Genomic DNA, 56,735 nt, shown 5'->3' on the forward strand with positions numbered 1-56,735 from the left:
ACCGGCGATGCGCGGATCTGCGTCGGCGTGCCGGCCGCGAACCGCGAGCGCGCGGAAACGGCCGGCCTGATCGGCTTTTTCGTCAACACGCTCGCGATCGATGTCGACGTGCCCGCGCACGGCGATTTCGCGTCGCTGGTCGCACGCACGCAGCGCGCGCTCGTCGATGCGCAGATGCACCAGGACGTGCCGTTCGAGCAGGTCGTCGACGCGCTCGGCGTGCCGCGCAGCGCCAGCCACCATCCGCTGTTCCAGGTGATGGCCGCGTACGGCGAGCGCCGCGCGCCGCCGGCGCTGGGCGCGGCGTCGGCATCCTTGCTGCCGTCCGGCACGCCTTCCGCGAAATTCGACCTGACGCTTGCCGTCGAGGCGACGCCCGACGGCACGTTCGACGCCGCATTCATCTACGCGCTCGACCTGTTCGACGGCGACGCGATCGCGCGGCTGGCCGCGCGCTTCGTCACGCTGCTCGGCGATGCGCTCGCGCGCCCCGACATGCCGATCGGCGATCTCGACTGGCTGCCGGCCGACGAGCAAGCGCAACTCTTCGCGTGGAATGCGCCGGCAGGCGCGGCCGATGCCGAACCGTTCGTGCCGGTGCACGCACGCATCGCCGCACACGCGCACGCACGGCCCGACGCACGCGGTGTCGCCGACATCGATCGCGCACTGACGCGCGGCGAGGTCGACGCGCGCGCGGCCCGCATCGCGCGCAACCTCGTCGCCGCCGGGGTGCGGCCGGAAATGCGCGTCGGCGTCGCGCTGCAGCGTTCGGTCGACCTGCTGGTCGCGCTGATGGCGGTACTGAAGTCGGGCGCCGCGTTCGTGCCGCTCGATCCGGCGCATCCGCGCGAACGGCTCGCGCAGATCGTCGGCGACGCGGGCATCGCGCACGTGCTGACCGACGCCGCGAGCGCCGCCTCGCTGCCCGAACTGCCGGCGCTGCGCGTCTGGCGCGCGGACGAAGTCGACGCGCTCGACGAAGCCGCGGACGTCGCGCTGCCGGACGTGCTGCCCGGCCATGCGGCGTACGCGATCTACACGTCCGGCTCGACCGGCAAGCCGAAGGGCGTGATCGTCGATCACGCGGCGTTCGCGCGGCATTGCGCGGCGATCGCCGAGCGCTACGGCGCGGGCGAGCACGACGTGTTCCTGCTGTTCCAGTCGGTCAACTTCGACGGCGCGCACGAAGGCTGGTTTTCGCAGTACCTGTCGGGTGCCGCCGTGTCGGTGACGGCCGACGTGCTGTGGCCGCCCGCGCAGACCTGCGCGATGATGATTCGCGACGGCGTGACGATGACCTACGTGCCGCCCGGCTGCGCCGCGCAACTCGCCGAATGGGCGCTCGCGCACGGCGCGCCGCCGACGCTTCGCTCGCTGACCGTCGGCGGCGAGGCGACGTCGCGCGAAGCCTTCGCGATGTTGCGCCGCGCGATGCCGAACGTGCGCGTGGTCAATGGCTACGGGCCGACCGAGACCGTGATCACGCCGACGCTGTGGATGTTCCGTCCCGGCGACGATCTCGCGACGCTCGGCGACGCCGCGTACCTGCCGATCGGCACGCTGGTCGGCGCGCGCACCGCGCACGTGCTCGACGCGCGGCTGCATCCGCTGCCGGTCGGCGTGATCGGCGAGCTGTACCTCGGCGGCGAGGGGATCGGCGTCGCGCGCGGCTATCTCGACCGTCCCGCGCTGACGGCCGAGCGCTTCGTGCCCGACCCGTACGGCTCGCCGGGCGCACGCTTGTATCGCACGGGCGACCTCGTGCGGCGGCGCGCGGACGGCGTATTCGACTTCATCGGCCGCGTCGATCACCAGGTGAAGCTGCGCGGGCTGCGCATCGAACTCGGCGAGATCGAGGCGCAGCTGGCCGCGCACGATGCGGTGCGCGAAGCGTGCGCGGTCGTGCACGGGCAGGGCGCGCAGGCGCAGCTCGTCGCGTACGTCGAACTGACCGCCGACGCGCAGGCGGCCGCGCAACCGGTGGAGGCCGCGACGCTCGACGCGCATCTGCGCCGCACGCTGCCCGACTACATGGTGCCCGCGCAGCTGATCGTGCTCGACGCGTTGCCGCGCAACGCGAACAGCAAGGTCGATCGGGCGCGGCTGCCGGCGCCGGTGCGCGTCGAACGTGCCTACGAGGCGCCGCACGACGGCGATGAAACCGTGCTCGCGGCGATCTGGCGCGACGTGCTGAACGCCGAGCGCGTCGGCCGCGGCGATCACTTCTTCGAACTCGGCGGCCATTCGCTGGCGGCGGTGCGCGTCGCGACCCGCGTCGCCGAGCGGCTCGGCCGCGACGTGCCGGTGCGCGCGCTGTTCGAAGCGCCGGTGCTCGCGCAATACGCGCACCAGGTGACCGACGCGCCGCGCGCCGCGCACGCCGGCGCCGCCGTGCCGGGCGTCGCGATGGCGAAGCCCGATGCGCACGGCGTGTGGCCGCTGTCGCCCGCGCAACTCGGCCTGTGGTTCCTGTGGCGCGCGCAGCCGGACAGCGCCGCATACAACATTCCGGTCGCGCTGCGCGTGCGCGGCCCGCTCGACGTCGATGCGCTGCGCGCGGCGTTTTCAACGGTCGCGGCCGCGCACCCGGCGCTGCGCACGCGGCTCGTCGCGCGCGACGGCATGCTGCCGGGCCAGCGGATCGACGCCGCGGCGAGCGTCGCGCTGCCGGTCGTCGACTTGTCCGCGCAGCCCGACGCGCTCGCGCGCGCGGCGGCGCTGACCGGCGCCGATGCGCTCGCGCCGTTCGATCTCGCGGCCGACGCGCCGCTGTGGCGCGCCCGCGTGCTGCGGCTCGGCGCGGACGATCACGTGCTGTCGGTGACGATCCATCACATCGTGTCGGACGGCGAATCGATCGAGCTGTGGCTCGACGCGGTGCGCGCGCGCTATGTCGCGCTCGTGCGCGGCGAAGCGGCCCGGGCCTCTTCGACGACGACAACGACGCCAGAAAACACGCCGCTCGTGCTGCCCGCGTCGTGCCAGCCGGCCCGTGTCGCGTACTGGCGCGACGCGCTGGCCGACCTGCCGCCGCCCATGCTTCCGCAGCGCGCCGACGCGCCGGCCGTGCCGCAATGGCGTGCGGCGCGCATCGCGTTCGAGTTCGACGCGTCGCTGATCCGTGCCGCGCGCGATGCCGCGTCGGCGTCGCACGCGACGTTGCCGATGCTGCTGCATGCGGCGCTGAATACAGCGCTGTTCCGCGTGACCGGCGCGGCCGACCAGCCGGTCGGCGTGCTGGCATCGACGCGCGAGCTGACGGGCGATGCCGCGCGCGATGCGCTCGGTCTCTTCATCAATGCCGTGGTCGTGCGCACGCGGATCGACGCGGCGGCTAGCCGTTTCGAGGTGCTCGCCCAGGTGCGCGATACGGCGCTTGCCGCCTATGCGCATGCGGACGTGCCGTTCGCCGACGTCGTCGCGGCGCTGCGCGCGCCGCGTGCCGCGCGGGCCAATCCGCTGTTCCAGGTGATGTTCAACTACCTGCGCCCGACCGGCGCGGCCGCACGCGACTGGGCCGGCCTGTCGCTCGCCGGCTTCGACGACGTGCGTCATCGCGTCGTGTTCACGCTGGAGCTGGACGTCGTCGAGCATCCGGACGGCCGCGTGAGCGCCGCGTTCTCCTATGCGGACGAACTGCTCGACGGCCGCTTCGTCGACGCGCTCGTCGATCTTTACCACGACGAAGTCGCGCGTTTCGCCGGTGCGGCGCAAGCGCCACTCGGCGTGCCCGATGCGCTGTTCGCCGCGCCGGCAGCGGTCGCACCGGTCGGCAACGCGACCCATGCGGCGGCGTCATCGCGCGCGCCGAACACGGCTGCCGAGCTCGCCGCGCTGTGGTCGGACACGTTCGCGACGGCCGCGCCCGCGCCCGATGCCGATCTGTTCGAGGCCGGCGCGACGTCGTTCGACGTCGTGCGTTTCGTCGATGCGGCGAGCCGCGCCGGGCACGCGCTGACGGTCGCCGACGTGTTCACGTCGCCGACGCTCGCGGCGCTCGGCACGCATCTCGACGAAGCGGCGCACACGCGACTGGAGGTGCGCGATGCTGGCTGAAGTGCGCCCGGACGGATTCACGCTGCTCGATACGTACCGCCTCGCGTTCGCGGGCGGCCTGTTCGCGGTGCGCGACGGCACGGAGATCCGCGTCGCACAGGGCGACGGCATCGGCGCGCAGTTGCTGCGTGCGCAACTCGGCGACGACGGCGCGCTGCGCCTCGTCGCCTACAACCACCGCGCTCTCGACGACCCGCGCACCGAAGCGGTCGGCTGCGCGGTCCCGGCCGGCCGCGCGCGGGTCGTCGATACCCTCGCGCGGCATGGCTTCGCGCGGCAGCGCCGCCTGGCGCTCGCCGACGGACAGCCGCTGTGGATGCGCACGCTGCGCGAGACCTTCTTCTCCGGCCGTCACGTCTGACGGGCCGGTTTCACCGACAAGGGAGCTGAGAGACATGCAGAGAGAAACCGTATTCGACCTGATCGGCGTCGGCTTCGGGCCGTCGAACCTGGCGCTGGCCGTGCGCCTCGCGGAACGCCACGGCACGCGTCCGTTCGCGCATTGCTTCGTCGAACGCCAGCCGGAATTCGGCTGGCACCGCGGCATGCTGCTCGACGACTGCCGGATGCAGATCTCGTTTCTGAAGGATCTCGTCACGATGCGCGATCCGAAGAGCCGCTACACGTTCATCAACTATCTGTTCGAACGCGGCCGGCTGAACGAATTCGTCAACCTGAAGAACTTCTATCCGACCCGCGTCGAATTCCACGACTACCTGAGCTGGGTCGCCGGCGCGTTCGACGAACACGTCCACTACAGCGAAACCGTCACGGCGATCGAGCCCGTGCGCGGCGACGGCGCGCGCGTCGATGCGCTGCGCGTGCTGTCGCGCGATTCGGCCGGCCACGAACGCCAGCGCGTGACGCGTGCGCTGTCGGTCGGCGTCGGCGGCACGCCGGCGGTGCCGGACGCGTTCGCCGCGCTCGGCCGCGACCGCGTGATCCATTCGTCGTCCTACCTGACCGACATCGACCGGCTGGTCGCGTCGCCGGACGGCGAGCGCCGCCGCGTCGCGGTGATCGGCGCGGGGCAGAGCGCGGCCGAGGTGTTCATCGACCTCGCGCGCCGCTTCCCGCACGTCGACGCGAGCCTCGTGATGCGCGCGGGCGCACTGAAACCGGCCGACGACAGCCCGTTCGTCAACGAGATCTTCAGCCCGGCGTTCACCGACGTCGTCTACGCGCAGCCGCACGATGCGCGCCGCGCGCTGCTCGAGCGCTATCGCGACACCAACTACGCGGTGGTCGACCGGCCGCTGATCGAGCAGATCTACGAAATGCTGTACCTGCAGCGCATCGACGGCACGCCGCGTCACGCGCTGCGCGCGAACAGCGCGATCGAGGCCGCGGTGCGCACCGCCGACGGCCGCATCGAGCTGACGCTGCGCGACCGGATGAGCGGCGCGACGCACGTCGAACGCTTCGACGCGCTGGTGCTGGCGACCGGCTACCGGCGCGACACGCATTCGGCGCTGCTCGAAGGACTCGCGCCGCACCTTGGCGATGCGCTCACGCGCGGCGACGTCACGCGCGACTACCTGCTCGCGACGCCCGAGCACTTCGCGCCGCGCATCTACCTGCAAGGCTGCTGCGAAGACAGCCACGGCCTGTCCGACACGCTGCTGTCGGTCCTCGCGCGCCGCGCGGACGAGATCTGCGCGTCGCTCGAGGAAGGGATCGCGCCCGGCCATGACGACGGGGCGGTCCGGGCGCTGCATGAACAACGACACCAAAACGGGGCGAGCGCGGGCCGCATGGCTTTCGCTCTTTGACAAAGGCGCGGTCGGAGACCGCATCAAGAAAGTGGAGCAGAGAAAGATGGAGTGGGCAACAGGCACGCGTGTGCGTGCGATCGCAGCCGCGGCGAGCGTGGCGTTCGGGATGGCGGCAGGGCATGCATACGCCCAGACGGCGCCGGCCGTGAACGCAGGTGCCGCGGTGTCGGCCGGCGGTGCGCAGAACGGTGCGGCGGCCAGTGCGGCGGCAAGCACGTCGACCGGCGCGCAGAATGGCTCGACGTCCGGCACGCTGCCGGCGATCAACGTCAACGCGGGCTCGCAAGGCGACGGCACGGTCGGGCTCGTCGCGAAGCGCAGCCGGACCGGCACCAAGACCGATACGTCGATCAACGAAATCCCGCAGACGATCAACATCGTCACCGCGCAGCAGATCGAGATGACCGGCGCGACCGACGTGAACGCGGCGCTGCGCTACGTGCCGGGTTTCTCGTCGTACGGCTCGGACAACCGTTCCGACTGGTACGCGGCGCTGCGCGGCTTCACGCCGACCGCGTACGTGAACGGCCTGCAGGTGCCGAACACGCTGAACCTGTCGAGCTGGCGCGTCGATCCGTACATGATCGACAGCATCACCGTGCTGCGCGGGCCGACGTCGGTGCTGTACGGCGCCGGCGACCCGGGCGCGATCATCGACGTGCAGACCAAGACGGCCGACGGCGAGCGCGTGCGCGAAGCCGGCGTGCAGTTCGGCAACTATGCGCGCAAGCAGTTCATGATCGACGTCGGCGACAAGCTCGATGCGGACGGCAAGTATGCGTACCGGTTCGTCGGCGTCGCGCGCGACGGCAACGCGCTGACCGGCCCGAACAACGACCAGCGCGTCGCGCTCGCGCCGTCGTTCCGCTGGCGCCCGGACGCGGATACGTCGCTGACGCTGTCCGCCACCTACCTGCAGGACTGGGGCGACATCTCGTCGAACTTCCTGCCGGCGCAAGGCACGGTGTTGCCGAACCCGAACGGGCAGCTCAGCAAGGACGTCTACGGCGGCGACCCGGATTTCAACTACTACCGCAAGAAGCAGTGGTCGCTCGGCTACCAGTTCGAGCGGAATCTGAATTCGATGTGGACGTTCCGCCAGAACGTGCGCTGGATGCACCTGTCGCTCGACAACGGCTCGGTGTTCGGCGCGGGCTTCGCGGACGGCAGCCTGACCGACATCAACCGCTGGGCCGGCGTGTTCCAGACGAACTACAGCCGCTTCGACATCGACAACAACCTGCAGGGCCGCTTCGGCACGGGGCCGCTGGAGCACACGCTGCTGCTCGGCTTCCAGTACAACCGGCAGACCGCGACCGACAGCGAATGGCTGGCCGCCGCGCCGACGCTGAACATCTACAACCCGGTCTACACGCCCGTCACGCTGTCCGTGTTCTCGCCGCCGAATACCACGTACCGCACCAACACGTACACGACGATGAACACGTTCGGGCTGTACGTGCAGGACCAGGTCAAGTGGAACCGCTGGACGCTGACGCTCGGCGGCCGCGAGGACTGGGTCAACCAGCGGATGGACGACCGCGAGGGCGGCACGCAGTCGAAGGCCGACATCAGTGCGTTCACCGGCCGCGTGGGCCTCACCTACCAGGGCGACTACGGGCTGTCGCCGTACGTCAGCTACGCGACGTCGTTCAACCCGCTGATCGGCGTGAACCTGTACGGCGGCGGCCTGCCGCAGCCGACCCGCGGCAAGCAGATCGAGGCCGGCCTGCGCTGGCAGCCGCCCGGCAAGAACCTGATGCTGAGCGCGGCGATCTACCAGATCAACCAGACCAACGTGCTCACGTCGACGCCGCTCAATCTCGATCCGTCCGGCACGACGTCGGTCCAGACGGGCGAAGTGCGCTCGCGCGGGATCGAGCTGAACGCGACCGGCAAGCTCACGCGCAACCTGTCGCTGATCGCGTCCTACGTCTACCAGGACGTGAAGAACGTGAAGGCGAACGACGCATCGCTGAACAACTGGCCGGTCGACATTCCGCGACCGCGCCAGATGGCGTCGCTGTGGGCCGACTGGACGTGGCACACGGGGCCGCTCACGGGCTTCGGCCTGGGCGGCGGCGTGCGTTACCAGAGCGCGTCGGCCGGTGCGGCCGACAACTCGCTGACGGTCGCGAGCTACACGCTGTTCGACGCGGGCGTGCACTACGACACGCGCAACTGGCGCTTCGCCGTGAACGGGACGAACCTGTTCAACCGCCACTACATCAGCGGTTGCCAGTCGACGAGCGTCTGCATTTTCGGGACCGACCGCACGGTGCTCGCCACCGCGAAATACAACTGGTGACGCCGCGCGCCGCGGCGCGCCGGCCGGCCTTCGGGCCGGCGCGGGCGGGCCGCGGCGCCGTCGTCCGTTTTTTCCACGACGCCTCCATGCCGAAGAAAAATCTCGTCTACATCCAGTCGCTGCGCAACGGCGCGGCCGATCGCGCCGGCCAGCCGGTCGCCTACCGGGGCGGCACGCGCTACATGAAGGCGCCGCTCGAATTCCTCGTCGAGCGCCTGAACGACTCGCCGCTCGGCGAACGCTATGCGCTCAAGGGCGTGATCGTCGACGACGACGCAGGCTCGCCGGCCGACCGCGCGAAGGTCGCCGACTACGGCTTCGCGCGCACGCCGGGCCGCCCGTGGATCCTGCCCGACGGGCTGACGGTGCAGGGCCGGCCGGTCGACGAACTGTTCTGCACGATTGCATCGACGTACCGCCGGCTGCCGCGCGACGCACGCGAGCGCGTGACGGGCAAGCAAGCGTTCGAGCGCCGCCTGCTCGAACGCCTGCTCGAACTCGACGCCGACGTGGTCGTGCTCGACGGGCTGCTCGTGATCCTCGACGAGCTCGTGCGTCCCGGCGCGCGCTTTCACCGCCGCATCGCGAACATCCACCCCGGCATTACGGCCGACGCTTCGCCGTACCAGCGGCGCGGTGCGTGGGCGACGCTCGACGCGCTGCACGGCGCGCGCGGCGAACGGGTCGACTGGGCGAGCGGCGCGACCTCGCGCGTCGAACCGGTGACGATGACGGGCGCCTCGTTCCACTACGTCGACAACGGCATCGATTCCGGCGAGGTGATCTGCGACGTGCTCGACACGCCGATCGCGCCGGACGACACGATTCTCGAACTGCGCTGGAACAACTTCCAGCGCAGCCTGTTTCCGGCGCTCGAGCGGGGGCTGCACATCCTCGCCGACCGCCACGACGCGGGAGCACTGTGATGGAAGACACGCTGACGAAACCGGCCAACGCGGTAGACGCGGTCGAAGGCCACGTGGCCGCGGCACGCGACGGCGCCGCGCACGGGCAGGAGCCGCCCGCCGTCGAGCGCACGCTCGACGCGTGGCGGCCCGGCGATCCGCCGGCGGCACTGCTCGCGGAATTCGTCGCGCTGTTCAACACGGACACGCGGCACGACGCGGCGACGGTGTCGGTGCCGCTCGGCGGCGCCGATCCGGCGGCCATCGCGTCGTACGTCGCGCGCGCGGTTCGCGAAGGCGTGATCGACGGCGCGCGGATCGCGGGCGACCGGCTGCGCGTCACCGCATCGCGCGCGACGTTCTGGCAGAACCCGCGGCCGTGGCTGAAGGCCCCCGCGTCGGGCGGGATGCCGCTGCGCTACACGATCACGAACGGCCATCGGCACCCGGTGCGGCCGCCGTCGCCGGCCGGCGAGATCTATGCGCGCTACATGCCGCAGGTCGGGATGACGTTCAGCCTGCGCACCGTCGACATCGCTGCACATGCGCAGCTGTTCAGCGACTGGATGAACCTCGATCGCGTCGCGCATTTCTGGGATCAGCGCGGCACGCTCGACGAGCACGCCGCGTATCTCGCGGAGCGGCTCGCCGATCCGCACATGCATCCGATGATCGGCTATTTCGACGACACGCCGTTCGGCTATTTCGAGTTCTACTGGGCGAAGGAGGACCGCCTCGCGCCGTTCTACGACGCGCACGACTACGATCGCGGGCTGCACCTGCTGATTGGCGACTCACGCTTCCAGAGCGCGGGCAAGCTGCATGCATGGTGGAGCGGGGTGCTGCACTACATGTTCGTCGACGAACCGCGCACGCAGCGGCTCGTCGGCGAGCCGCGCGTCGATCACGTGCGGCATATCGCGTACATGCACCGGCTCGGGTTCCATACGTTGAAGGAGTTCGATTTCCCGCACAAGCGCGCGGCGCTTACCGTGATGGAGCGCGAAACATTCTTCGACACTTTCCGGTTGCCGTGACGGGGACGGGGACGGGGACGCGAGGCGTCGATACGTCGATTCGCAAGCGTGGACGTTTCGCGCGGCTTGCAGGGGGCGCGCATCGGCCGTTCGGGATATGGATCGGGTGGGCGGCATGAGGAAGAATGGTCGCTCCCTCATCGCAGACAGGTCGTGACGACATGGCAAGCACACCCACGACAGCATCAGGCGCGATCCCGCATCAGCGCCGCCCGATATTGACATATGCCGGCATATGCCTAGAGTGGGTGCATCGTACTCCATTGGAGTGGCTCATGCGCACCGTTTCCATTTTCAAGAACGCCCGTAACCAGGCAATCCGCATCCCGAAGGACATGGAATTCGAGGGGGTGACGGAACTCGAGATCCGCCGCGAGGGCGACACGTTGCTGCTGCGGCCGGTGCGGCCGACGTGGCTGTCGCTCGCGAGTGAACCGCTGGCCGATGCCGACTTCCTCGTCGAGCGCCAGGCTGTCGTCGAATCCGGCCGTTTCGACTTGTCCGGCGCCGATGACGCCGCACCGACGGAGTCGGGCCGGTGACCACGCTCTACATGCTCGATACGAACATCTGTTCGTTGATCATGCGCGAGCGACCGTCCGTGGTGTTGTCCCGGCTGCAGTCGTGCGTCAATGCGCAGCACCGGATCGTCGTGTCGGCGATTACCTATGCGGAAATGCGGTTCGGCGCGGTCGGCAGAAAGGCATCGCCGAAGCATGCGGAACTCGTGACGGCCTTTGTCGCTCGGCTGGACGGCGTGCTGTCGCGGGATACCGCGGCGGTCGATGCAACGGCGGCGATTCGCGCCGACCTCGCCGCGCGCGGCACGCCGATCGGCGCAAACGATGCGTCGATCGCCGGTCACGCGATCGCGGCCGGTGCCGTGCTCGTCACGAACAATCGTCGCGAGTTCGGCCGCGTCGCGGGGTTGTCGCTCGAAGACTGGGCGGCCTCGGCCTGAGGTCGTGAATGCGCGATGGCGTGGCGCCCGCGCGGTCGCACGTCACGCGCGAGGAACAGGCGGATCCGCGAGGAAGGCGCTGCGGAACGCGTCGAGATACCGGTCGGCGTCCGCGCTGAATTCCCCCGGCAGCAGCGCGAACGCGCGGGCCTGCAGATCCTGCCCGAGCGTCGCGTAGATTGCTTCGTCGGACAACAGCGCGCGGATCGCATCGTACGTCTGCGGCGAAGCAATCCGCTGCGCATCGCGCGCCAGCAGCGCAGCCGCCGCCACCTCAGGCTGGAAACCGTGCTGCTCGAGCAGGTCGGGCGCCACCTCCCAGATGCGCTCGCGATTGCCTGCGTCGTGGAAATGCGTGAGCAGGAACAACAGGTCGTACGCGTCGCTGTTCTGGCGCGCGCGCCGGTCCTTCCACGCGAGCAACTTCAACAGCGCAAGGGCGGGCAGGCTCGCCACCGGCACCGCGACGTCGGCCGCGATCGACACGACCAGCGCCGTATCGATCGCCTCCTGAAAGCCCAGCACGTTCAACACGAAATCGCCGCCAGGCGGCCAAGCGATTTCGCCGGGCGGCGTTTCGAGCGGCCCGAACGGCACGAGATCGAGTTCCGTGCGAAAGCCTTGCGTCCCGCTGTCGAACAGCAGTTTCTGCTGATGCTTCGGCGCACGCGCGAATTGCCCGGTCGCGACGAGCGCATCGACGAGCCGTTCGTGAAACGGCCAGCTCACCGCGCACACCGCGACGTCGACGTCCCGCGTCGCACGCACCGGGCGGATGCCGTGGACATGCCACATCAGGATGTCGCGCGCGGTCGCACCGGCGACGACGAATGCCGCGTCGAGCTGCGCGCAGGCCGCACGGACCGCCTGCAGCAGCGCGACCGCCGCCGGCTCGAGCGGCCGGCGCGCGTCGACTTCAAGCGGGCGGGCGGGCGAGGTATCGGTCATGGATGTGTTCGGCGGCGGCGAGATTGCGGCTGTCCCCGGACGAGACGAGATCCGCGTAGATCAGCAGCGGCGGCACGAGCGGCACGTCCTGCTCGCGCCAGTCGAGCGCCGGCGACGGCGGCCAGAAGGCTTCGAGCAGCTCGACGTCGCCACGCTCGTCCGGGCGCAGGCGTGCCTGGAGCAGCAGGCGGTTCGACACGGCGCCATGCGTATAGACGGTGATCGCGGCCGGCTTCAGGTCGTGCGTCAGCAAGTCGGCCGCGGGTTCGCCGCCCAGCCGCGCGTCGAATGCCGCGAAATCGAAGCCGCGCCACCAGTCGGGCGCGAGCGCGGCAAACCGCCGGGCCGGCAGTTTCGCGCGCAGGCGGCTCGGATACAGCGCGACCCATTCCTGCATGAAGCGCGGCCAGTCGGGTATCAGCCGTTCGCCGTTGCGCCGCTGCGCGACAAGGCCGCGCGCGAGCAGGTCGTCCATCGCGAGATTGACCGTGCCGAGCGCGACGCCCGACGCGGCAGCGATCGCCCGGTACGGTTGCGCGACGAGGCCCGGCTGCGTCGCGAGCGCGAACATCACGGCCAGCCCCTTGGGCGTCGTCGCGCGCGATGCCTGCCGGCGCGGCGTGCGGGCGGGTTTCGGCCGGCCGGCGATCATCACGGTCGCTTCCGGCTGGATCAGGCACGCATTGCCGGCCGTATCGAGAAACGGGATGCCTTGATCGGTCAGGCGGGCAGCCAGCTCGACCGATACGTACGGCGCAACCAGCATCAGCGGCCGCTCGCCGGGCAGCGGGGCGCCGCCGCGCCGGCGCAGCGCCGCGCGTGCGTCCTGCACCGATTCGACCCCGATGCTCACCGCCGCCGGCATCTCGAAGGCCTGCCCGGCAATGGCGAAACGGATCATCGCGTCGGCATGCGCTTCATAGGCGGCCGGCACGCGCACGGGCCGCGCATGGAAGTGCCGGGTCGCGCGTTCGAACGCGGCGCAGGCTTCGTCGAGCACGTGCTGTTCCGCTATCGGCAGGGTGGCGTTCTCGGGCATCGGGATGGATCGCTTGTTCACTTTTCTGCCAGCGTACACAAAAAATGTACAACCGTCAAAAAATGAACACGAACGCTCAACTCTTTGATAAGGCGAGATTATTCCGGAATGACGAACGGAACTCAACGTGCACTCCCACCTGAGAAATCAAGACGAACTCGCAGTGTCGCGCATCCCGATCGTGGCCGGCAGTCACCCGAATGGCCAGCTTCCTCCCGCCGTGCGATTCGTCGTGTGCCGGCGAGCAGACTGGCAACTCCAGGTTGTCGCCGCGACGACTTTCTGTCTGTCCGGTTGCCGCTCAACCGACTATCCTTGCCTGCACATTCCCCACGGAACCCAGGAGACGACACCGTGACGCACAGCGTGATCCCCGCAGGCCTCGCCGACGAAATGATCGAGATCCGGCACCGCATTCATGCCCACCCCGAACTGGGCTTCGAGGAATTCGCGACGAGCGATCTCGTCGCCGGGCAGTTGCAGGCGTGGGGCTACACGGTGCAGCGCGGGCTCGGCGGCACGGGCGTCGTCGCGCAGCTGAAGGTGGGCAATGGCACGCAGCGCCTCGGCCTGCGTGCCGACATGGATGCGCTGCCGATCCACGAGTCGACCGGCCTGCCGTACCAGAGCACGATCCCCGGCAAGATGCACGCGTGCGGTCACGACGGCCACACGGCGATGCTGCTCGCGGCCGCGAAGCACCTGGCGCGCGAGCGCCGCTTTTCCGGCACGCTGAACCTGATTTTCCAGCCGGCCGAGGAAGGGCTCGGCGGCGCGAAGAAAATGCTCGACGACGGGCTGTTCGAGCAGTTCCCGTGCGACGCGATCTTCGCGATGCACAACATGCCGGGCTTCCCGACGGGCAAGTTCGGCTTCCTGCCGGGGCCGTTCATGGCGTCGTCCGATACCGTGACCATCGACGTGCAGGGGCGCGGCGGCCACGGCGCGGTGCCGCACAAGGCGATCGACCCGGTCGTCGTGTGCGCGCAGATCGTCATCGCGCTGCAGACGATCGTCTCGCGCAACGTATCGCCGCTCGACATGGCGATCGTCACGGTCGGTGCGATCCACGCGGGCGAGGCGCCGAACGTGATTCCCGACCGTGCGCAGATGCGCCTGTCCGTTCGCGCGCTGAAGCCCGAGGTGCGCGACCTGCTCGAGACACGCATCAAGGAAGTCGTTCATGCGCAGGCGGCCGTGTTCGGCGCGACCGCGACGATCGACTACCAGCGTCGCTATCCGGTGCTCGTCAACGATGCGGAGATGACCGCGTTCGCACGGGGCGTCGCGCGCGGGTGGGTCGGCGAAGCGAACCTGATCGACGGGATGGTGCCGCTCACCGGCAGCGAGGATTTCGCGTTCCTGCTCGAGAAGCGGCCGGGCTGCTACCTGATCATCGGCAACGGCGACGGGGAGGGCGGCTGCATGGTGCACAACCCCGGCTACGACTTCAACGACGCGGCGCTGCCGATCGGCGCGTCGTACTGGGTCAAGCTGGCGGAGACTTTCCTGGTGTGACGCCGCGGCGCATCGACGTGGGCACCGCCGCCCGGTGAGCGCCCGCGCGGCCATGACACCGGCCGCGCGGGACGCATTGGAAACGCGCCAAAGGCGCTACACAAGAGCTACCGCCAACCCTCGCCCAGGCTCCTGTTCCATTGGAAAGCGCTCACGCGCTGAATTTGACGCTCCTTGACATCGACGGCACGGGCCGCGTGCTACGCTGCGCGCGACGCCGGATCGGCTCGATGAATACAGGTGTGGACGACATGCGAAAACAGTTTCTGACCGTGCTGACGGCTTGCGCGGTCGGCGTTCTGGCGGCCGGATGCGACGACCAGAAGGTGGCTGACGCGGTGAATGCGATCAAGCCCGATCCGATGGCGTTCGGCAATCTGCAGCCGGGCGTCTCGACGACCGAGGACGTGCTGCGCCAGGCGGGCAAGCCCGAGATGGTCCGGCAGGGCGACGACGGCTCGCAGCGCTTCGAATATCCGCGCGGCCCGTACGGCACGCGCACGTACATGCTCGATTTCGGGCCCGACGGCCGGCTCGTGTCGATCACGCAGGCGCTGACGGCGGCGAACATCGCGAAGGTCGTGCCGGGGATGTCGAAGGACGACGTACGGCAACTGCTCGGCAAGCCGACCGAGGTCGCGCAATACGCGTTGAGCCATGAGGAAGTGTGGAGCTGGCACTGGGCCGAGGGCGGCGTATCGGGCGACGCGATGTTCAACGCGCATTTCTCCCCCGACGGCACCGTGATCCGGACTTCGCGCTCGGAAGCGCCGGGCCGCGAAAAACCCTGACCGCGCGGCCGCGCGGTGTCCCGGGGTATTTTTCGTCAGAATACCGTGCCGCCGAACAGCGCGGCCGCCATCTCCGGATTCGATGGCCAGTACATGTGCATGTAGGTCGCGACGATCGGGCCCGCGCGATATACGGCTTCGCCGCTTCCGGGCGCGCCGTCGGGCCGCGCAGCCGTCGCCACCGGCGCCAGCGGCGTATCGAGCCGCGAATAATGAAACGTATGACCGCGCATCGGCCCGGTGCGCGTGTCCAGCTGCTGCATCCCGAGCGCCGCGAACCGGCGCTGCATCGTCGCATGGCCTGACAACAGTCCGAGCATCGGCGTCGTCGCGCCGTCCACGTCGGTCAGCGATTCGCACAGATACACCATCCCCCCGCATTCCGCGACGATCGGCAGGCCGGCCGCCGCATGCGCGCGAATCGTCCGCGCGGTCACGGCATTCGCCGCGAGCGTCGCCGCATGCAGTTCCGGATAGCCGCCCGGCAAGAACAGCGCGTCGCAATCGTCGGGCACGGGTTCGTCCGCAAGCGGCGAAAAGAACCGCAGCTGCGCACCCAGCGCGTCGAGCAGCGCGAGATTGGCCGGATAGATGAACGAGAACGCGGCATCGCGCGCGATCGCGATCCGCTTGCCGGCGAGCACGCGCGGCAGCGCGGCGTGAACGTCCGGTTCCGCGAACGCGACGGCCGGCGGCAATTCGGCGAGCGCCGTCCGCGCGAGCACGTCGGCCGCACGCTCGAGCCGCGCGTCGAGATCGTCGATGTCGGCCGGCTGGTGCAGGCCGAGATGCCGTTCCGGCAGCGCGATGCCCGCATCGGCCGGCACGTGCCCGAGCCAGCGCAGGTCGTCCGGCAGCGCCTGCCGCAGCAGTTCCGCATGTCGCGGCGACCCGACACGATTGCCCAGCACGCCGTGAAACGGCACCTCCGGCCGGAACCGCGCGAGCCCGAACGCGATCGCCGCGAACGTCTGCGCCATCGACTTCGCGGCAATCACCGCGACGACCGGCACGCCGAACGCGACCGCGAGATCGGCGCTGCTCGGCGTGCCGTCGAACAACCCCATCACGCCTTCGATCAGGATCAGGTCCGCGTCGCGCGCCGCATCGGCGAGCAGCGCGCGGCAGCCGGCTTCGCCGACCATGCCGAGGTCGAGCGCGTGCACGGGCGCGCCGCTCGCGCGTTCGAGCAGCATCGGATCGAGAAAATCCGGCCCGGTCTTGAACACGCGCACGCGCCGGCCGAGCCGCCGGTGCAGCCGCGCGAGGCCGGCCGTCACCGACGTCTTGCCCTGGCCGGACGCGGGCGCGCTGACGAACAGCGCGGGGCAGGCCAGCATCACTCAGAACTCCACGCCGGGTTGCGCCTTCACGCCTTGCTCCTTGTACGGATGCTTGACGAGACGCATTTCGGTGACGAGGTCGGCCGCATCGATCAGCGCATCGGGCGCATGCCGCCCGGTGACGACGACGTGCACCGATTCCGGGCGCGCGACGAGCGTCGCGAGCACTTCGTCGAGCGGCAGGTATTCGTACTTCAGCACGGTGTTCAGCTCGTCGAGGATCACCATCCGGTACTCGCCGCTTTCGATCATCCGGCGCGCCTCGTCCCAGCCCTTGCGCGCGGTCGCGATGTCGGCGTCGCGGTTCTGCGTGTTCCACGTATAGCCGTCGCCCATCGTCACGAAGTCGCATTGCGCGACCGCGCCGAGGAAGTCGCGCTCGGACGTGTGCAGCGCGCCCTTGATGAACTGCACGACGCCGAGCCGCATGCCATGGCCGAGCACGCGCACGGCCATGCCGAACGCGGCCGTGCTCTTGCCCTTGCCGTTGCCGGTATTGACGATCAGCAGGCCCTTTTCCTGGGTAGCGGCAGCCTGCTTCTTTTCATGGCCGGCGCGGCGGCGTTCGGTCATCCGCTGATGGGATTCGGCATCGGTCTTCATCGGGAATCGTCCTGTCGAAAGCGAAACAAAAGGTTCAGAGCGGGCCGGCGAGCGCGACCGTCACGCCGTCCCGGATGGATTTGGGGCCGAGCAGCCGGCCATCGGGCGCCGCGAGCCGCGCGCACGGCTCGGCCACGCCCGCGACGCCGAAACGCGCGAGCGCCGCAGCCGACGGGCCGCTCAAGGCCGGTTCGGGGCACCGCGCGAGCTGCGCCGCGTCGAACGCGACGAGCGGCCAGCCGCGGCGTGCGCACAGCGTGCGCAGCGGCCGGGCACGCGCCTTGTCGGCGAGCGTCGCGACGACGGCCGGCTCGGCGTCCGGGTAGCGCGCCAGCGCCGCGCGGATCGCGGCATCGAGTTGCGCGGCCGTCACGCCCGCGCGGAAACCGACGCCGAGCGCGACGCGCATCATGCGCTGCCGCCGAGCGCCGCGCGCACCGCCGGATCGCCGGCGAGCGCCGCGACGCGGCCGATCACGACGATCGCGGGCGAGCCGATACCGGCGGCGCCCACGCGTTCGACGACCGTGTCGAGCGTCGCGAGCGCGTGCCGCTGCCCGTCGCGCGTCGCGTTCTCGATCGCCGCGCACGGCATGTCGCCGGGCACGCCGCCGTCACGCAGCGCGGCCACGATCGTGTCGAGCCGGCGTATGCCCATGTAGATCACGATCGTCATCCGCGTCGCGGCCAGCGCGCGCCAGTCGGGCTCGTCGGCGCCCGCGCCGTGGCCCGTGACGAAGATCACGCCCTGCGCGTCGCCGCGATGCGTGACCGGAATGCCGAGTGCGGCCGGCGCCGCGATACCTGCCGTGATGCCGTTCACGACCTCGACCGGGAAACCCGCCGCGCCGAGCGCGAGCAGCTCCTCGCCGCCGCGGCCGAACACGAACGGATCGCCGCCCTTGAGCCGCGCGACGCTGCGGCCCGCGCGCAGGTGCGCGAGCATCGCGGCGACGATCGTTTCCTGCGGCGTCGACGCGTGGCCGCCGCGCTTGCCGACGTGCTCGATGCGCGCGTCGGCGCGCGCATGGCGCAATACATCGGGGTTCACGAGATCGTCGACGAGCAGCACGTCGGCCGCGGCGATCGCGCGCACGGCCTTCAGCGTCAGCAGATCCGCGTCGCCGGGGCCGGCGCCGACGAGCCAGGCGCGGCTCATCGGGCGCGGCACGGCGCACACCGTGTCGTGGCAGTGGAAAGGGGACAGCGAGCGGCGCATCGGCGGCCGGCGGACAGGCAAGGCATGACGGATCGGGCGAAGCCCGCGCGAACGCGGGCGGAAAGCGCACCCCATCCGTCCCCCGCGGATCGGGCGTTCGGCGAGCAGCGGGCTCGCCCCTTGCGTCGGCCGGTATCCGGGCTGGCCGCTTGCCAGGCCGCAGCCTTCCCGCCCGCTGAAGGGCAGTGGCATCGCGGGCGGCCTGGGCGCGTGCGGGGGGAACCGCGGCGCGCGGGCGGCGTACCGTTGCGGGGACAGCACAGGCCGGGCGGACTTCCGCCTCCTGTTTCCCGTTTAACTGCGTGCGCGGAATGCGCATGCGAGCACCGAACGCGGCGCATACGATAGCACAGCGGTCGGCCCGCGCGAACCCGCCGCGCGAGCGCCGCAAGCGCCCCCGGTGCGATGCCGCCACCACGCCGGACGCGCCGCGGCAGGCCGTTCCGCCTTTACCTTGACGCTCCCCGCACCGCCGCCTACACTCGCACGCGTTTCGGTGCTCGCGCGCGCTCCTCCGGCGCGCGCAGTTAAACGGGAAACAGGGAGCCTGCCTGCGCCGCAGTCGGACCAACCTGTGCTGCCCCCGCAACGGTAAGCGAACGCGTCGCGCCCAGCGCGATGCAGCGCCGCTTCGCCGCATGCCTGCCGCATGCGGACGACCGCCACTGGATGCCGCGCATCCGGGAAGGCGAAGCGGCGTGTTCGTCAGCCCGGATACCGGCCGAGACGTTGGGGTTCAGCGCCGCGGGGAGGCGGCGCATCGTCCACGGCCGCAGTTCGCCGGACGCCCGGGCGTTGCCCTTCCTTCGCCGATCCGTCAGCCGCTGCACGCGTGCGGGCCGGGGCGAAGAACGGCCAGCTCCGCGGGCAGGCCGACGACGGCCGTGTTGGCATACATCATGTCGACCGTTCGCAAAGGAGCATCATGCTCGACTCGTTCTTCCGCCTGTTCAACGACAGCCCGTCCGGGCTGCGCGGCAAAATCGCCGCGATCTATTCATTGCTCGTCGCATTCAACGTCGGCGCGTGGATCTGGGCCTTCATCGCGTTTCGCGACCAGCCCGTGCTGCTGGGTACCGCGCTGCTCGCCTACGTGTTCGGGCTGCGCCACGCGGTCGACGCCGATCATATCGCCGCGATCGACAACGTCACGCGCAAGCTGATGCAGGAGGGCCGCAGCCCGCTCGGCGCGGGCCTGTTCTTCTCGCTCGGCCATTCGACGGTGGTGATCGTGATGTCGGTCGCGGTCGCGCTGACCGCGGCGTCGCTCGCGCGCTTCGAGAGCATGAAGACCTGGGGCGGCGTGATCAGCACGAGCGTGTCGGCGTTCTTCCTGCTGGTGCTCGCGGCCGCGAACCTGCTGATCCTGATCTCCGTGTACCGGACGTTTCGCGCGGCACGCCGCGGCGAGCCGATCGTCGACGCCGACCTCGACATGCTGATGAACCAGCGCGGCGTGCTGGCCCGCCTGTTCCGGCCGTTGTTCCGCCTCGTGTCGCGCAGCTGGCACCTGTATCCGGTCGGCTTCCTGTTCGGCTTCGGCTTCGATACCGCGACCGAGATCGCGCTGTTCGGCATTTCGGCCACGCAGGTGCAGGGCGGCCTGTCGTTCTGGTCGGTGATGGTGCTGCCGGTGCTGTTCACCGCGGGCATGACGCTCGTCGACACGACCGACGGCATCCTGATGATGGGCGCGTACCGCTGGGCGTACGTGCGGCCGATCCGCAAGATCTACTACAACATGACGATCACGTTCGTGTCGGTGCTGGTTGCCGCGCTGATCGGCGGCATCGAGGTGCTCGCGCTGCTCGCGGACAAACTCTCGCTGCAGGGCCCGGTATGGGATTTCGCGACGATGGTCGCATCGCATTTCGGCATGCTCGGCTACGTCGTGATCGGCCTGTTCGTCGCGTGCTGGATCGTATCGGCCGCGATCTACCGCCTCAAACGCTACGACGAGATCGACGTGACGCTCTCGGCCTGACTCCCTCTTAGACACAGGACCCACCATGACCCTACGCAAGCTTCCCGTCACGATCGTCACGGGCTTTCTCGGCAGCGGCAAGACCACGCTGATGCGCCACATCCTGCAGCATGCAGAAGGCCGCCGCATCGCGGTGATCGTCAACGAATTCGGCGAGCTCGGCATCGACGGCGAAATCCTCAAGGGCTGCGGGATCGGCTGCGAGGATGCCGAGGGCGCCCGCACCGAAGCGTCGGGCCAGCTGTACGAACTCGCGAACGGCTGCCTGTGCTGCACCGTTCAGGAGGAGTTCTATCCGGTGATGGAAGCGCTCGTCGAGCGCCGCGCCGACATCGATCACGTGCTGATCGAGACGTCGGGCCTCGCGCTGCCGAAGCCGCTCGTGCAGGCCTTCAACTGGCCCACGATCCGCAACAGCTTCACGGTCGACGCGGTCGTGACCGTCGTCGACGGGCCGGCCGCCGCGAGCGGCCAGTTCGCCGATAACCCGCAGGCCGTCGACGCGCAGCGCCGCGCCGATCCGAACCTCGACCACGAATCGCCGCTGCATGAACTGTTCGCCGACCAGCTGTCGTCCGCCGATCTCGTGATCGTGAACAAGGCCGACCTCGTCGCCGACGCGCAGTTCGCCGCGGTCGAAGCCGCGATTCGCGAGGAGATCCCGCCGCAGGTGAAGGTCGTGCGCGCGACGCGCGGCGAGCTCGACCTCGCGATGCTGCTCGGCCTCGAATCGGCATCGGAGGAAACGATCCACCTGCGGCACGACCATCACGGCTCGGCCGACGACGGCGATCACGACCATCACCACGACGAATTCGATTCGGTGGTGGTGTCGGGCGACGCGGGCTCGCGCGAGGCGACGATCGCCGCGCTGCAGCGTGTCGTCGAGACGCACACGATCTACCGAGCGAAAGGCTTCGCGGCGCTGCCCGATGCGCCGATGCGGCTCGTGATCCAGGGCGTCGGCCGCCGCTTCGACAGCTATTTCGACCGTCGCTGGCAGGACGGCGAACCGCGTGCGAGCCGCTTCGTGCTGATCGGCGAGGATCTCGACGCGGCCGCGCTGCAGCGCGCGTTCGACGTCGCGTGCGCGGCCGAGCCGCAACAGGCGTAACGCACGATGCATCTGCTGCGCACCACGCCGGGCGGCTTCGTCGACGATACGCAGGGTGTCGTCCGGATCGACCAGCAGCCGGCCGACATCGTGATCCTGAGTTCGGCCGACACGACGCTGTCGCTGCTGGCCAGCGTCGTGCCGAAGCTGCCGGCCGGCTTTCCGAGCGTGCGGCTCGCGAACGTCACGTTCCTGCGGCAGCCGGCGTCGGTCGATTTCTATGTCGACGACGTGCTGCGTCATGCGAAGACGGTCGTGATCGATCATCTGGGCGGCGAAGCGTACTGGCCGTACGGGATCGAACAGGCCGTGTCGCTCGCGTCGAAACGCAGGCAGCAGCTCGCGATGTTCTCGGGCGACCTGCAGGAAGATCCGAACCTCGTCGCGAAGAGCACGGTCGCGCCGGACCTGTGCCGGTTGTGGTGGCGCTATCTGCGCGAAGGCGGGATGCACAACGCCGAAGCGTTGCTGCGCAGCATCGCGTTCCATACGCTCGGGGTCGGCGACGAACCCGAGCTGCCGCGCCCGCTGCCGGCCGCCGCGCTGTATCACCCGGCGCGCGACCCGGCGAGCGTCGACGACTGGCGTCCGCGCTGGACGCCCGGCGCGCCCGTCGTCGCGATCCTGTTCTATCGCGCGCACTGGCAGGCCGCGAACACCGCCGTGTTCGACGCGCTGGCCGATGCGCTCGTGCGCGAAGGGCTCAATCCGCTGCCGATCGCCGTCACGTCATTGAAGGATGCCGTGAGCCGCGAGGTCATCACGCGGCTGTGCGACACGCACGGTGTCGCGCTCGTGCTGAACACCACGGCCTTCGCGGCCGGCGCGATCGACAGCCCCGAGCCCGACGTGCTCGCCGGCGACGCGCCGGTGCTGCAGGTGATCCTGTCCGGCGGCAACCGCGACGCGTGGGTGGCCGACAACCAGGGGCTGCACGCGCGCGACATCGCGATGCACATCGCGTTGCCCGAAGTCGACGGGCGCATCGTCACCCGCGCGGTGAGCTTCAAGGGGCTGGCATATCGTTGTCCGCACACCGAGGTCGACGTCGTGCGCTACCAGCCGGACGCCGAACGGATCGCGTTCGTCGCGGCGCTCGCGCGCGGCTGGTGCCGGCTGCGCACGCTCGACCCTGCCGACAAGCGCATCGCGCTGATCCTCGCGAATTATCCGCAAAGCGAAGGGCGGATCGGCAACGGCGTCGGGCTCGACACGCCGGCGTCCGCGCTGCGCGTGCTGGCGGCGCTGCGCGACGCGGGCTATAGCGTGGCCGACCTGCCGGCCGACGGCGACGCGCTGATCGCGCGGCTCACCGAAGGCGTGACCAACGACCCGGCCGTGCGCGCATTGCGCCCGGCGTTCCAGAGTTTCGCGCTGGCCGATTACATTGCGCATTTCGCGCGACTGCCGGCCGCCGTGCGCGACGCGCTGAACGCACGCTGGGGCCCGCCCGAAGCCGATCCGACGCTGCGGCAGGGGCGCTTCACGATCGCCGGCTGGCGCGCGGGCAACGTGTTCGTCGGCATCCAGCCGTCGCGTTCGCGCGGCGAGAACGACTATGCGAGCTACCACGACGCGGATCTCGTGCCGCCGCACGCGTACCTCGCGTTCTATTTCTGGCTGCGCGATGCGTTCGGCATCGACGCGGTCATCCACCTCGGCAAGCACGGCAACCTCGAATGGCTGCCGGGCAAGAGCGTCGCGCTGTCCGACGCGTGCTGGCCCGACCTGACGCTCGGGCCGCTGCCGCACCTGTATCCGTTTATCGTCAACGATCCGGGCGAGGGCAGCCAGGCGAAGCGCCGCGCGCAGGCGGTGATCATCGATCACCTGATGCCGCCGCTCACGCGCGCGGAAAACTACGGCCCGCTGCAGGATCTCGAACGGCAGGTCGACGAATACTACGAGGCGCTGATGGTCGATGCGCGGCGCGCGAAGCTGCTGCGCAAGACGATCCTCGCGACGATCGCCGAACACCGGCTGCACGACGAACTGAGCGTGTCGCCGCCGCGCGATGCGGGCGACGAAGATGCGCTGCTGACGCGCGTCGACGCGTGGCTGTGCGAATTGAAGGAAGCGCAGATTCGCGACGGGCTGCATGTGTTCGGCGCGTCGCCGGCCGAGCGTCAGCGCCGCGACACGCTGCTCGCGCTCGCGCGCTTTCCGGTCGGCGACGGCAAGGGCGAACGTGCGGGGCTGATCGGCGCGCTCGCGCGCGATCTCGCGCTCGGCGACGATTTCGATCCGCTCGCGGCCGACTGGGCCGCGCCGTGGACGGGCCCGCGGCCGGCCGTGCTGCAGGCGCTCGACACATCGCCGTGGCGCCATGCGGGCGACACGCGCGAGCGGCTCGAACGGCTCGCGCAGCAGTGGCTCGACGGCGTGTGTGCGGCCGGCACGTCCGGCGCTTCCGGGATCGGCACGACGCCGCCCGGCGACTGGCCGCATACGCTCGCCGTCATCGAACGCGTGCGCGCGACGCTGATGCCCGCGCTCGACGCGTGCGGCGGCGAGGAAATGCGCCAGCTGCTGCGCGGGCTCGATGGCCGCTTCGTGCCGCCGGGGCCGAGCGGCTCGCCGTCGCGCGGCCGCCCCGACGTGCTGCCGACGGGCCGCAACTTCTATTCGGTCGATACGCGCGCGGTGCCGACGCAGGCCGCGTGGTCGCTCGGGCTGAAATCCGCGCAGCAGCTGATCGAACGTCATCTGCAGGATCACGGCGACTATCCGCGCGCGATCGGGCTGTCGGTCTGGGGGACGGCCACGATGCGCACCGGCGGCGACGACATCGCGCAGGCGTTCGCGCTCCTCGGCGTGCGGCCGAAATGGGCGCACGGCAGCCATCGCGTGACCGACTTCGAGATCCTGCCGATCGAGATCTTCGACCGGCCGCGCATCGATGTGACGCTGCGCGTGTCCGGCTTCTTCCGCGACGCGTTCCCGAACTTGATGCACCTGTTCGACGCCGCCGTGCAGGCCGTCGCCGCGCTCGACGAGCCGGAGGCCCTGAACCCGATCCGCGCGCGCGTCGAGCGCGAACGCGCAACGTGGATCGAGCGGGGCGTGGCGCCGGACGAAGCGCGACGCCGTGCCGGCTGGCGCGTGTTCGGCGCGCGGCCGGGCAGCTACGGCGCCGGCCTGCAGGACCTGATCGACCAGCGCCACTGGCAGAGCGACGCCGATCTCGCCGATGCGTACCGCCAGTGGGGCGGCCACGCATACGCGCAGAACAGCGCGGGCGAGCCCGCGCCCGACGTGTTCGGCGAGCGGCTCGCGACGATCGACGTGGTCGTGCAGAACCAGGACAGCCGCGAACACGACATCCTCGATTCGAACGACTACTACCAGTTCCAGGGCGGGATGACGGCGGCCGTCCGGCACCTGTCCGGGCAGCAGCCGAGCATCTATCACGGCGACCATGCGAACCCGGCCGCGCCGAAGATGCGCACGCTGCGCGAGGAGATCGCGCGCGTGATCCGCTCGCGCGTCGTCAATCCGAAATGGCTCGACGGCGTCAAGCGCCATGGCTACAAGGGCGCGGCCGAAATGGCCGCGACCGTCGACTACCTGTACGGCTATGACGCGACCGCGCGCGTGCTGTCGGACCACCAGTACGCGCTCGTCGCCGACGCGTACCTGTTCGACGACGACACGCGCGCGTTCCTCGAACGCCACAACCCGAAGGCGCTGCACGGCATCTGCGAACGCTTCGTCGAAGCGATGCAGCGCGGGCTGTGGCAGCAGCCGGGCGACTATCGCGAGCGGATCGAAGCGGTCTGGCTCGACAGCGAACAACTTCAGGAAGGAGGACGGCGATGACCTATCCGACGACGCAGCACGCACGCGCGGTATTCCCGTTCGCGGCGCTGGTCGCGCAGCAACCGCTGCAGCAGGCGCTGCTGCTCGCGGCGATCGACCCGTCGCTCGGCGGCGTGCTCGTCAGCGGGCCGCGCGGCACCGCGAAATCGACCGCCGCGCGCGCGCTCGCCGAGCTGCTGCCCGAAGGGGCATTCGTCACGCTGCCGCTGTCGGCGAGCGACGAGCAGGTCACGGGCACGCTCGATCTCGCGCATGCGCTCGCCGAAAACGGCGTGCGCTTCCGGCCGGGCCTGCTCGCGCGCGCGCATCGCGGCGTGCTGTACGTCGACGAGGTGAACCTGCTCGCCGACGGGCTCGTCGATACGCTGCTCGACGTCGCCGCGAGCGGCGTAAACGTGGTCGAGCGCGATGGCGTGTCGCATGCGCACGACGCGCGCTTCGTGCTGGTCGGCACGATGAACCCCGAGGAAGGCGAACTGCGCCCGCAATTGCTCGACCGCTTCGGGCTGATGGTCGAACTCGCGAACTGCTTCGACGCCGCGCAGCGCGAACAGATCGTGAAGGCGCGCCTCGCGTTCGATCTCGATCCGGATGCGTTTCGCGCACGTCACGCGACGGCACAGCGCGACCTCCGCGACCGCATCCACGCGGCGCGGGCAAAGTTGTCGACGCTGGATTTCGACGATGCGGTTCACGCGCGCGTCAGCGCGCTGTGCATCGACGCGGCCGTCGACGGCCTGCGCGCCGACCTCGTGATGCTGCGCGCCGCGCGCGCACTCGCGGCGCTGGAACAGGCCGACGCGGTGACGGTGTCACATGTCGAACGCGTGGCCGACGCGGTGCTGCGGCATCGGCGTCATGCGGGTGCGCCGCCGTCGTCGGGCGCGTCGCAGTCGAATGCAGAGGGCGGCGGCGACCGCGACGACCCTGCGCCGCCGGACCTGCGCCGGCAGCCCGATCATCGACCGGGCACGGCACGAAACGATGCAATGGCGTCGCAAGGCGACTGGGGCTACCTGCCGCCCGAGCCCGCCGGACTGCGCGACGTGAAAGGCGTGGTGCCGCTGCCGCTAAAAAAACGCTGAGCCATCGAGCCGACGCCGCCGCGAACACCGTTCGCGGTCCTCGATGGCTGCCAGGCGCCGCCGCGCGCGTGCCGGGTACGGTGCGTGCCGGCACGGCCGTTGCATGGCCGGCGACGCTCGCCGCGAAGCGCGGCGGCCCGCTGCACGCCGACCACCTGCGTTTTCGCAAGCAGGCCGGCACGCCGCGCGCACTCCATTGCTTCGTGCTCGACTGTTCGGCGTCGATGCTGTCGCACGAACGGCTCGCGCTCGCGAAAGGGCTGATCGTCGCGTACTTCGACCAGGCCGCGCGCGACCGCGTCGAAACCGCGCTGATCTGTTTCGGCGGCAACGGCGCCGAGCGGCGCTTCGGCCCGGCCGTGCCGCGCTGGTGGAATGCGCGCTGGCTCGATCCGGTGGACGGCGGCGGCGGCACGCCGCTTGCGGACGGCATCGCCGCCGCCGGACACTTGCTCGCCGGCGCCGCACGGCGCACGCCGGACCAGCAGCGCTGGCTGTGGGTGCTGTCCGACGGGCGCACGCGCGAAACACCGCCGAAACCGGCGGCCGCCGATCACGTCGTGTTCGTCGATTTCGACGATGCAGCCGTGCGGATCGGGCAGGGCAGGCGGCTCGCCGATGCATGGGGCGCGCAATGGATGACGGCCGCGTCGCTGTGCCCACGGCTGGCCGGCTGATCCGGTGATCGAGCGCGCGGGCCGGGCGGGCCGGGCGGGCCGATTGCCGGCGCTGCGCTATGATCGCCGTTTCTACTCACCGGAATGCCTTCCATGCAAGTACTCGTCGATGCCGACGCGTGTCCCGCCGTCATCAAGGACATGCTGTTTCGCGCCGCGCGTCGCGCCGAGATCTGCGTGACGCTGGTCGCGAACCAGTTCCTGCGCACGCCGCCGTCGCCGTTCATCAAGGCGTTGCAGGTGCCGGCCGGCTTCGACGTGGCCGATGCGCGGATCGTCGAGCTCGCGGCAGCCGGCGATCTCGTGATCACCGCCGACATCCCGCTGGCCGCCGCCGTCCTCGACAAGGGCGCGCATGCGCTCGACCCGCGCGGCAACTGGTTCAGCCGCGAGAACATCGAGGAGCGCCTGTCGACGCGCGCGATGATGGATCAGCTGCGCAGCGCGGGCATCGACACGGGCGGGCCGGCCCCGTTCAGCGCACGCGACGGCAAGACGTTCGCGTCGCAGCTCGACCGGTTCCTGGCACGCCACGGCAAGCCGTGACACATCAGGCCCCGCGCGTCGATCGTGCGATACGTCACCGGTTTCGCGTCGAACCGTCCGCTACGGCAGAATACGGATGCTGCCCCGGCATCGATGTCGTGGCGCGAACGACCCACCGGAGGGCATGGATGTCACCGACTCAACTTCTCGTTCCAACGTTCACCCAGATGCTGCGCGCGCAATCCGCGTGGCTCGACAAGGCCGTGGCGCACCGGCAGGCCGCCGGCGACGCGCCCGATGCGGTGCTCGCGCTGAAGCTCGCACCCGACATGTATCCGCTTGCCGCCCAGGTGCGGTTTTCGTGTTTCCAGGCGATGGAACCCGTCTACCGGCTGCGCGGCGAACCGCTGCCGGACGCGCTGCTGGCGTTGCGGGAAGCCGGCTGGCATGCCGATGCGCAGCCCGGCACGCTGGGCGACGCGCAGGGCATCCTCGCCGGCACGATCGCGTTCCTCGGCGAACTCGCGCCCGACGCACTCGACGGCGGCGCCGCGCTGCCGATCGCGCTCGCACTGCCGAACGGTATCGCGTTCGACATGACGGGCGAGCAGTACGTGCGCGACTGGGCGCTGCCGCAGTTCTATTTTCATTCGATCGCTGCGTACGCGATCCTGCGCCATCACGGCGTCGAGCTGGGCAAGGCCGACTACGTGCCGCACATGCTGGCCTACGTGCGGCCCGGCACGATTCCGCAGGGTTGAACGGTCGAGCGGACGATCCCGCCGCCGCGCACCGGCATGACACGCGCCCTGTTCATCTGCAGCCGCAATCGGCTGCGCAGCCCGACGGCCGAGGCGGTGTTCGCCGCTTGGCCGGGCGTCGAAACCGACTCCGCGGGCCTCGCTCCCGACGCGGAAACGCGTCTGTCCGCGGAACAGCTCGAATGGGCCGAGATCGTGTTCGTGATGGAACGCGCGCACCAGGCGAAGCTACACGCCCGATTCGGCGCCCGGCTGAAGCAAAAGAAGATCGTCTGTCTCGACATCCCCGATCGCTACGCCTACATGCAGCCCGAGCTGGTCGCACTGCTCGAGCGCAAGGCCGGGCCATTGCTGCGCGCGTGAGCCGCGCGGGCCGGTTCAGCGCGGGCGAAGCGGCCCGTCCGCGAGCGCGGAAAAGCGGTCGAGGTGCAGCAGCTCGATGATCTTGCGGGTCGGCACGCTCGCACGCAGCGTCTCCAGCCGCTCGACGTCGAACCACTTGCAGCGCGCGATCTCGTTGCTCGCGCGTGGCGTCAGGTGTTTCGGCACGTCGGCCACGAACACGTGATGGAGCTTCGTGAGGCCGCCGAACTGCACCGCGTAGTCGAGCGCGAGCCCCTCCAGCCGCGTTTCCTCCGCCAGTTCCCGCTGCGCGGCCTCCAGCGGCGTCTCGCCGCGCCGGATCGTGCCGCCCGGCAGCGACCAGCGCGCCGCGGTACGGGCGACCAGCAGCACGCTGCTGCGCTGGCGGCACACGATCGTGGCGCGTTCCTTGATGCTGACGACGGTATCCGGCCCGGTATTCATGTTCGGCAAAACAAAACTGGTGCTCAATCGTGAAGGGAAATACACGTCGGCCGATCGCCGGGCACGACGGCATGCAAGCCGCCGCGCCGATCATACCGGCCGTTCGTGACAGTTCCGTGCGTTGTCGCGCGCAACGCGGATCACCTCACGCGTGCGTGTCGATCCCCGCGCGCGCCGGCTTTCCGGACCGCCCGTGGCGCTGCTTGTGGACGGTACGCCGGTGGTGATGCGGCGGCGTCACGTGCGGGCGCACCGGCGCGGGTCGTGCCACCGGCGCGGCGGCCCGCGGCTGTAATTGTCCCTCGCCAAAATGGAAGGTCTGGGTTTGCGCGCGGGCGACGCCCAGCGTCGACGCCAGCAGGATGGCCGCGAGCAGCATGCGTTTCATGAAATCTCCGCCTTTCTTCAGTTGAGCACCGTCCGCCAGCTTAGCGAATCGCGGCCCGGCGCGGCAACCGGCCGGCGTTCGGTGGCGTCCCCACTTGCGGCCGGCCGCGTTCTCGGCGCGGCCGCCGGGGCATCTCCTGCTTGACAATGAAATTCTCGAGTGTGAATATAAATTCACACCCAAGAATTATTCTTCGAGTCCGGACAACCGTGCCGCTGCTGTCGGCCCGGCGGAACCGGCGGTCCGATCAACCGGAAGCAGGAGCGAGACGCATGGCGGAACTGAAGCAGCAGGGCGCGTTGGCGGGGTTGCGCATCATCGATCTGTCGCGGGTGCTGGGCGGCCCGTACGCGACGCAGATCCTCGCCGACCACGGCGCGGAGGTGATCAAGGTCGAACCGCCGTCGGGCGACGAGACGCGCACCTGGGGGCCGCCGTTCGACGGCGACACGGCGTCGTATTTCCTCGGCGTGAACCGCAACAAGCTCGGCATCGCGCTCGACCTGACGCAGCCGGCGGATCGCGAGCGGTTGCTCGGCCTGCTCGAGCACGCCGATGCGCTGGTCGAGAACTTCAAGATCGGCACGATGGAGCGCTGGGGCCTCGGCTTCGACACGCTGCACGCGCGCTTTCCGCGCCTCGTCCATTGCCGCGTGTCGGGCTTCGGCGCGGACGGCCCGCTCGGCGGCCTGCCCGGCTACGACGCGGCCGTGCAGGCGCTGGCCGGGCTGATGAGCGTGAACGGCGAGGCGGGCGGCGCGCCGCTACGCGTCGGCGTGCCGATCGTCGATCTCGTCACCGGGCTGAACGCGGCGCTCGGCGTGCTGATGGCGCTGCGCGAACGCGATGCGAGCGGGCGCGGCCAGTTCGTCGAAGCGACGCTGTTCGACTGCGCGCTGTCGATCCTGCATCCGCATACGCCGAATTTCTTCCATTCCGGGAAGGCGCCGGCGCGCACCGGCAACGCGCATCCGAACATCACGCCGTACGACAGTTTTCCGACCGCGAGCGTCGACATCTTTCTCGCGGTCGGCAACAACGGGCAGTTCGCCGCGCTGTGCGACGTGCTCGGCACGCGCGACTGGCCCGCCGATCCGCGCTTCGCCGACAACCGCGCGCGCAGCGCGAACCGCGCCGCGTTGCGCGCGCTGCTCGAAACGGCGCTGGCCGCGCACGACGGCGCGGCGCTCGCCGAGCAGCTGATGCGCCGCGGTGTGCCGTGCGCGCCGGTGCTCGGGCTCGATGCGGCGCTCGACCATCCGCACGTCGCGCATCGGCAGATGAAGGTCGAACTGGGCCGGCATCGCGGCATCGCGTCGCCGATCAAGCTCGGCCGCACACCGGCCACGTACCGGCGGCCGCCGCCGGCGCTGAACGAACACGCGGCTCAGGTGTTTGCCGAGGATGCATGCGACGCCGCCCACGCCAACGACACCAACGACAACGCCGGCCGCACGCGCCGCAACTGACACGCCTGGCGGCCGGCGGCCGTGCGAAGGCGCCCGACGCCGCCGCACGCCCGCACGCCGCTTCGGACATCGCGCCGCACCGCGCCCGACGCGCGCCGGCGCCAGAGGAGACACATCATGCTCGCATGGATCGGCGCGATCGCGATCGTCGCGCTGTTCGGCCTGATCATCACGAAGCGGCTGTCGCCGCTCGTCGCACTGATCGTCGTGCCGGTGGCCGCGTCGCTCGCGGCCGGCTTCGGACTCTCGACCGGCACGTTCATCGTGCGCGGCGTGCAGAACATCGGCCCGATCGCCGGGATGTTCGTTTTTGCGATTCTATTTTTCGGAATCCTCACCGATGCGGGGATGCTCGACCCGATCATCGCGGGCGTGCTGCGCGTGATCGGCTGCCATCCGCCGCGCATCGTGACGGGCTCGGCGCTGCTCGCGCTGCTGATCCACCTGGACGGCTCGGGCGCCGTCACGTTTCTCGTCACGCTGCCCGCGATGATGCCGCTCTATACGCGGCTCGGCATGGACCGGCGGATTCTCGCGTGCGTCGCGTCGATGGCGGCCGGGGTCAACTTCCTGCCATGGGTCGGGCCGATGCTGCGCGCGTCGGCGGCCTTGCACATTCCCGGCTCGGCGATCTTCATGCCGATGATCCCGGTGCAGATCGTCGGGCTCGCGTTCGTGTTCGGCACCGCCTACATGCTCGGCGTGCGCGAGGCCAAGCGGCTCGGGCTCGATCGCGCCGGCGCGGCGTCGCTCGCGGTCGCGCCGCGCGAGCTGACCGACGCCGAGCGCGTGCTGCGCCGGCCCGGCCGCTTCCGGATCAACCTGGCGCTGACGCTCGTCGTGCTCGGCACGCTGGTGTCGGGCATCGTCGACCCGATGGTGATGTTCATGCTCGGCACGGTCGCCGCGCTCGTCATCAACTATCCGGACGTGCAGGCGCAGCGCGAGCGGATCGACGCGCACGCGAAGGCCGCGCTGATGATGGCGAGCGTGCTGCTCGCGGCCGGCGCGTTCACCGGGATCATGTCCGGCACCGGGATGCTGAAGGCGATGGCCGAGGTCGTCGTCGCGCACGTGCCGGTCGAGCATGCGCGCCACATGCCGTTCGTGCTCGGCCTGCTGTCGATGCCGCTCAGCCTGCTGTTCGATCCCGATTCGTTCTACTTCGGCGTGCTGCCGGTGCTCGCGGAAAGCGCGAAGCTGCTCGGCGTACCGCCGATCCAGATGGCGCAGGCCGCGCTGCTCGGCCAGATGACCACCGGGTTCCCGGTCAGTCCGCTCACGCCCGCGACGTTCCTGATCGTCGGCCTGACCGGCGTCGAGCTGGCCGAGCACCAGAAGTTCACGATCCCGTTCCTGTTCGCCGCCACCGTGCTGATGGTCTTCGCCGCGGTCGTGGCGGGCGTGTTTCCGTTGTGAGCGTCCGCGTGCCTGTCGCGCCGCGCCGGCCGCCACCGACACCCCTCGAAGGCCGACATCGTCTCGAGCGCGGCGCGGCCGTTCACGTTTCCTGGAGAGCAATCCATGCAGTTCGACCTGACCGACGACCAGCGCGCGATCGAAAGCGCGATCGAGAAAATCTGCGAACGCTTCGGCGACGATTACTGGCTCGAGCGCGATCGCGCGGGCGGATTTCCGTCCGACTTTCACGCGGCGCTCGCCGAGGCCGGCTGGCTCGGCATCGCGATGGATCCGGCCCACGGCGGCGCCGGGCTCGGGATGACCGAGGCCGCGCTGATGATGCGCACGATCAGCGCGTCGGGCGCCGGCCTGTCGGGTGCCTCGGCCGTCCACATGAACATCTTCGGGCTGAACCCGGTGCAGGTGTTCGGCAACGACGCGCAGAAGGCGCGCTTCCTGCCGCCGCTGATCGCCGGGCGCGACAAGGCCTGCTTCGCGGTGACCGAGCCCGACGCCGGCCTCGACACGACGCACCTGAGCACGCAGGCGCGCCGCGACGGCGACCACTACGTGCTGAGCGGACGCAAGATCTGGATCTCGACCGCGCAGGTCGCGAACAAGATGCTGATCATTGCGCGCACGACGCCGCTCGACCAGGTCGCGAAGCCGACCGACGGCTTGAGCCTGTTCTACACCGACCTCGACCGTGCGCGCGTCGAGGTGCGCGAGATCGAGAAAATGGGCCGCAAGGCCGTCGATTCGAACATGCTGTTCATCGACAACCTGCGCGTGCCGCGCGACGACCTGATCGGCAACGAAGGCGACGGCTTCCGCTACCTGCTGCACGGGCTGAACCCCGAGCGGATCCTGATCGCCGCCGAGGCGATCGGCCTCGGTCAGGCCGCGCTGCGACGCGCGACGCAGTATGCGTGCGAGCGCGTCGTGTTCGGCCGGCCGATCGGGCAGAACCAGTCGATCCAGCATCCGCTCGCGCAGGCGTGGATGCAGCTCGAGGCCGCGTGGCTGATGGTGATGAAGGCCGCGACGCGCTACGACGCGGGGCAGCCGTGCGGCGCGGAGGCGAACGCCGCGAAGTACCTCGGCGCGGAAGCCGCGTTCCAGGCCTGCCAGACGGCGATCGCGACGCACGGCGGGATGGGCTATGCGAAGGAATACCATGTCGAGCGCTACCTGCGCGAGTGTATGATTCCGAGGCTCGCGCCCGTGAGTCCGCAACTGATCCTGTGCTACATCGCGGAGAAGGTGCTCGGGCTGCCGAAGTCGTACTGACACGCGGCGGCTCGCCCGGCGCGCGTTTCCCGTTCCGAATCAAGCGCTCGTCATGGACGTCAAACTCGTTGCCCGCACGCTCGATCTCTTCGAGCTGTTCGCCGCCGAACGGCGGCCGCTGCCGCTCACCGAACTCGCGCGCCTGCTCAACGTGCCGGCGTCGAGCTGCCTGGCGATGGCGCGCACGCTCGTGAGCCGCGGCTATCTGTACGAGGTGCGCAAGCGCGGCGGCTACTATCCGACGCGGCGCCTGCAGACGATCGCCGCCGCGATCGACGCGACCGATCCCGTCGTCGACATCGTGCATCCGCGTCTCGTCGCGCTGCGCGACGCGAGCCGCGAGACGGCCGTGCTCGGCAAGATCCAGGGCGCGTCGGTCACGTATCTCGACGTCGTCGAGTCGGAGCAGGCGATCCGCTATACGCGCCAGCCGGGCGAGCTGCGCCCGCTGCATGCGAACTCGATCGGCAAGGCGATCTTCGCGGAACTCGCGAGCGATGCGCAGCAGGCGCTCGGCGCGCAGTTGTCGTTCGAGCGCTTCACCGATGCGACGGTGGCCGACCTGCCGGCGCTCGTCGCGCAAACCACGCGGTTTCGCGAACTCGGCTGGGCCGAGAACTTCGGCGAGAGCGCGCCCGAGCTGTCGGCGATCGCGGTCGCGCTGACGCTCGACGGCGACTGGTACGGGCTGTCGGTCGTCGGGCCGACCGAGCGGATCCGCCAGCATCGCGACACGCATGCAGCGCTGCTGGTCGATGCGAAGGCGCGGCTGCTGGCCGAGCAGGGGCGCGGGTAGCAAAGGCCGCGAAGCGGGGCGGGGCGCCTGCTTCGCTTCGCGTCCGTTCGCCGCGATGGCGAATGCCGGATAGCGACCGGGAACGGCCGCATCGCATCACGTGCCGGTACGCCGCTCGCCGTCGAGCTTCCCGAAGGTCGCTGCGAACGCGTACGGCTGCCGCGCGATATCCGGGCAGCTCGACGCCCGAACCACGCCACCGCCCCGGCCAGCAAGGCTGGACTGTGGCTCAATCCGCATCAAAGTTCAGCGATACCAGCGCGGCGTATACACCCACTCACGCCCGTCGCCGATCGCGAAACGCCGCGTCGTCGACGAACCGACGATCACCATCGTGCGCATGTCCACCTGATCGCTGCGCAGCGCGCCGAGCGTCGTCGTCGCGAGCGTCGCGCCGGGCCGGCCGATGTCGCGGCCGAGCACGACGACCGTATCGGCCGCGCGGTGCGCACGCACCGCATCGAGCGCACGATCGAGCTGCCACGGCCGAGCACGCGAGATCGGGTTGTAGAACGCCATCACGAGATCGGCCTGGGCCGCATGCCGCAGGCGCGTCTCGATCACGTCCCACGGCTTCAGGTTGTCCGACAGCGAGATCGCGCAGAAATCGTGGCCGAGCGGTGCGCCGGCCTGCGCGGCGGTCGCGAGCGATGCCGATACGCCGGGTTCGATGCGCAGTTCGACCGCGGCCCAGCGCGGATCGCGCGCTTCGTCGAGGGCTTCGAGCACGGCCGCGGCCATCGCGAACACGCCGGGATCGCCCGACGACACGACCGCGACGCGCCGGCCCTCGGCCGCCAGTTCGAACGCATGACGCGCACGCTGCATTTCCTCGCGATTGTCGGTGCCGTGCACGCGCTGCTCCGCGCGGAACGGGCCGGCCATCGTCACGTAGGTCGTATAGCCGAGGATATCGGTGGCGTCCGCGAGCGCGCTGCGCGCCGCGGGCGTGAGCCATGCGGCGTCGCCGGGGCCGAGGCCGAGCACCGTCAGGCGGCCGCGTGCACGGCCGAGCGTGGCGGGATCGACGGGCTCGGCAGCGACCGCGCACGCGAGGCCATCGGTCGCTGCGCGCAGCGTATGCGCGACGCGCAACGTGCGGGCGAGCAGGGTGGCGGCAGCGGTGTTGCCAGCGCGGGCCTTATCACCATCACCTTCGCCATCACCATCGCCTTCGACATCGGCGAAGCGCAGCGGCACCTCCAGCATCCGTGCGGCGGCTTCGACCCGTGCATCGCCGAGCAACGTCGCCGGTGCGACGAGCGCGGCAAGCGCCAGCCGCGCGAGGCCGTGCGTGTCGAGCAGCGCGTCGATGCGTTCGGCAAGCGACGGCGCCGCATCGGCCCGCACGCCGCGCGCATCGACGCCGACCACCACGCTGCGCGGATGGATCACGAGTTCGTCCCGCGCGCCGCGCCACGCATCGGGCGTCACGCGGATCGCATGCGCGGCCGCGCCGTCGCGCGGCAGCGCGACATCGTCGAGCCACGGCGCCGCGCCGTCGACGCGCGTGGCCGCGCCCGCGAGCAGGTCGGACACGAAGCGCTTGCCTTGCTGGAGATCGGCGAGCGCATAGCCGTCGGGCGGGTTGAGCACGCATGCGCCGAAGCGCAGTTCGCCGCTCGTGGTGATCGCCGGCGCGACGCCGAGGCATTCGGCGATTTCGCGCGCGATCACGTTGACGCCCGTCAGCCCGCCGAGCAGCGGCACGACGGCCGACCCGTCTTCCGCGACCGCGAGTACCGGCGGTTCGACACCCTTGTCGGCGAGTGCCGGCGCGACGCAACGGATCACGATGCCGGCCGCGCACAGCGCGACGATCGGCAAGCCGCGCGCGTAGAGTTCGCGCAGGTGCGCGCCGAGTTCGTCGAACGACACGTCGGCCTCGACGCGCGACGCGAGCCCGTGCACGGCGGCGCCCGGATAACGCGCCTGGATGCGCCGCGCGGTATCGAGCGCGCCCGCGCCGAGAATCACGATCGCGGGCGGAGTCGTCATCCTTGCCATTTTTCCCCCGGGACGACGAGCAGCGAGAAATACGGCGACGCCATCGGATCGACTTCGTCGAGCGGCACGATGCGCTGGGCCGCCATCGTCGCGCGCTCGACGTACAGCGCGCGCTTCGCGAGCCCCAGTTCGTCGAGCACGCGCCGCACCTTGTCGAAGTTGCGGCCGAGCTTCATCACGACGGCCGCGTCGGCCTGCGCGAGCCGCGCGCGCAATTCGTCCTCCGGCAGCACGCCGGACAGCACCGACAGGCTCTGGTTGCGATAGACGAGCGGCTGGCCGAGCACGGCCGTGCCGCCGAGCATCGCGCACACGCCCGGGATCACTTCGGTGTCGTAGCGCGGCGCGAGGCGATCGTGCAGGTACATGTACGACCCGTAGAAGAACGGGTCGCCTTCGCAGATCACCGCGACGTCGCGCCCGGCATCGAGATGCGACGCGACGATCTCGGCCGCCGTGTCGTAGAAGTCGGCAATCACGGTCTCGTAGCAAAGCGGCGGCGCCAGCGCCTCGGTCGTCACCGGATAGACGAGCGGCAATTGCGTCTGCGCGTCGCGCAGGTGCGCCTCGACGATTCCGTACGCATTGCCCTTCTTGCCCTTCGCGACGAAATACGCGACCACCGGCGCGGCCTGCAGCACGCGCAGCGCCTTGATCGTCATCAGTTCAGGATCGCCTGGGCCGACGCCGACCCCGAACAGGCGTCCGCGCGGGGCCGTCATTCGGCCTCCGTCGCGAGTGCGTTGACCGCGGCGGCCGCCATCGCGCTGCCGCCGCGCCGGCCGAGCAGCGCGACGTACGGCACGCCGCGGCTGTCGGCGTCGAGCGCCGCCTTCGATTCGGCCGCGCCGATGAAGCCGACCGGAAAGCCGAGGATCAACGCGGGACGCGGCGCACCGGCGTCGATCATGTCGAGCAGGTGGAACAGCGCGGTCGGCGCATTGCCGATCACGACGACGCTGCCGGCCAGATGCGGGCGCCACAGTTCGAGCGCCGCGGCCGAGCGGGTGTTGCCGAGATGCCGCGCGAGGTCGGGCACTTCCGGTTCGCCGAGCGTGCAGATCACGCGATTGCCGGCCGGCAGCCGCGCGCGCGTGATGCCTTCGGCAACCATCTTCGCGTCGCACAGGATCGGCGCGCCGGCCGCGAGCGCCATACGGCCCGCCGTGCCGGCGCCGGCCGAGAAGCGCAGGTCGTAGGTGACATCGACCATCCCGCACGCGTGGATCACGCGCACCGCGAGTTTCTCGAGATCGGGCGGAACCTGCGACAGGTCGGCCTCGGCGCGGATCGTCGCGAACGACTGGCGGTAGATTTCCTGCCCGTCGCGAATGTAGTCAAGCATCGGTGGTGTCCTGGCTGTGGCGCGCGCCCGTCAGTCGGGCCGCGGCCTGGTCAATCGTCAGATGGCGCGCGAGCGGGGCGCCGAGGCCCGCGGCGGCGTCGCGCCGGTAAAGGTCGTAGCGCGCGGGCGCGACCGCGACGAGCGTATGCGTCGCGGGGTGCGGCAGCGCACAGTGGCGCTCGCAGCCGGTCAGGTGCACGTCGACCGGATGGCCGACGCGCGCGGCCAGCGCGAGCGCATCGCGTTTCGTATCGGCACGCGACTTCGCGCAGCCCGCGCTGCCGGTGCAGGCGACCAGCGCCGCCAGCGGGTCGGATGTCGTGCACACGAGCCCGAGCGACGCCAGCGCGTCGAGCACGGCCGGCGCACGTTCGTGCCGCACGCCGTGCACGAACACGCCTTGCCACGGCGTCATCGACAGCGTGCCGTCGCCGTCGGCGTCGGCCAGTGCCGCGAGCCGTTCCAGTTGCGACGCGTCGAGCCGGCCGAGCACGAACTGCGCGCCGATGCTGCAGCGATCCGCGTCGCGCGACGGCCGTGCGCCGAAACGCAGCGCGGCATCCGCTTGCGTGCGCCGCCAGCCGGCCAGTGCCGGATCGGCTTCGAGCGGGAACGGTACGTAATGCTGCGCACGCTCGCGCAACGCGCGTGCGCCGCCGGTCGCGAGCCACGCGCGCATCCGCGTGACGTCGGCCGGCGCGAGATCGAGGAACGCCAGCAGCAACGCGCGCACGAGCGCGACCGCCTGGTCCGGCGCCACGTCGAACGCGGCGGGCGGATCGCCGGGCGCGACCGGCGGACAGCCGGCCAGGCCCGCGGCGATGCGGACCGCGCCGTCGCCGCGACGCCACGCGGCGAGCCAGATGTCGTGCGGATGATCGAGCGCCGCGACCGATTCGCCGCCGTCGAGCTGGATCGAGAATTTCGGCGACAGTTCGCCGCGGCGCGGCTCGTGCGTCAGCATGTCGAGCAGCGCAAGCGCGAGTGTGCGGCTGTCGAGCAGCGCGTCGGGATCGCGCCCCGCAAGCGGGCTGAGCATCAGGTTGCGGACGTCGTCGCTTGCGGCGAGCGCGGCGCGGTCGTCAGCGGCCTCGCCCGCGTTGATGCGTGGGCCCAGGCCCGCGTCGAGCAACGCGTCGACCAGCGTATCGGCCGTGCCGTCGCGAATGCCGCGCAACTGGAGATTCGCGCGATTGGTCGCGTCGATCGCGCCGGAGCCGCAGGCACGCGCGACGGCGGCGATCGCGCGCGCCTGCCGCGCGTCGAGCCGGCCGCCCGGCAGCTTGATCCGGCACAGCCCGCCGTCGGCGGCCGCGACGACGCGCACGAGCCCCGGGCAAGCCGAAGGGCGCACGACGGGCGAAGCAGGATTCGAATCGGGGGCGGATCTCAACGGGATACCGGGACAGTGTCGCGCCGCGGCCAACGCATCGGTACACCCCGCCCGACGCCGACTGGCACGCACGCACTTTCAGGCCGGCAGGTCTCCTGGCTGACAGGTCGGCGCCGGCTCCCGGCCTTCCCGGTGAAACCAGTGGCATGAGGGGGGAGATCGGCTCGCTGTCTACAGTTGCGGGGGCAGCCACAGCGGCGCGAGGCGCGCCCTGTGTTCCCTCTTCGGCCCCGAAGGGCACCGGCGAACGAACGGCCGTAGGATACCCGATTTCACCGGCGTTTCGGGCCCCCCAGGCGACCGCCGGGCGACCGTCGGGCAGGCGCCGCGGCCGACGCGAAACGCGGCCCGGCGTCGGCGGGCTCGCAGATGAAACGCGCGGTGGAACACGGTACCATGCCGACTTTCGCAATGCGGACGGCCGCACCGGCGCCTTCACGGCCGCCGTGCGGCGACTCGATGGAATCGGACGAAGGGGAAGGGTGCATGACGGCGTGGCTGACGGTAGTGGGCATCGGCGACGACGGCTACGCGGGGCTCGGGCGCGGCGCGCGGCGCGCGCTGCTCGAGGCGAAGCGGGTCATCGGCGCGAAGCGGCACCTCGACATGCTGCCCGCGCGGCTGCCGGCCGAACGCGCCGCGTGGCCGTCGCCGTTCGACCTGTCGGGCCTGCTCGCGCAGCGCGGTTCGCCCGTCTGCGTGCTGGCGAGCGGCGACCCGATGCTGTTCGGCGTCGGCGCGACGCTCGCGCGCGAACTGTCCCCCGACGAATGGCGCGTGCTGCCCGCACCGTCGTCGCTGTCGCTGGCGGCCGCGCGGCTCGGCTGGGCGTTGCAGGACGTCGGCGCGGTGTCGCTCGTCGGCCGGCCGCTCGCGACGCTGGCGCGTCACCTGCTGCCGGGCCGGCGCCTGTTCGTGCTGAGCGCCGACGGCCGCACGCCGGCCACGGTCGCCGCCGAACTCGCCGCGCGCGGCTTCGGCCCGACGCGCATCAGCGTGTTCGAGCACCTCGGCGGCCCGCTCGAGCGGCGCATCGACGGGCTCGCGCAAGACTGGCACATCGACGAAACCGCCGCGCTCAATCTCGTCGCACTCGACTGCCAGGCAGGCCCCGATGCGCCGCGCCGCGCGCTCACGCCCGGCCTGCCCGACGACGCGTACCGCCACGACGGCCAGCTCACCAAGCGCGACATGCGCGCGCTGACGCTCGGACGCCTCGCGCCTGCCCCCGGCGAACTGTTGTGGGACGTCGGCGCGGGCAGCGGCTCGATCGGCATCGAGTGGATGCGCGCGCATCCGTCGTGCCAGGCGATCGCGATCGAGTCGCATGCGGAGCGGCAGCGCTACATCGAGCACAACCGCGACGCGCTCGGCGTACCGGGCCTGCAACTCGTGGCCGGGCGCGCGCCCGATGCGCTCGCGGGGCTCGCCGCGCCCGACGCGATCTTCATCGGCGGCGGCGCGACCGTGCCCGGCGTGCTCGACGCGTGCTGGTCGGCACTGAAGCCCGGCGGCCGGCTCGTCGCGAACGCGGTCACGCTGCAGGGCGAGCTGGCGCTCGCCGCGTGGCGCGACGCGCACGGCGGCACGCTCACGCGCGTATCGCTCGCGCACGCCGAGCCGCTCGGCCGCTTCGACACGTGGCGGCAGCCGTTGCCCGTCACGCTGTACGACGTGCACAAGCCCGCTTCCACGGCGACCGACCTCGCGGACCCTGCCTGATGCGCGACGAAACCCCCGAACAACCGGCACCGCTGCGGTTCGGCTACACGACCGGCAGCTGCGCGACCGCGACGTCGCTCGCCGCCGCACGCGTGCTGCTCGCGGGCCGCGCGGACGATGCGGTCGAGATCGTGTTGCCGAAGGGGCAGCGCGTGATGATGCGGCTCGCGTTCTGCCGGGCCACGGCCGACGGCGCGGAAGCCGGCACGATCAAGGATGCCGGCGACGATCCTGACGTCACGCACGGCGCGCTGATCTTCGCGCGGGTCGCGCTCGCCGCCGTGCCCGGCGTGCGTTTTCACGCGGGGCCGGGGGTCGGCACCGTCACGCGCGCGGGGCTCACGCTGCCGGTCGGCGAACCGGCGATCAATCCGGTGCCGCGCCAGATGATGACCGCGCACCTCGACGCGCTCGCGGCCGAATACGGCTACACGGGCGGCTTCGACGTGACGATCGGTGTCGAGGGCGGCGAGGCGCTCGCGCTGAAGACGATGAACCCGCGGCTGGGCATCGTCGGCGGCTTGTCGATTCTCGGCACGACCGGCATCGTGCGGCCGTTCTCGTGCTCGGCGTACATCGCGTCGATCCATCAGGGCATCGACGTCGCGCGCGCGAACGGGATCGCGCACATCGCCGCGTGCACCGGCAACGCGAGCGAGGATGCGATGCGCGCGCACTACGGCCTGCCCGACATGGCACTGATCGAAATGGGCGATTTCGCCGGCGCGGTGCTCAAGCACCTGCGCCGCGCGCCGGTCGCGCGCCTGTCGATGTGCGGCGGCTTCGGCAAGCTCAGCAAGCTCGCGGCCGGCCATCTCGACCTGCACAGCCGCCATTCGAGCATCGACCTGCCGCTGCTCGCGCAGTGGGCGGCCGAGGCGGGCGCGAACGACGCGCTGCAGGCCGCGATGCGCGCGGCGAACACCAGCCAGGAAGCGCTGAAGCTCGCGCAGGCCGAAGGCGTGCCGCTCGGCGACCTCGTCTGCGCGCACGCGCTGCGGGTCGCGCGCGACATCGTGCCGCCATCGGTCGCCGTCGAGATGTTCGCGATCGACCGGCAGGGCCGCTTCGTCGGGATCGCACGATGAGCGCGCGCATCCTGGTGCTCGGCGGCACCGGCGACGCGCTGAAGATCGCACGCGCGCTCGGTCCGCGGCACGTCTATAGCCTCGCGGGTCTCGGCAAGGTGCCCGACGACCTGCGCTGCGACGTGCGCGTCGGCGGCTTCGGCGGGGCGGCGGGGCTCGCCGCGTATCTGCGCGGTGCCGGCATCGGCCTCGTGATCGACGCCACGCATCCGTATGCCGCGCGCATCAGCGCGAACGCGGCGGCCGCCGCGCGCGACGCGGGCGTGCCGCTGTGGGCGCTGCGCCGCGCGCCGTGGGCGCCGCAACCCGGCGACGACTGGCGGATGGTCGACGACTGGGGCGGCATCGAGGCCGCGCTCGCGCCGTTCCGGCGGCCGCTGTTCACGCTCGGCCGCGAACCGCTCGCGCATCTCGACGCGATCCCGCCGCACCAGTTCTGGCTGGTGCGCTGCCTCGATGCGCATCCCGGCAACGCGCGCGCGCAGATCGTCGCCGCGCGCGGGCCGTTCACGCTCGAAAATGAGCGCGCGCTGTTCGCGCTCGCGGGCATCGACGTCGTCGTCAGCAAGAACAGCGGCGGCGCCGCGACCGAAGCCAAGCTCGACGTCGCGCGCGAACGCCGGCTGCCGGTCGTGATGCTGCGCCGGCCGCCGCTGCCTGACGCCGACCGCGCGTTCAACTCGGCCGCCGCGCTGCTCGATGCGCTCGACCCGGCCGCGCGTGCTTGATGCCACGCAACCCGGCTGTCCCATGAATTGACGGAGATTTTTCGATGACGGTGTATTTCATCGGCGCGGGCCCCGGCGACCCGGAGCTGATCACGGTAAAGGGCCAGCGCCTCGTGCGCACGTGCCCGGTGATCCTGTATGCAGGGTCGCTCGTGCCGCCGGCCGTGCTTGACGGCCATCGTGCGGAACGGGTCGTCAATACCGCCGAGCTCGACCTCGACGCGATCGTCGCGCTGCTCGCCGACGCGCATGCGAAAGGGCAGGACGTCGCGCGCGTGCATTCGGGCGATCCGTCGCTGTACGGTGCGATCGGCGAACAGATCCGCCGGCTGAAAGCGCTCGGGATTCCCTATGAAATCGTGCCGGGCGTGACGGCCACGGCCGCCTGCGCGGCGACGCTCGGGGTCGAGCTGACGCTGCCCGGTGTCGCGCAGACGGTGATCCTCACGCGCTTCGCGGGCAAGACGACGATGCCGGAAGGCGAAGCGCTCGGCGCGCTCGCCGCGCATCGCGCGACGCTCGCGATTCACCTCGGCGTGCGGCATCTCGCGCGGATCGTCGACGAAGTGCTGCCGCATTACGGGCCCGCGTGCCCGGTCGCCGTGATCTATCGCGCGAGCTGGCCCGACGAGGAGCGCGTGACCGGCACGCTGGCCGACATCGTCGGCAAGGTGCAGGGCACGCAGATCGAACGCACCGCGCTGATCCTGATCGGGCGCGTGCTCGATGCGGAAGGGTTCGCGGATTCGACGCTGTACGCGAGCGGGGGGTGATGACGCGTGTACCGAACGCAACGCACTTCGCGTTGCGAGGCATCGCGACAATGGGTTGCCTCGCGAGCGGGGCAACCGATCAATACCCATCGTCGAGCGGCGCTCTCCGCGTGAACCGGCGCGACCGGGTGACAACGGGCAACCGCGCGAACCGGGCCGCCGATCGATGTCCATCGTCGAACGGCACTGCATGAACCGGCAACGGGCAACCGCGCGCCGGCCACGAACCGGGTCGACGCCTTCACGCGCCGCTTCTGAACGGCGCTACGCACGCGCGACACGCCGCGCAAACTGCGGCGCGAAGCCCGCCGCCAGTGCGAACAGCACGACGCACAGGCATGCCATCGCGATCCATGCCGGCGTCAGATCCGCGAGATGCTGGCGCACGATGCCGGCCGCGAACGGAAACAACCCGGCGACCAGATAGCCGACGCCCTGCACGAACCCGGTCAGCGATGCCGCATCGGCCGGCGTCGCCGCATGATCGACCGTGACGATCAGCGACAGCGGAAACAGCGCGCCGATCCCCGCGCCAAGCAGCAGCGCGGCCGGCATCGCGAGCGTGTCCGGCGCGGCCAGCATCACCAGCAATCCGGCGAACAGCGACGCGATCGCCGCGTGCAGCGCGGGCCGGCGATCGGGCAGGCGGTCGATCGTCGCCGAGATCGCCAGCCCCGCGACGACTTCCGCGAGCGTCACGCCGCCGAGCAGGCTGCCGGCCGCGGTCGGCGACCAGCCGAGCCGCATGTAGTACGGCGGCAGCCATGCGAGCACGAGGGTGTAGGCACCCGTCGCGATCCCGAAGAACATCGCGAGCCGCCAGGCCCGCGGCGAGCGCGACGGTCGCGCCTGCATCGGCGGCGCAGCCGTCGGCCCGGACGCCGGTGCGTCACCGCCACGACTGGCCAGCGGCCACGCGAGCGCCGCGACCGCGGCCGGCAGCGCCCAGCCCGCGAGCGCGACCAGCCAGCTCCAGCGGGCCGCGGCGAACGGCGCGACGACGCTCGCGAGCACCGCCCCGCCCATGATCGACGTCGAATAGACGCCCATCGCGCCGCCGATGCGCGTCGCGAAATGCGCCTTCACGAACCCCGGCAGCAGCGCCTGCACCATCGCGATCCCGATGCCCGCGCAACCTGCGCTCGCGAGCAGCAGCCACGCGTGCTGCGCGCCGAAGCGCGACGCGCACGCGAGCCCGATCAGCACGACGCCGAGCCACACGCCGCCGGCGATCCCCGTCACGCGCTGCAGCCACCGCGCCCCGAGCGCGCCCAGGCCCATCAGCAGGATCGGGATCGTGGTCAGCAGGCTCGCCGCGCCATCGCCGATGCCGGTCGCACGCTGGATCATGTCGAGCAGCGGACCGATCGCGGCCAGCGCGGGCCGCAGGTTCAACCCGACCAGTACGACGGCGGCCAGCCGCCAGCCGGGGGAAGTGGAGCGATTCATGATGGAGTGGCCCTCGATATCGGTGCACGACACCTCCGTCCTGCGTGCCGTGCATTTTCATGTAAAGTATCTCGACATCAAGATAAATGCGTATTTATCTCGACGTCAAGATAACTGGTGAGCCGAGGAGGGTTAATGGATCGAGCCGCGCATGCGCTCGCGCAATGGCGCGTCGAGCGTCCGGATCTGGATGCGTCGTCGATGCTCGTGATGGGACGGCTGCAGGAAGCCGCGCTCGTGATCGCGCGCGACGGTCTCAATCCGCTGTTCGCGCGCTACGGGATGCAGCCGGGCGAGTTCGACGTGCTGGCGACGCTGCGGCGCAGCGGCGCGCCGTTCGCGCTGACGCCGACGGCCCTGTACGACGCGCTGATGATGTCGTCGGGCGGGATGACCGCGCGCATCGACCGGCTGCAGAAGGCCGGCTGGGTCGAGCGCCGGCCGAACCCGGCCGACGGCCGCGGCACGCTCGTCGCGCTGACCGACGCCGGCCGCGCGCTGATCGACGATGCGGTGGTCGCGCACGTCGACAATCAGCGCGCGATGCTGGCCGCGCTGTCGGAGGCGGAGCAGGCGCAACTTGCGGCGTTGCTCGAAAAGCTGCTGGCGGGATTGGGAGGAGAAGCGTCGGCCGAAAGGTAGCGCCGCCGCATCGTCACGTCGAACGAACGCGACGAGCGGGACATGGAAACACCGAAAGAAAACGCGCGAAAGGCAGCGCGTGAACCGCCCGCCGCGCGATGCGGCGGGCCGGACAGACGGCGGGCCGCACCGGGTGCGCCCGCCGCGCGGCTCAGCCGCGTGCCGGGATGTTGAGCCCGCGCGCGACGGCCGGACGCGCGACGAACGCGTCGAGCGCCCGCGCGACATGCTTGAATTCGCCGAAGCCGACCAGGTCGCCCGCTTCATAGAAGCCGACGAGGTTGCGCACCCACGGGAAGATCGCGATGTCGGCGATCGTGTACGAATCGCCCAGCACCCACTTGCGGTTCGCGAGATGCGCGTCGAGCACGCCGAGCAGGCGCTTCGATTCGGCGACGTAGCGGTCGCGCGGACGCTTGTCCTCGTAGTCGCGGCCCGCGAACTTGTGGAAGAAGCCGACCTGGCCGAACATCGGGCCGATGCCGCCCATCTGGAACATCACCCACTGGATCGTCTCGTAGCGGCCCGCCGGATCCTTCGGGATCAACTGGCCCGTCTTGTCCGCGAGATAGATCAGGATCGCGCCGGATTCGAACAGCGCCAGCGGCCGGCCGTCGGGGCCGTTCGGATCGATGATCGCCGGGATCTTGTTGTTCGGGTTCAGCGACAGGAATTCGGGCGACAGCTGGTCGTTCGTGTCGAAGCGCACGAGGTGCGGCTCGTACGGCAGGCCGGTTTCCTCGAGCATGATCGAGACCTTGACGCCGTTCGGCGTCGGCAGCGAGTACAGCTGGAGACGGTCGGGATGCTGGGCCGGCCATTTTTTCGTGATCGGGAAGGCGGACAGATCGGGCATGGGGGTTCGTTCGTCAACGTTGAGGATCCGCGCCCCGCCGGCCTGCTACGCGTCGCCGGGCAGCCGCTGACACGGCGGCAGGAACGGGACGAACGCATCGACCGGCGGGCGGGGCGCGCCGAAGACGCCCACTGTAGCCGATCCCCGCGATCGCTGCAGACGGCGGCCACGCGTCGTGTCCGTGCGCCGCCGCGCGCAGCGCGCCTGCCTGTTTCGGTCAGTCGCCTCAACAGACGACGCATCGACGTGTCGCGAACGGGTGCCTGTGGACATCGCGCCAGGCCCTGCGCGCTGCGGCACCCGTGCCACACCGCACCGCATCGTCAGAAGTTGTGCCGCAGCCCGACCATCGCCGCGGTCGTGCCGACCCCGGGCGCGACCGGCTGCCCGTACACGAGCATCTGGTTCATCGTGCCGCGGTTGTTCACGTGGCCGACCTGCGCATAGACCATCGACCGCTTCGACAGGCTGTAGTCGGCCGTGAGCACGACGGCCGTCGAGCGGTTTTCCGAACGGTTGCGGTCCTTCAGGTAATACACCGCCGACGTCACCTGCAACGCGGGCGTGAAGCGATAGCCGACGCCGGCCGACAGCATGTCGAGGTTCACCTTGTCCGCATGCGACGGATTCCTGCCGTTGCCGTACGACGCCGACACCGAGAAGTCACGGATCGTGTATTTCGCGCCGACGTAGATGAAGCGGTTGTTGTCGACGCCGGTCGGCGCGACACCCGGCGCCGGATTCGTGTCGTGGCCGTTGTAGTAGACGGCCGACGCGTTGAGCCCGTAGTTCGAATACCGCAGCACGACCGATTCGCGCGTGCCGCCCTGGAACTGCCCGGCGACGCCGCCGGGCGCGTATTCGAGCGCGATCGACGCGCCCGCGAAGGTCGGCGACTGATAGACGAGCGCATTGCTGTCGTACAGCGCGCCGATCGCGCCGTTGGTGCTCGTGCCCGGCCAGCCGGCCGCGGTGTTCAGGCCGAGCCACGCGGTCAGCACGCTGCCGAAGAACTGCGCGTTGCGCACGTCGGTGTCGGCCATCGCGTAGATCATCGGCACGATCTGGCGGCCGGCCGTGAAGGTGCCGAACGGCCCGGACACGCCGAGCGACGCAACCTGGTTGAAGATCGCGACGGCGCCCGGCGTGTCGCTCAGCTGCATCCTGCCGGTGCCGCTGTCGAACGAGCCCTGCAGCTTGAAGTTGACCTTGTAGCCGCCGCCGATGTCCTCGCTGCCCTTGATGCCCCAGAAGCTCGAATAGATGCCGCCGTCCTTCATGCGGAACACCTTGCCGGTGTTCGGCGCGCTCGGGCCGAACGACGCGGCCGACGTGCTCTGGTACAGCAGGCCCGTGTCGACCACCCCGTACAGCGTGACGGAGGATTGCGCGTGCGCGAGCGCCGCACTGCCGGCAAGCGCCGCGAGCGCGGCCAGTTTCGTCTTCATCGAAGTCTCCAGGATCGTAATGGACCGCACGGGATCGAGCCCGGGCGGGTGCAGCAGGGGAAGCATCGAGGCAGGCGGGAGGGCGCCGGGTGCGACGCCGGTGCGAGCCGTGCGGAAAGACTACGCAACGGCGCGCGGCCGCTCCCCCCCATGCGCGGGGGGCAGGGTTGCGGAGAATCGGAGGGAAGCCCTGGTGACGCGGTTGTCATCAACGGCCGGGCAAGGCCGATCAAGGCCAGTTAAGGCGAGTTGACGCGAGTTGAGGCCGGTTCGGACGTGCGCAGGCGGGCAACGCGCGCGTCAAGGCGCGCTTTCGAGCAACCCGAGCACCAGCGCGCGGCGCACCGCGTGCTTGCGCGAGCTGGCGTCGAGCTTGCCGAACAGGTTCTTCAGGTGCCACTTCACGGTTTCCTCGCCGACGGCGAGCGCCACCGCGATCTCCTTGTTCGACAGGTTGCGCGCGAGCAGTTCGAGGATCGCGCGCTCCTTCGGCGTCAGCACGACGCTCGGCACCGCGCGCGGGCTGGCCGTGCTGCGCGGCGCGGGCGGCACGATGCGCGGCTGCGGCTGTGCGGGCCGGGCGGGTCCGTCGCCCGCGGCCGTCTCGTCGCCGATGCGGCGCGCCCAGTCGGCGACGGCCGGATGCGCGTCGGCGAGCGTGCGCGTGAGGCCGAACATGTCCGCGAGGTTCATCGCCTCGTCGAGCAGCGCGCGGCCGCCGTGCCCGGACTGTTCGAGCGCGAACGCGCTGAGCGCCATGATCTCGATGCGCTCGCGTCCCATGCTCATTTCGCGGGCCAGCACGGCGGCTTCGTCGAGCGCCGCGCACGCATCGTCCCAGCGGCGCGCGGCAAGCGCGGCGCCCGCGTGCGCCATCGCCTGCAGCAGCACGACGGGGCGCCGCCACAGCGGCCCGTGCGACGGAAACTCGGCCGCGGCAATCGCATCGATCCGCTCGACCAGCGCATGGCAGGTCGCCTCGCGATAGCGCGCCGCGTGAATGCGCACCTGCTCGGCGAGGCTCGCGACCGACAGGCGCGGCAGCCGGCGCGCGACGCCCATCGCGTCGAGCGCCTCGAGCAGGTCGATCGCGCGATGCTCGACGCCGCGCAGCAGCGCGATGCGCGCGGCCGTCCGGTAGCCGAGCAGCACGGTGTCGGGCGTGCCCGCGTGCTCGAGCACGTCGAGCCGGTTCGCGAGCAGCGCGGCGGCCTGGTCGACGCGATCGGCCTCGTACGCGATCGCCGCGCACATCGCCGCAAGCATGCAGGTCAGCGGATGGCGGCGCCCGAGATCGGCTTCCGCGCGGGCGAGCGCCGGCGACAACGCGTCGTCCGCGAGCCGGATCTGGCCTTCGCGCAGGTAGCTCAGGCCGGTGATCAGCTCGCCCCAGCGCGCGACGTAGCCGAACCCGGCCGCGGTCGCGCCGCGCGGCGCGGCCTGCTGGAAGCGGCGCGCCTGCGCCGGTTCGCCGACGATGATCGCGCGCGCCGACAGGCGGTTCGCATGCATCTGCGCGAGCCAGGTCGCCCTGGGCGGCGTGAAGTCGGCCCACGGTTCGAACAGCTCGACGAAATGGTCGATTTCGTCCGCGTAGTAGGCCGCCGCACTGAGGATCAGCGCGCATTCGTAGCGCATCGCGGCCGGCGTGCCGGGGTCGGCGAGGATGCCGGCGATCTGGCGCCGCGCCTCGACATGGCGCTCGCCGAGCGCCAGCGCCCACGCGACCGCGATCCGCAGCGTCGGGCGCTTGTCGAGTTCCGCATCGGGCAGCAGCGCGAGCCAGTCGAGCACGTCGTTGATGCGGCCCTGCTTGATCGCGTCCTCGAGGCAGCGCTGCGCGAGCGCGTATGCCGTCTCGAACTGGCCGGCCGCATACGCGTGGCGCGCCGCTTCCTCCGTCATCCCGTGCGCGTCGAGCCACGCGGCCGCGCGTGCGTGCAGCGCGCTGCGGTCTGCTTCGGCGCTCGTCGTCAGACGGTCGCGCAGCGTATCGCGCACGAGCGGATGCAGCCGGCACCAGTCGGAAGCGTCGGACGCGATGAACAGCGGCGTGTCGCGCGCGAGCCGTGCGAGCCGGTCGGGGGCGGCCGCGTCGTCGAGCAGCGCGGCGCACAGCGACGGATGCAGGCGGTCGGCAACGCTCGTGCGGGTCAGGAACGCGGTGTCGTCGGCCGACAAATTCGCGAGCAGCAGTTCGACGAGCCGGTCGCGCGTGCCGTCCATGCGTGCGGCGAGCGCATCGACGGCCTGGCGCGGATCGGCCGAGCGCGCCATCGCGGCCATCGCGAGCTGCAGTCCGAGAGGCCAGCCGTCGACGCGCTCGAACAGCCGCGCGCACGCGTCGGCGTCGACCCGCTGCGCAAAGCGCGCGCCGACCAGCGCGATCGTCTCGTCGAGCGTGAAGCGCAGCCAGTCGGGGCCCGCGAGCGTGCATTGCCCGCCGGCGAGCAGGTCGCCGGCCGCGTGATCGAGCCCGCGCCGGGCCGCGACGACCACCCGCAGGTTCTGCGGCGCGTTGTGCAGCACGTAGGTCAGCGCGTCGAGGCCGGCGGCGGGCAGCCGCTCCGCATCGTCGACGATCAGCAGCGCGTCGATCGACAGTTGCGCGACCTCGGCCAGCCACGCGGTCAGCCCCTCCAGCGCGCGGGCCGCGCCGTCCGGAATCAGGCGCCCGAACGCGGGCCGCGCGCAACCGGTGCGCACCGCCTGCACGAGCCCCTGCAGCAGGCGCGGCGCGTCGTCGCGCTCGTCGGCGGACAGCCACACGACCGCGCGGCCGAGCGCGAGCGATTCGCGCCGCCATTGCGCGAGCAGCGAGGTCTTGCCGTAGCCGGCCGGCGCCTGCACGAGCGTGACGGGCCGGGCGTCGAACGCCGCCGCGGCAAGGCTCAGCCGCGCGCGCGCGAGCAACTGCGCCGGCACGCGCGGCGCGGTCGTCTTCAGCACGAGTTCGGTCGGGGGCGCGTCGGCGCGTTCGGGTGGGTGAGCCATCGGGGCAGCAGTCGGAATCCGGCGCTGCCGTGCAGGCCGGCGTCCGGGGTGGGCGTGGGGGGAAGGATCGGCCGAACCGCGTTCGCGCGTCAATCCCCCCCGCGGCGAGTGGGGCCGCGCCGCCTCCCGGCCGATAGCATGGATTCCGAGGCGTGACGAACGCGATTGACGAATGCAACGGGGAGGGGCCATGAACATCGTATCGACCGGCGCGCGCCGCAGCGCGGCGAGCGCCGGATAAACGGAGCGGCACGATGTATCGCCATCTGCTCGTGACGGTCGACGGCGTGCCCGGCGGCATCGACGCGATCGGCCATGCGCTCGAACTGGCGCGTGCGGTCGGCGCGCGGGTCACGTTCGTGCTGTCCGGCGCGGCGCCGCAATCGCCTGGCTCCGACTCGCGTTTATCCGGAGCGCGGATGCCGGAACACGGTGCGAAAGTGGAAGCCGCCGCCCGGGCGCAGGGCCTGTCCCATGCGATCGCGGGGGCCGGCGATCCGGGGGCCGGCGGCACGTCGCCCGCCACGCTCGCCGGCGAACTCGGCTGCGACCTGATCGGCGTCGCGGCGCTGCCGCACGATGCCGATGCCGGCGCGGCCGCGCAACGGCGGTTGCTGCTGGCGACGAGCGGCGTGCCGGTGCTCGTGTGCCCGGCGCGGCGTGCGCCGGCAGAGGCGCGCGTGATGGCCCGCTGTCTCGCCGCGCATCGCGCGCTCGGCGCGCAGTTGCAGGCGCTGACGCAGTTGCAGGCGCCGACGCTCGCGAGCGAAGCCCCGGACTCGGCAACGCGGCCGGCCGCCGATGCAGACCGCGCGCTCGCGGTGCACGCCGCGTTGGCGTCGCTCGCGGCGCTGCAGGACGCGCGTTCCGGGCCGTCCGCCGAAGCACGCCTGTGCGCGGCATTGCGCAGACGGGCGGAGAGCACCGCGGCCGAACTCGACGAGCTCGACCGCCAGCGGCGCCGCGACGCGCACGCGCTCGACGCGCTGGCGCGGCTCGCCGCCGACGGCTTGCCGTCGGCCGCGTTCGATGCAGCGCTCGCCGTCTATGCGCGCGGCGCGTTCGAGCAGATGGGGCGCATGGAAGGCGTGATTTTCCCGGCCGCGCGGCGCTATTTGAGCGACGCCGACTGGACCGAACTGGACGCGCCTCCGGCGAGCGGCTCAGCCGCGACGACGCCGGACGCGGACGAACCCGACGATGCGTGACGCGCATCCGACTGAAACCCTACGGAGAACCAGATGGCACATGCAGTGCGATTCCACGAAACCGGCGGCCCCGACGTGCTGCGCTGGGAAGCGGTCGAAGTCGGCGACCCGGGCGCGGGGCAGGTCCGCCTGCGGCACGAGGCCGTCGGCCTGAACTTCGCCGACACGTATTTCCGCAGCGGCCTGTATCCGGTGCCGCTGCCGGCCGGCATCGGCGTCGAGGCCGCCGGCGTGGTCGAGGCCGTCGGCCCCGGCGTGACGAACGTCGCCGCCGGCGACCGGGTGACCTACACCGGCTTCCTGAACACGCTCGGCGCGTACAGCACCGAACGGCTGATCGCCGCCGCGCCGCTCGTGAAGCTGCCGGCCGGGATCGCCTGCGAAACGGCCGCGGCGATGACGATGCGCGGCCTGACGTCGGCGTACCTGTTGCGCCGCATCCACGCGTTCGCGCCGGGCGACACGATCCTGCTGCACGCGGCCGCGGGCGGCGTCGGGTTGATCGTGTCGCAATGGGCGAAGCTGCTCGGGCTGACGGTGATCGGCACCGTGTCGAGCGAGCACAAGGCCGCGATCGCCCGCGCGCATGGCTGCGACCATACGATCGACTACAGCCGCGAGGACGTCGCGAAGCGCGTGCGCGAACTGACCGGCGGCGCGGGCGTCGACGTCGTGTTCGACAGCGTCGGCAAGGACACCTTCGAGGGCTCGCTCGATTCGCTGAAGCGGCGCGGGCTGATGGTCTGCGTCGGTACCGCGTCGGGCCCGATCCCGCCGTTCGACCCGCAGCGCCTCGCGATGAAGGGTTCGCTGTACCTGACGCGCCCGGCGCTGGCCGACTACATCGCCGATCCGGCCGAGAAGAACGACCTAGCCGGCGAGCTGTTCGCGCACGTCGCGGCCGGCCGCATCCGGATCGAGATCAACCAGCGTTACGCGCTGCAGGACGCGGCACAGGCGCACCGCGATCTCGAGTCGCGCAAGACGACCGGCTCGTCGGTATTCATCGTCTGAGGAGACGCGCATGCGAGTCGAACCCCTGACCTGTGCGATCGGCGCGGAGCTGCTGGACGTGAGCCTCGCCGACGCCGTGCACGACGACGGCCTGTTCGCCGAGATCCGCACGCAACTGCTGCGCCATCGCGTGCTGTTCCTGCGCGACCAGGACATCACGCGCGCCGAGCACGTCGCGTTCGCACGCCGCTTCGGCGAGCTCGAGGATCATCCGGTCGCCGGCAGCGATCCCGAGCACCCGGGGCTCGTGCGGATCTACAAGTCGCCCGACCAGCCGAACGACCGCTACGAGAATGCGTGGCACAGCGATGCGAGCTGGCGCGTGGCGCCGCCGCTCGGCTGTGTGCTGCGCTGCATCGAGGGTCCGCCGGTTGGCGGCGACACGATGTGGGCGAACATGGTGCTCGCATACGAGAACCTGCCGGAACACGTGAAGCAGCAGATCGAAGACTTGCGCGCACGCCACAGCATCGAGGCGAGCTTCGGCGCGGCGATGCCGGTCGACAAGCGCCTCGCGCTGAAGGCGCAGTATCCGGACGCAGAGCATCCGGTCGTGCGCACGCATCCCGAAACCGGCGAGAAGGTGCTGTACGTGAACGCGTTCACGACGCACTTCACGAACTTCCATACGCCCGGGCGCGTGCGCTTCGGGCAGGACGCGAATCCGGGCGCCGGCCAGCTGCTGCAATACCTGATCAGCCAGGCTTACATCCCCGAATACCAGGTGCGCTGGCGCTGGAAGAAGAACAGCGTCGCGATCTGGGACAACCGCAGCACCCAGCATTACGCGGTGATGGACTACCCGCCGTGCGTGCGCAGGATGGAGCGCGCGGGCATCGTCGGCGACGTGCCGTTCTGAGCGCGCCCGCACCTTAACCGACTCGCAACCCTGTACACGACGCGCCAGGCCAGCCGCCCGGCGCGGCGGGATACGCACGCCCGTACGCCTGCACTAAAACGATTCCCACTGGAGGACGACATGCAATTTCTCGACGATTCGCTGCACCCGGAAAACCAGGACAAGGTAGTCATCACGGTCGCGCCGTACGGCCCCGAATGGATGCCCGCCGACTTTCCGGAAGACATTCCGGTGACGATGGACGAGCACGTGCAGAAGGCCGTCGACTGCTACAACGCGGGCGCGACGGTGCTGCACCTGCACGTGCGCGAACTCGACGGCAAGGGCAGCAAGCGGCTGTCGAAATTCAACGAGCTGCTCGGCCGGCTGCGCGAGGCGGTGCCCGACATGATCCTGCAGGTCGGCGGCTCGATCTCGTTCGCGCCGGAAGGCGACGGCGCCGAGGCGAAATGGCTGTCCGACGACACGCGCCACATGCTCGCCGAGCTGACGCCGAAGCCCGACCAGGTGACGGTCGCGATCAACACCGTGCAGATGAACATCACCGAGCTGATGAACCGCAAGGACATCGCCGGCACCTCGCTGAACGAAGCCGCGCTGTGGGACGCGTACCGCGAGATGACCGTGCCGGCCGGCCCCGGCTGGGTCGACGAGCACCTGCGCCGGCTGCAGGCGGCCGGCATCCAGCCGCATTTCCAGCTCACCGGCATGCACGCGCTCGAGACGCTCGAGCGGATCATCCGCCGCGGCGTCTATCGCGGGCCGCTGAACGTCACGTGGGTCGGCATCGGCGGCGGCTTCGACGGCCCGAATCCGTACAACTTCATGGAATTCGTGCGGCGCTGCCCGGACGGCGCGTGCATCACGCTCGAATCGCTGATGAAGAACGTGCTGCCGATCAACACGGTCGCGATGGCGCTGGGCCTGCATCCGCGCTGCGGGATCGAGGACACGATCATCGACCAGAAGGGCAACCGGATGACGTCGGTGCAGCAGGTCGAGCAGTGCGCGCGGATCGCGCGCGAACTCGGGCGCGAGATCGCCACCGGCAAGGAGGCGAAGGCGATCTACCGGATCGGCGTGCAGTACGACGGCGTCGACGAGACGCTCGCGCAGCTCGGGATGGCGCCGAACCGCCGGCCGGGCCAGCTGAGCGTGCCGCTGCGCGCGGCCTGACGCACCGGGCGACCGTGCAACCGGGCGGCCCGCGAGCGCCGCCCGCCGATCGATGTGGCGCGGCACCCACCCTCGCGCCGTGCGCGAGGCAAGCTCCGACGAACGGAGCGGGGCCGCGCAAGCCGCGCCGGCGCGTTGCCGCACCGGTGCCGGAGGAGACACGCATGCTGATTCATCACGTCGAGCCGTCGCTGCAGGACGTGGCGGCCACCGGGCGGCGCGCGCCGGCCTATGCCTGGCTCGTGTTCGGGCTGACCGTCGGCCTGCTGCTGTCGGACTACATGTCGCGGCAGGTGCTCAATGCCGTGTTTCCGCTCCTCAAGCACGCGTGGGGACTGTCGGACACGCAGCTCGGCTCGCTCTCCGGCGTCGTCGCGCTGCTGGTCGGCCTGCTGACGTTCCCGCTGTCGGTGCTCGCCGACCGCTTCGGCCGCGTGCGCAGCATCGTGCTGATGGCCGCGCTGTGGAGCGTCGCGACGCTCGGCTGCGCGCTGTCGACCAACTACGCCCAAATGCTCGTGTCGCGCGGCCTCGTCGGGCTCGGCGAAGCCGCGTACGGCAGCGTCGGCGTCGCACTGATCCTCAGCATCTTTCCGGCCCGGCTGCGCGCGACGCTGACCGGCGCGTTCATGGCCGGCGGCGCGTTCGGCTCCGTGTTCGGGATGGCGCTCGGCGGCCTCGTCGGCGCGCATCTCGGCTGGCGCTGGTCGTTCGGCGTGATGGCCGCGCTCGGCATCGTGCTGCTCGTCGCGTACCGCGGCGTGGTCACCGAACGGCGGCTCGCGGCCTGCCGCGTCGAACCGTGCCGGCCCCATGCCGATGCGCCGCGCGACCTGCGCGGCAGCGTGCGCGCGCTGATGTCGGGGCTGTTCGCATCGCGTTCGGTGATCTGCGCGTATGTCGGCAGCGGGCTGCACCTGTTCGTGCCCGGCGCGCTGTTCGCGTGGCTGCCGAGCTACCTGAACCGTTATTACGCGATGGCGCCGGACCGCGCCGCGGTGCTCGCGGCCGGCTTCGTGCTGCTGTCGGGCGTCGGGATGGTCGGCTGCGGGATCGTCACCGACCGTGTCGGCAAAACCGACGGCAAGCGCAAGTGGTTGACCGCGATCGCGTATTGCGTGCTGACGGGCGTGTGCCTCGCGGCCGCGTTCCGGCTGCCGCCCGGGCCGCTGCAACTCGCGCTGATTTGCGCGGGCATGCTGGTCGGTGCGGGCGCGTCCGGCGCATCGGGCGCGATGGTCGCGAACCTGACGCCCGCCGCGATCCATGCATCGGCGTTCGCGACGCTCACGCTCGCCAACAACCTGCTCGGCATGGCGCCGGGCCCGCTGCTGACGGGGTGGGTCGCCGATCGCGCCGGCCTCGTCGGCGCACTGCAATGGATTCCCGTCGTGCCGCTCGCGGCCGCCGTGTTGTTCGCGATCGGACGCGCGAGCTACGCGGCCGATCTC

At 70.8% G+C, this 56,735-nt stretch carries 48 protein-coding genes and 3 riboswitches (2 of these 51 only partly in view); of the genes, 32 read left to right on the forward strand and 16 right to left on the reverse strand.

The features are described from left to right. From DIE17_RS04370 to DIE17_RS04405, 8 genes are all read left to right on the forward strand, one after another. On the forward strand, window positions 1-4,059 hold the 3' portion of the coding sequence (locus DIE17_RS04370; RefSeq protein ID WP_124522182.1) for a non-ribosomal peptide synthetase. The gene continues 939 nt to the left of window position 1, outside the view; only the last 4,059 of its 4,998 coding nucleotides appear in the window; its start codon lies off the left edge, out of view; its stop codon occupies window positions 4,057-4,059. After that, a complete protein-coding gene (locus DIE17_RS04375) occupies window positions 4,049-4,420 on the forward strand; it encodes a hypothetical protein (protein WP_124551293.1) in 372 nt (123 codons plus the stop codon). The genes DIE17_RS04370 and DIE17_RS04375 overlap by 11 nt, the downstream gene beginning before the upstream one ends. A 34-nt stretch (window positions 4,421-4,454) precedes the next feature. Beyond that, complete coding sequence (locus DIE17_RS04380; protein WP_124521798.1) at window positions 4,455-5,831, forward strand: lysine N(6)-hydroxylase/L-ornithine N(5)-oxygenase family protein; 1,377 nt, start codon at window positions 4,455-4,457, stop codon at window positions 5,829-5,831. Between the two features lie 46 nt (window positions 5,832-5,877). Further along, window positions 5,878-8,142: a TonB-dependent siderophore receptor gene (locus tag DIE17_RS04385; RefSeq protein ID WP_124485517.1), complete on the forward strand. Its 2,265-nt coding sequence runs from the start codon at window positions 5,878-5,880 to the stop codon at window positions 8,140-8,142. An 86-nt stretch (window positions 8,143-8,228) separates the two neighbouring features. Continuing rightward, the gene (locus DIE17_RS04390; RefSeq protein WP_124485516.1) at window positions 8,229-9,068 is read left to right on the forward strand and encodes a formyltransferase family protein; all 840 of its coding nucleotides are present in this window, start codon (window positions 8,229-8,231) and stop codon (window positions 9,066-9,068) included. Further along, window positions 9,068-10,084 carry a GNAT family N-acetyltransferase gene (locus tag DIE17_RS04395; RefSeq protein ID WP_124485515.1) on the forward strand — a complete coding sequence of 339 codons (1,017 nt, stop codon included), beginning with the start codon at window positions 9,068-9,070 and terminating at the stop codon, window positions 10,082-10,084. Before DIE17_RS04390 ends, DIE17_RS04395 begins: the two co-directional genes overlap by 1 nt. A 275-nt stretch (window positions 10,085-10,359) precedes the next feature. Next, window positions 10,360-10,626, forward strand: a complete 267-nt coding sequence (gene vapB, locus DIE17_RS04400; RefSeq protein ID WP_124521795.1) for a type II toxin-antitoxin system VapB family antitoxin — start codon at window positions 10,360-10,362, stop codon at window positions 10,624-10,626. Further along, window positions 10,623-11,045 (forward strand): PIN domain-containing protein, encoded by a 423-nt coding sequence (locus tag DIE17_RS04405; RefSeq protein WP_124521794.1) that lies wholly within the window; start codon window positions 10,623-10,625, stop codon window positions 11,043-11,045. The genes vapB and DIE17_RS04405 overlap by 4 nt, the downstream gene beginning before the upstream one ends. A gap of 42 nt (window positions 11,046-11,087) precedes the next feature. On the opposite strand, the gene DIE17_RS04410 is transcribed toward DIE17_RS04405, so the two are convergent. Both DIE17_RS04410 and DIE17_RS04415 read right to left on the reverse strand, forming a co-directional pair. Continuing rightward, window positions 11,088-11,993: a nucleotidyl transferase AbiEii/AbiGii toxin family protein gene (locus tag DIE17_RS04410; protein ID WP_124521792.1), complete on the reverse strand. Its 906-nt coding sequence runs from the start codon at window positions 11,991-11,993 to the stop codon at window positions 11,088-11,090. Continuing rightward, entirely contained in the window at window positions 11,962-13,032 is a 1,071-nt protein-coding gene (locus DIE17_RS04415; protein ID WP_124485718.1) for a type IV toxin-antitoxin system AbiEi family antitoxin, read from the reverse strand. The genes DIE17_RS04410 and DIE17_RS04415 overlap by 32 nt, the downstream gene beginning before the upstream one ends. A 354-nt stretch (window positions 13,033-13,386) precedes the next feature. Between DIE17_RS04415 and DIE17_RS04420 the strand changes: the two genes are divergently transcribed. Both DIE17_RS04420 and bamE read left to right on the forward strand, forming a co-directional pair. Further along, a complete protein-coding gene (locus DIE17_RS04420; protein ID WP_124485510.1) occupies window positions 13,387-14,550 on the forward strand; it encodes a M20 aminoacylase family protein in 1,164 nt (387 codons plus the stop codon). 251 nt (window positions 14,551-14,801) lie between these two features. Beyond that, window positions 14,802-15,341 (forward strand): outer membrane protein assembly factor BamE, encoded by a 540-nt coding sequence (gene bamE, locus DIE17_RS04425; RefSeq protein ID WP_124521791.1) that lies wholly within the window; start codon window positions 14,802-14,804, stop codon window positions 15,339-15,341. A gap of 35 nt (window positions 15,342-15,376) precedes the next feature. On the opposite strand, the gene DIE17_RS04430 is transcribed toward bamE, so the two are convergent. From DIE17_RS04430 to cobA, 4 genes are read right to left on the reverse strand one after another with little or no spacing between them, the layout of a single operon-like run. Next, window positions 15,377-16,681 carry a cobyrinate a,c-diamide synthase gene (locus DIE17_RS04430; protein ID WP_124521790.1) on the reverse strand — a complete coding sequence of 435 codons (1,305 nt, stop codon included), beginning with the start codon at window positions 16,679-16,681 and terminating at the stop codon, window positions 15,377-15,379. Between the two features lie 3 nt (window positions 16,682-16,684). After that, on the reverse strand, window positions 16,685-17,287 hold the full coding sequence (cobO, locus tag DIE17_RS04435; RefSeq protein WP_044843565.1) for a cob(I)yrinic acid a,c-diamide adenosyltransferase: 603 nt from the start codon (window positions 17,285-17,287) through the stop codon (window positions 16,685-16,687). A gap of 34 nt (window positions 17,288-17,321) precedes the next feature. Further along, on the reverse strand, window positions 17,322-17,699 hold the full coding sequence (locus DIE17_RS04440; protein ID WP_124485507.1) for a cobalamin biosynthesis protein: 378 nt from the start codon (window positions 17,697-17,699) through the stop codon (window positions 17,322-17,324). Beyond that, complete coding sequence (cobA, locus tag DIE17_RS04445; RefSeq protein ID WP_185500366.1) at window positions 17,696-18,505, reverse strand: uroporphyrinogen-III C-methyltransferase; 810 nt, start codon at window positions 18,503-18,505, stop codon at window positions 17,696-17,698. Before cobA ends, DIE17_RS04440 begins: the two co-directional genes overlap by 4 nt. Window positions 18,506-18,614: 109 nt before the next feature. Continuing rightward, window positions 18,615-18,851, reverse strand: a riboswitch (cobalamin riboswitch). A gap of 131 nt (window positions 18,852-18,982) precedes the next feature. Further along, a riboswitch (cobalamin riboswitch) is annotated at window positions 18,983-19,246 on the forward strand. A 184-nt stretch (window positions 19,247-19,430) separates the two neighbouring features. Here cobA and DIE17_RS04450 point away from each other — a divergent pair. The 8 genes from DIE17_RS04450 to DIE17_RS04485 all read left to right on the forward strand — a co-directional run bounded on the left by DIE17_RS04450 (window position 19,431) and on the right by DIE17_RS04485 (window position 28,794). Continuing rightward, window positions 19,431-20,489 (forward strand): HoxN/HupN/NixA family nickel/cobalt transporter, encoded by a 1,059-nt coding sequence (locus DIE17_RS04450; protein ID WP_124521789.1) that lies wholly within the window; start codon window positions 19,431-19,433, stop codon window positions 20,487-20,489. A 25-nt stretch (window positions 20,490-20,514) separates the two neighbouring features. Further along, window positions 20,515-21,603, forward strand: a complete 1,089-nt coding sequence (gene cobW, locus DIE17_RS04455) for a cobalamin biosynthesis protein CobW (protein ID WP_124521788.1) — start codon at window positions 20,515-20,517, stop codon at window positions 21,601-21,603. A gap of 6 nt (window positions 21,604-21,609) precedes the next feature. After that, complete coding sequence (gene cobN, locus DIE17_RS04460; protein ID WP_124521787.1) at window positions 21,610-25,422, forward strand: cobaltochelatase subunit CobN; 3,813 nt, start codon at window positions 21,610-21,612, stop codon at window positions 25,420-25,422. Then, entirely contained in the window at window positions 25,419-26,507 is a 1,089-nt protein-coding gene (locus tag DIE17_RS04465; RefSeq protein ID WP_124521786.1) for an ATP-binding protein, read from the forward strand. Before cobN ends, DIE17_RS04465 begins: the two co-directional genes overlap by 4 nt. A 68-nt stretch (window positions 26,508-26,575) precedes the next feature. Beyond that, window positions 26,576-27,184, forward strand: coding sequence for a VWA domain-containing protein (locus tag DIE17_RS04470; RefSeq protein WP_124521785.1), 609 nt, complete (start codon window positions 26,576-26,578; stop codon window positions 27,182-27,184). Window positions 27,185-27,277: 93 nt separating this feature from the next. Then, window positions 27,278-27,730 (forward strand): YaiI/YqxD family protein, encoded by a 453-nt coding sequence (locus DIE17_RS04475; RefSeq protein ID WP_124521783.1) that lies wholly within the window; start codon window positions 27,278-27,280, stop codon window positions 27,728-27,730. Between the two features lie 128 nt (window positions 27,731-27,858). After that, window positions 27,859-28,431 carry a DUF1993 family protein gene (locus tag DIE17_RS04480; RefSeq protein WP_124485500.1) on the forward strand — a complete coding sequence of 191 codons (573 nt, stop codon included), beginning with the start codon at window positions 27,859-27,861 and terminating at the stop codon, window positions 28,429-28,431. A 36-nt stretch (window positions 28,432-28,467) separates the two neighbouring features. Further along, on the forward strand, window positions 28,468-28,794 hold the full coding sequence (locus DIE17_RS04485) for a low molecular weight protein tyrosine phosphatase family protein (protein WP_124485499.1): 327 nt from the start codon (window positions 28,468-28,470) through the stop codon (window positions 28,792-28,794). Window positions 28,795-28,809: 15 nt separating this feature from the next. On the opposite strand, the gene DIE17_RS04490 is transcribed toward DIE17_RS04485, so the two are convergent. Both DIE17_RS04490 and DIE17_RS04495 read right to left on the reverse strand, forming a co-directional pair. Beyond that, a complete protein-coding gene (locus tag DIE17_RS04490; RefSeq protein WP_124521781.1) occupies window positions 28,810-29,238 on the reverse strand; it encodes an NUDIX hydrolase in 429 nt (142 codons plus the stop codon). Window positions 29,239-29,383: 145 nt separating this feature from the next. Beyond that, window positions 29,384-29,626, reverse strand: coding sequence for a hypothetical protein (locus DIE17_RS04495; RefSeq protein ID WP_124521779.1), 243 nt, complete (start codon window positions 29,624-29,626; stop codon window positions 29,384-29,386). A 272-nt stretch (window positions 29,627-29,898) separates the two neighbouring features. On the opposite strand from DIE17_RS04495, the gene DIE17_RS04500 reads away from it, so the two are divergent. The 4 genes from DIE17_RS04500 (at window position 29,899) to DIE17_RS04515 (ending at window position 34,582) form a co-directional block, all read left to right on the forward strand. Beyond that, window positions 29,899-31,095: a CaiB/BaiF CoA-transferase family protein gene (locus DIE17_RS04500; RefSeq protein ID WP_124521777.1), complete on the forward strand. Its 1,197-nt coding sequence runs from the start codon at window positions 29,899-29,901 to the stop codon at window positions 31,093-31,095. Between the two features lie 117 nt (window positions 31,096-31,212). After that, the gene (locus tag DIE17_RS04505) at window positions 31,213-32,514 is read left to right on the forward strand and encodes a CitMHS family transporter (protein ID WP_124520779.1); all 1,302 of its coding nucleotides are present in this window, start codon (window positions 31,213-31,215) and stop codon (window positions 32,512-32,514) included. Between the two features lie 105 nt (window positions 32,515-32,619). After that, window positions 32,620-33,786 (forward strand): acyl-CoA dehydrogenase family protein, encoded by a 1,167-nt coding sequence (locus DIE17_RS04510; protein ID WP_124485495.1) that lies wholly within the window; start codon window positions 32,620-32,622, stop codon window positions 33,784-33,786. 52 nt (window positions 33,787-33,838) lie between these two features. Further along, window positions 33,839-34,582 (forward strand): IclR family transcriptional regulator, encoded by a 744-nt coding sequence (locus DIE17_RS04515; RefSeq protein WP_124520777.1) that lies wholly within the window; start codon window positions 33,839-33,841, stop codon window positions 34,580-34,582. Window positions 34,583-34,828: 246 nt separating this feature from the next. Here DIE17_RS04515 and cobJ read toward each other — a convergent pair whose 3' ends face one another. The 4 genes from cobJ to cobG are packed head-to-tail and all read right to left on the reverse strand — an operon-like array spanning window position 34,829 to window position 39,288. Next, a complete protein-coding gene (gene cobJ / locus DIE17_RS04520) occupies window positions 34,829-36,580 on the reverse strand; it encodes a precorrin-3B C(17)-methyltransferase (protein WP_124573117.1) in 1,752 nt (583 codons plus the stop codon). Then, a complete protein-coding gene (locus DIE17_RS04525; RefSeq protein ID WP_044843548.1) occupies window positions 36,577-37,311 on the reverse strand; it encodes a precorrin-2 C(20)-methyltransferase in 735 nt (244 codons plus the stop codon). Before DIE17_RS04525 ends, cobJ begins: the two co-directional genes overlap by 4 nt. Next, window positions 37,308-37,934, reverse strand: a complete 627-nt coding sequence (locus DIE17_RS04530) for a precorrin-8X methylmutase (RefSeq protein ID WP_044843547.1) — start codon at window positions 37,932-37,934, stop codon at window positions 37,308-37,310. Before DIE17_RS04530 ends, DIE17_RS04525 begins: the two co-directional genes overlap by 4 nt. Continuing rightward, on the reverse strand, window positions 37,927-39,288 hold the full coding sequence (gene cobG / locus DIE17_RS04535; RefSeq protein WP_260426909.1) for a precorrin-3B synthase: 1,362 nt from the start codon (window positions 39,286-39,288) through the stop codon (window positions 37,927-37,929). Before cobG ends, DIE17_RS04530 begins: the two co-directional genes overlap by 8 nt. A 106-nt stretch (window positions 39,289-39,394) precedes the next feature. Then, a riboswitch (cobalamin riboswitch) is annotated at window positions 39,395-39,587 on the reverse strand. Window positions 39,588-39,813: 226 nt separating this feature from the next. On the opposite strand from cobG, the gene cbiE reads away from it, so the two are divergent. From cbiE to cobM, 4 genes are read left to right on the forward strand one after another with little or no spacing between them, the layout of a single operon-like run. After that, window positions 39,814-41,049: a precorrin-6y C5,15-methyltransferase (decarboxylating) subunit CbiE gene (gene cbiE / locus DIE17_RS04540; RefSeq protein WP_124485717.1), complete on the forward strand. Its 1,236-nt coding sequence runs from the start codon at window positions 39,814-39,816 to the stop codon at window positions 41,047-41,049. Next, entirely contained in the window at window positions 41,049-42,137 is a 1,089-nt protein-coding gene (locus DIE17_RS04545) for a cobalt-precorrin-5B (C(1))-methyltransferase (protein WP_124485489.1), read from the forward strand. The genes cbiE and DIE17_RS04545 overlap by 1 nt, the downstream gene beginning before the upstream one ends. After that, window positions 42,134-42,865, forward strand: coding sequence for a cobalt-precorrin-6A reductase (locus tag DIE17_RS04550; protein WP_124521770.1), 732 nt, complete (start codon window positions 42,134-42,136; stop codon window positions 42,863-42,865). The genes DIE17_RS04545 and DIE17_RS04550 overlap by 4 nt, the downstream gene beginning before the upstream one ends. A 44-nt stretch (window positions 42,866-42,909) precedes the next feature. Beyond that, window positions 42,910-43,638: a precorrin-4 C(11)-methyltransferase gene (gene cobM / locus DIE17_RS04555; protein WP_124485487.1), complete on the forward strand. Its 729-nt coding sequence runs from the start codon at window positions 42,910-42,912 to the stop codon at window positions 43,636-43,638. A gap of 264 nt (window positions 43,639-43,902) precedes the next feature. On the opposite strand, the gene DIE17_RS04560 is transcribed toward cobM, so the two are convergent. Continuing rightward, a complete protein-coding gene (locus tag DIE17_RS04560; RefSeq protein ID WP_124521768.1) occupies window positions 43,903-45,087 on the reverse strand; it encodes an MFS transporter in 1,185 nt (394 codons plus the stop codon). Window positions 45,088-45,222: 135 nt separating this feature from the next. Between DIE17_RS04560 and DIE17_RS04565 the strand changes: the two genes are divergently transcribed. Further along, the gene (locus tag DIE17_RS04565; RefSeq protein WP_124520773.1) at window positions 45,223-45,729 is read left to right on the forward strand and encodes a MarR family winged helix-turn-helix transcriptional regulator; all 507 of its coding nucleotides are present in this window, start codon (window positions 45,223-45,225) and stop codon (window positions 45,727-45,729) included. 151 nt (window positions 45,730-45,880) lie between these two features. Here the strand turns inward: DIE17_RS04565 and DIE17_RS04570 are convergent, their stop codons facing one another. The 3 genes from DIE17_RS04570 to DIE17_RS04585 all read right to left on the reverse strand — a co-directional run bounded on the left by DIE17_RS04570 (window position 45,881) and on the right by DIE17_RS04585 (window position 51,027). Beyond that, window positions 45,881-46,585, reverse strand: coding sequence for a glutathione S-transferase N-terminal domain-containing protein (locus tag DIE17_RS04570; protein WP_124521766.1), 705 nt, complete (start codon window positions 46,583-46,585; stop codon window positions 45,881-45,883). A gap of 323 nt (window positions 46,586-46,908) precedes the next feature. Beyond that, window positions 46,909-48,033, reverse strand: coding sequence for a porin (locus tag DIE17_RS04580; protein WP_124485483.1), 1,125 nt, complete (start codon window positions 48,031-48,033; stop codon window positions 46,909-46,911). A gap of 300 nt (window positions 48,034-48,333) precedes the next feature. Then, window positions 48,334-51,027, reverse strand: coding sequence for a LuxR C-terminal-related transcriptional regulator (locus tag DIE17_RS04585; RefSeq protein WP_124521762.1), 2,694 nt, complete (start codon window positions 51,025-51,027; stop codon window positions 48,334-48,336). Between the two features lie 254 nt (window positions 51,028-51,281). On the opposite strand from DIE17_RS04585, the gene DIE17_RS04590 reads away from it, so the two are divergent. From DIE17_RS04590 to DIE17_RS04610, 5 genes are all read left to right on the forward strand, one after another. Continuing rightward, window positions 51,282-52,235, forward strand: a complete 954-nt coding sequence (locus tag DIE17_RS04590) for a universal stress protein (protein ID WP_124521760.1) — start codon at window positions 51,282-51,284, stop codon at window positions 52,233-52,235. A gap of 33 nt (window positions 52,236-52,268) precedes the next feature. Beyond that, window positions 52,269-53,249: a quinone oxidoreductase family protein gene (locus tag DIE17_RS04595; RefSeq protein WP_124485480.1), complete on the forward strand. Its 981-nt coding sequence runs from the start codon at window positions 52,269-52,271 to the stop codon at window positions 53,247-53,249. Between the two features lie 10 nt (window positions 53,250-53,259). Next, entirely contained in the window at window positions 53,260-54,108 is an 849-nt protein-coding gene (locus DIE17_RS04600) for a TauD/TfdA dioxygenase family protein (protein WP_124521758.1), read from the forward strand. Window positions 54,109-54,228: 120 nt separating this feature from the next. Beyond that, on the forward strand, window positions 54,229-55,284 hold the full coding sequence (locus tag DIE17_RS04605) for a 3-keto-5-aminohexanoate cleavage protein (protein ID WP_044843535.1): 1,056 nt from the start codon (window positions 54,229-54,231) through the stop codon (window positions 55,282-55,284). Window positions 55,285-55,448: 164 nt separating this feature from the next. Beyond that, a protein-coding gene (locus tag DIE17_RS04610; RefSeq protein WP_124521756.1) for an MFS transporter crosses the window boundary here: on the forward strand, window positions 55,449-56,735 show its 5' portion. Its footprint extends 42 nt past the window's final position; only the first 1,287 of its 1,329 coding nucleotides appear in the window; the start codon lies at window positions 55,449-55,451; the stop codon falls past the right edge of the window.

It is taken from the genome of Burkholderia sp. Bp9099, assembly GCF_003857805.1.
GTDB lineage: Bacteria > Pseudomonadota > Gammaproteobacteria > Burkholderiales > Burkholderiaceae > Burkholderia.

Bases quoted from the DNA above. Each gene is read 5' to 3' on its own strand.
- DIE17_RS04375 (WP_124551293.1), top strand. From the start codon at position 4,049: ATGCTGGCTGAAGTGCGCCCGGACGGATTCACGCTGCTCGATACGTAC.
- DIE17_RS04380 (WP_124521798.1), top strand. From the start codon at position 4,455: ATGCAGAGAGAAACCGTATTCGACCTGATCGGCGTCGGCTTCGGGCCG.
- DIE17_RS04385 (WP_124485517.1), top strand. From the start codon at position 5,878: ATGGAGTGGGCAACAGGCACGCGTGTGCGTGCGATCGCAGCCGCGGCG.
- DIE17_RS04390 (WP_124485516.1), top strand. From the start codon at position 8,229: ATGCCGAAGAAAAATCTCGTCTACATCCAGTCGCTGCGCAACGGCGCG.
- DIE17_RS04395 (WP_124485515.1), top strand. From the start codon at position 9,068: ATGGAAGACACGCTGACGAAACCGGCCAACGCGGTAGACGCGGTCGAA.
- vapB (WP_124521795.1), top strand. From the start codon at position 10,360: ATGCGCACCGTTTCCATTTTCAAGAACGCCCGTAACCAGGCAATCCGC.
- DIE17_RS04410 (WP_124521792.1), bottom strand. From the start codon at position 11,993: ATGACCGATACCTCGCCCGCCCGCCCGCTTGAAGTCGACGCGCGCCGG.
- DIE17_RS04415 (WP_124485718.1), bottom strand. From the start codon at position 13,032: ATGCCCGAGAACGCCACCCTGCCGATAGCGGAACAGCACGTGCTCGAC.
- bamE (WP_124521791.1), top strand. From the start codon at position 14,802: ATGCGAAAACAGTTTCTGACCGTGCTGACGGCTTGCGCGGTCGGCGTT.
- DIE17_RS04430 (WP_124521790.1), bottom strand. From the start codon at position 16,681: ATGCTGGCCTGCCCCGCGCTGTTCGTCAGCGCGCCCGCGTCCGGCCAG.
- cobO (WP_044843565.1), bottom strand. From the start codon at position 17,287: ATGAAGACCGATGCCGAATCCCATCAGCGGATGACCGAACGCCGCCGC.
- DIE17_RS04440 (WP_124485507.1), bottom strand. From the start codon at position 17,699: ATGATGCGCGTCGCGCTCGGCGTCGGTTTCCGCGCGGGCGTGACGGCC.
- cobA (WP_185500366.1), bottom strand. From the start codon at position 18,505: ATGCGCCGCTCGCTGTCCCCTTTCCACTGCCACGACACGGTGTGCGCC.
- DIE17_RS04450 (WP_124521789.1), top strand. From the start codon at position 19,431: ATGCTCGACTCGTTCTTCCGCCTGTTCAACGACAGCCCGTCCGGGCTG.
- cobW (WP_124521788.1), top strand. From the start codon at position 20,515: ATGACCCTACGCAAGCTTCCCGTCACGATCGTCACGGGCTTTCTCGGC.
- cobN (WP_124521787.1), top strand. From the start codon at position 21,610: ATGCATCTGCTGCGCACCACGCCGGGCGGCTTCGTCGACGATACGCAG.
- DIE17_RS04465 (WP_124521786.1), top strand. From the start codon at position 25,419: ATGACCTATCCGACGACGCAGCACGCACGCGCGGTATTCCCGTTCGCG.
- DIE17_RS04475 (WP_124521783.1), top strand. From the start codon at position 27,278: ATGCAAGTACTCGTCGATGCCGACGCGTGTCCCGCCGTCATCAAGGAC.
- DIE17_RS04480 (WP_124485500.1), top strand. From the start codon at position 27,859: ATGTCACCGACTCAACTTCTCGTTCCAACGTTCACCCAGATGCTGCGC.
- DIE17_RS04485 (WP_124485499.1), top strand. From the start codon at position 28,468: ATGACACGCGCCCTGTTCATCTGCAGCCGCAATCGGCTGCGCAGCCCG.
- DIE17_RS04490 (WP_124521781.1), bottom strand. From the start codon at position 29,238: ATGAATACCGGGCCGGATACCGTCGTCAGCATCAAGGAACGCGCCACG.
- DIE17_RS04495 (WP_124521779.1), bottom strand. From the start codon at position 29,626: ATGAAACGCATGCTGCTCGCGGCCATCCTGCTGGCGTCGACGCTGGGC.
- DIE17_RS04500 (WP_124521777.1), top strand. From the start codon at position 29,899: ATGGCGGAACTGAAGCAGCAGGGCGCGTTGGCGGGGTTGCGCATCATC.
- DIE17_RS04505 (WP_124520779.1), top strand. From the start codon at position 31,213: ATGCTCGCATGGATCGGCGCGATCGCGATCGTCGCGCTGTTCGGCCTG.
- DIE17_RS04510 (WP_124485495.1), top strand. From the start codon at position 32,620: ATGCAGTTCGACCTGACCGACGACCAGCGCGCGATCGAAAGCGCGATC.
- DIE17_RS04515 (WP_124520777.1), top strand. From the start codon at position 33,839: ATGGACGTCAAACTCGTTGCCCGCACGCTCGATCTCTTCGAGCTGTTC.
- cobJ (WP_124573117.1), bottom strand. From the start codon at position 36,580: ATGACGACTCCGCCCGCGATCGTGATTCTCGGCGCGGGCGCGCTCGAT.
- DIE17_RS04525 (WP_044843548.1), bottom strand. From the start codon at position 37,311: ATGACGGCCCCGCGCGGACGCCTGTTCGGGGTCGGCGTCGGCCCAGGC.
- DIE17_RS04530 (WP_044843547.1), bottom strand. From the start codon at position 37,934: ATGCTTGACTACATTCGCGACGGGCAGGAAATCTACCGCCAGTCGTTC.
- cbiE (WP_124485717.1), top strand. From the start codon at position 39,814: ATGACGGCGTGGCTGACGGTAGTGGGCATCGGCGACGACGGCTACGCG.
- DIE17_RS04545 (WP_124485489.1), top strand. From the start codon at position 41,049: ATGCGCGACGAAACCCCCGAACAACCGGCACCGCTGCGGTTCGGCTAC.
- DIE17_RS04550 (WP_124521770.1), top strand. From the start codon at position 42,134: ATGAGCGCGCGCATCCTGGTGCTCGGCGGCACCGGCGACGCGCTGAAG.
- cobM (WP_124485487.1), top strand. From the start codon at position 42,910: ATGACGGTGTATTTCATCGGCGCGGGCCCCGGCGACCCGGAGCTGATC.
- DIE17_RS04560 (WP_124521768.1), bottom strand. From the start codon at position 45,087: ATGAATCGCTCCACTTCCCCCGGCTGGCGGCTGGCCGCCGTCGTACTG.
- DIE17_RS04565 (WP_124520773.1), top strand. From the start codon at position 45,223: ATGGATCGAGCCGCGCATGCGCTCGCGCAATGGCGCGTCGAGCGTCCG.
- DIE17_RS04570 (WP_124521766.1), bottom strand. From the start codon at position 46,585: ATGCCCGATCTGTCCGCCTTCCCGATCACGAAAAAATGGCCGGCCCAG.
- DIE17_RS04580 (WP_124485483.1), bottom strand. From the start codon at position 48,033: ATGAAGACGAAACTGGCCGCGCTCGCGGCGCTTGCCGGCAGTGCGGCG.
- DIE17_RS04585 (WP_124521762.1), bottom strand. From the start codon at position 51,027: ATGGCTCACCCACCCGAACGCGCCGACGCGCCCCCGACCGAACTCGTG.
- DIE17_RS04590 (WP_124521760.1), top strand. From the start codon at position 51,282: ATGTATCGCCATCTGCTCGTGACGGTCGACGGCGTGCCCGGCGGCATC.
- DIE17_RS04595 (WP_124485480.1), top strand. From the start codon at position 52,269: ATGGCACATGCAGTGCGATTCCACGAAACCGGCGGCCCCGACGTGCTG.
- DIE17_RS04600 (WP_124521758.1), top strand. From the start codon at position 53,260: ATGCGAGTCGAACCCCTGACCTGTGCGATCGGCGCGGAGCTGCTGGAC.
- DIE17_RS04605 (WP_044843535.1), top strand. From the start codon at position 54,229: ATGCAATTTCTCGACGATTCGCTGCACCCGGAAAACCAGGACAAGGTA.